This is a genomic window from Mycobacterium simiae (genome assembly GCF_010727605.1).
Lineage (GTDB): Bacteria > Actinomycetota > Actinomycetes > Mycobacteriales > Mycobacteriaceae > Mycobacterium > Mycobacterium simiae.
Genome location: NZ_AP022568.1, coordinates 3,384,293 through 3,440,003, shown reverse-complemented (window position 1 = coordinate 3,440,003; position 55,711 = coordinate 3,384,293). Strand labels below are relative to the sequence as shown.

Genomic DNA, 55,711 nt, shown 5'->3' with positions numbered 1-55,711 from the left:
AGCAGGACCGGCGCGGTGCGCACCTCCATGAACTCGCGGAAGATGATGCGTACCTTCAGGAGTGCGATCACGATGACGCTCGAGGTGACCACCGCCCGCGATTGCAGCGTGCCGCCGGCCGCATGGTCTATCCACAGATAGCCGACGGTGAGCGACGCCAGGATCACCCACACCACGAACAGTCGCTTGTTGAACTTCACACTTCACCTCACCACATACAACAGCGCGAAGATGAGCACCCACAGGAAATCAACCGTGTGCCAATAGGTTGCGCAGGTTTCGACGAGCGTCTGGGTATCACTCGATCGGGGCCTGCCACGCGGAATTTGGTACACGATGACACCGAGGACGACGAAGCCTATCAACAGGTGCACGAAATGGATCCCGGTCAGGAAGAAGTAGTAGGTGAAAAAGTCGTTGCTTTCCAAACCATTTCCGATGCGGACCAGCCGAGCCCACTCAAACACCTTGCAGAACAGGAAACCCGCCGCCAACGCTGCCGTGATGAACACGTCGCGCAGCGCCGCTCGGTAGGCGCCAGCGCGGGTGCACTGGACACACCGCGCAACCGACCACGAGCTCAGCAGCAACACGAGGGTATTGAAGATGCCGATACGCAGATCCAGATCAGCCTGGGCACGCAGGAAAAGCTCGGGGCTTTGGGCGCGGGAGAACAGGTAGAAGCCGAAATATCCGGTGAAGACCAATGTTTCGAACAACACGAAGGCCCACATGTCCGGCTGGCCCGGCACCGTCCTGCCGCGCCGGCCGGTGTTCACGAGATCCGACATCAGCCCGCCGCACCCGTTCGGCCGCGGCGGGCTGTGCGCGGACGGCCCGGCAACGGTCCGGTACCGAAGTCTTCGCGGCGGATCATCTGGAACAGCATCACGATGAAAGTGACTTGGTAGATGCCGAACACGACCATGTCCAGCCACCACGCGATCTGGCCGTTCCATGCCAACACCCCGCGACGGAAGATCCAGCATGGGGCGACGACGACCTCGGTGAGCGCATTGCACAGGTTGAGGTAGCCGAACCATTTGGGGAAGACCCGGTTCTTGTCGAGCAGGATCGCGACCATCCAGATCAGTGAGCCGATCAGGAATACGCCCATGGTTCCGTCAAACGACAAGAACGCGAAGTCGTACAGCCAGCCGATCGCTGCCGGATCCCGATCGGGTCGCAGCGTCCCCACCATGAGCGCGACGTTGAGCAGCAGCATGCCAGGGACGGCACTGAGCGAGTAGATGATCAAATACGAGTAGCCGAATGCGCGGCTGACCGACATACGCCGCATCGAATAGGCAATGAGGGCGTTGTTGATCGCGATCATGCCGCTGATCGCGAATATGACCCCGAAACCCACGGGTATCCCGAGATGACGCTCGCAGAACCAGTGCCGTTGCAAGGACAAATCCCAGGTTGGCTTCGGCGGCGGCTGGACTTGCGCCACGATGAAGAACATCGGGAAGAAGATGCTGTAGAAGGCGACGAGCACTGCCCATGCCATCCACAGCTCACGCTTGGGGCCGCGCAGTAGGTGCCAGGCGAGTCGCCGCGGCAGCGGTCCGACGGGCGGCGCGAGCGCGTCAACACCGGCCGGAGTGATCACCGCGCTCATGTTTTGATCAATTCGTCTGTGCTTGCCCGGTTTTCGGATCGATCCCGATACACGGCCCGGCCTAGGACAAACCCCATCACGATGATCCAGACGCCGATGGCGACGTTTTTCACCCAGAACGACAGGAAGCCGTCCCAAGCAAGCGGACCGGTCAACGACACCCCGACAAAGGCCGCGGGAACCAGGGCGGCGGCCACCACCAGGTTGAAGTAGGCGACCCAACGCCCAAATACCGGTCGCGGCTGATCATCGAAAAAGATTGCTAGAGCTAGGATTACGCTCTGCCCAATGAGAAACGGGACCAGGATGGTGAACGTGATCCAGGCCAGGTCGTTGAGCAATTGCGTCAGCTCCGCGCTGCGCTCGGGGCGGAAGGCGGCCAACAGCCAGCAGACGTTGGCGACGAGGAACAGCGTCGGGCCACCGGCCGCACACCCCAGCATCGCGTAGGAGAAGATCGGCGTCCGATGTGCCATGCGGCGGATCTGCACCATCACCAGCGCCAGAATCGGAACCAGGCATACGCCGAACCAGTTGAACATGATCATGCTGTAGCGAATCTCTGGCAGGTGGGCCGGATCGCGGTAGAACGCGGCGACTTGCTGCGCCGGCATGGTCGGTGACATTGGCGGATTGAAACCGGGAAACAGCAGGAAACCGGCGATCCACAGGATCATCGCCGCGGGCAGGGTCCACAGCAGAATGAGTTCACCGTCGGACCGTCGCGGCATTGCTACCCGGGGTTTGCGGGCCCTCGCCTGGCTCCCGCCCATGTCGGCCATCGGTGACTCCCCTCCAGCGCGAATTCAGCTGAGTACATTCGGCCCGCCACCGAAGCTAGCCGATCGGCTAGTCCAGGGTCAATAGCCGTTCGTCTAGGCTCAGTCCGTGGGCACCGCGGGGCAGCCGGTCGACGGCGAAGAGCTGAGAATTGTTGACTACAGCCCTGCCCGAACGCGGGTACTCGACGCCGCCCTCGACCTGTTCGCACAGCATGGCGTCAGCGGTACCTCGCTGCAAATGATCGCCGACGCCGTCGGCATCACGAAAGCCGCTGTCTACCACCAATTCCGAACTAAAGACCAGATCGTCATCGCAGTCACCGAGCGGGAGCTCGGCCGATTGTTGCCGGCCCTGGAAGATGCCGAGACGCACGGCAACGGTCCGCAAGCGCGTGACGCACTGCTGGAAAACGTCGTTGCCATGGCGGTCCGTGATCGACGACTGGTCCGCACGTTGCAGTTTGATCCCGTGGTCGTACGACTGCTGGCTGAGCACAAGCCCTTTCAGCGGTTCATGGACCGGCTGTATCGGGTGCTGCTGAGCGATGCGGGGTTGGACGGGCGGATCGAGGCGGCGATGTTTTCCGGAGCCATCAGCACCGCCGTCATGCACCCGCTGGTCGCCGACATCGACGACGAGACACTGTTGGCTCGGCTCACGGATATGATTCGGCGCCTGCTCGGTTTACGCCAGGATGCACCCAAGCCATCCAGCTGACGGACCAGGTAAGTGGGTCAGTTCGACTGCTGTTGGGACAAATACCCTTGTCCGCGAGGTTGGTTGGCGAGGAAACACTGCACTCGGGTGGCGGCATCCTCCGGCTTGACTCCCATACCGATCAAAATTTGAACTATCTGCGCAGAGGGAACACCGGAGTCGAGATCCGTCTGGATCACATGAACGCTGGGAAACCACACGTCTGCGCTGACCCCCGGTGGCGGGGGCTTTGTGTCGCCACCGACGCAGCGAGCGTAACCGTCGAGGCCGGTGTCCGCTCGCGCAGACGACACCCCCGTCAGCAGGCTCGGGGCGATCAGCAGGGCGGCAATGGCCGCGGCGACCTTCGCGGCGGCACACCGGGAACGGCGCAGGCCTCGCTTACCGCACACCGGCTGGCCGGTGCTGAAGTCGAGGATTTGCATCGCGATCGGCTCCCTTATGTCGCCCCGTGAACATGAAAAACGGTGCGGCTACGTATCGCCGCGGACCCAGCTCGTTATGCCGTCATGGGCTATGCAGACCAGGAACAGCCCGTCGGGCGACTGCGCGACGTAGTTCAGGTACATGGGGCAGGCGGCGCCTTCGTCCTTGATTCCCGCCATCGGCGGCGAGCGGAACCATCGGGGCTGATATCTCCTTGGCGAGCCGCAGAACATCAGCCGGCCGGGCTGCGAGCCGAACGAGACATAACCGTCGGTGACACCGAAGGCGTAGTAGGTGGTGTTCTCACACGGTGCCCCAAGGACCTGATGCGGCATGATGCCCGGTGTGCAATCGGGATAGTCACACACCGTCGGCCCGGCGAAAGAGGGCGGCGCCGCCAGCACACCGGCGCCGAGCAACGCGGCAAATAGGGCCACGATTAATCGCACCCGATTACTTTGCCACATGCGAAAAGAAAATTCTCCTGCTTGGAGAAGATCTTTCGTATCGACGACTGTTCGTACCCGAGCGGCGCGAACGACGCTGCGCCCCTTAGCCTGCCGGGCGTGGATTTGCGCACTTAAAAGCCAATATGGCGGCCGCCCGATGACAGTTTTGAGCCGAGGTGCAGATGATAAGCTGCTTCTCTGTGCAGGATCCGGAGTCCCCTGACGTCGACCGTCGTAATGACTCGGCGGCAGTGAGCGATCCGGACGAACCCCGATCGACCGCGGGGGTTGACTCCGGCGCAGTAGCGCCCGGACCGCAAACAGACGCAGAAGACGAAGTTGCCCAGGAAGTTGCCCAGGAAGTCGCCCAGGAAGTCGCCCAGGCCGAAGCCCGCGCCGAAGCGGCCAGGGCGCGCCTCGAACGGCTGCGCCGGACGGCCGGAGCTACCGGCGACGACCAGTCTATCGATGCCGAACAGCGGCCCGCCAAAGCCCGGAAACGGTTACGGCTGCCGCCCCGTCCCGGACGACCGCGCTGGCTGCGCCGCCCCGGCCGCAGAACACTAGCCGTTGCCGCCGGCGTCGTTCTGGTGTCGGCTTCCGCCGGCGCCAGCGGTTACATGCTGTGGCAGCACCGCACCCAGGCACACCATCGGCAGCTCACCGCGGAGTTCAGTGCGGCCGCCCGACAAGGGATCACGGCGCTGATGACGATCGACCCCGAGCATGCCAAGGAAGACGTCCAGCGCATGATCGATGCCTCGACAGGCGACCTCAACAACCAACTGTCAGCGATGTCCTACCTGATGGTCAGCAAGGCCCAGGACTCGAAGATCGGCAACAAGGTCAGCGTGGAAGCCGTTGCCGTGCAGTCATTGAGCGACAATTCGGGAGTTGTGTTGGTGGCGGCGAAAACCAATACCACCGGGCCGGATAACGCCAAGCCGCCACCGGCCTTGTTCCGGCTCAGCGTGACCTTGGATCGCGACGGTGGTCAGCTGAAGATGTCGAAAGTTGATTACCTGTCATGAGTGTCGAACGCGACGCGTCGCTGGACGGCAGCGAAACGACGACGGCCAGCCTGGACTCGCGCACCCCGCACGCCGAGCATCACGAAGACCCGTCCGCGGGCAACGATTCGATGCGCCCGGGCCGACTGGCAGGGCTCCGGCGCTGGGTCCGCCGCGGGGTGACCCGGTGGCGTTCGATCCTCGCGACCACGTTCGTCGTTGCCGCCGTGGGTGTCGCCATCGGTATCTACATCGTGGTGTACCGGCCGGATCAGCGGGTAAGCGACGCGACGGCGCACCGGGCGAGCCAGGCCGCATCCGATGGCGCCATGGCGGTGTTGTCATATTCCTATCAGCATTTGCACCGCGATTTCGCCGCCGCAAAGTCGCACCTCACCGGCGATTTTCTGGCCTATTACACGAAATTCACCGACGATGTTCTCGGGCCGACCGCACAGCAGGGGCAATTGACCGCGACCGCCAAGGTGGTTCGGGCCGCGGTTTCGGATGTGCATCCCGATTCGGCCGTGGTGTTGGTTTTCGTCGATCAGACCACCACGAGCGTGCAAAAGAAAGATCCCGTGACGAACAAAAGCGCTGTGGTGGTCACGCTGACAAAGGTCGACGGCTCCTGGCTGATCGCGAAATTCGATCCGGTCGCATGAGCGCCGTTCTAACCGTTACCTGCCTGGCCGAAACGGTGTAACGTCATCGCTCGAGAATGCGCTTCGAGGAGCACCTGATGCGTCCAGTTGAAACACTTACCACCGCAACTATGCTGGCGGCCACCGTATTCGGCGGTTTGGGCGCCGCACCCGCCGCCCTGGCAACCACCAAGGAAGAAGTCGCCCTTAACGGGACGTTCCGCGCGACGTCCATCGGTGATTACGCGCAGCGAAATGATCAATTTTTCGGTGAGCCGACGGTGTACCAAGTTTGGACCATAACCTCGACGTGTGTCACGTTCCAGGAATGCCACGGTACGGTGCACAGCGATCAAGGTTGGACAGCGCCTCTCTATATGAATGACGGCGAAATGTGGAAGGTCAGACGCGAGGTGCCGAATTGGGAGCGATGCGAAGACGGTACCTCGTTCCCTGGGCAACAGACGTTCTTTTTCTTCCCGGTCAACGACAATGGTGGGTATCAACTCGGGTCAAGGGTCTTGTCCGGTAAGGACAAGACGGTGGGGCCGAGCGGTGCCTGTGGGCAAAACCAATGGCTGGATATCACCATGCCGTTGCGCTTGGACCAGCTTTCCTGACCCGACGTTCGTCCCTTCGCGCCCGGGAGCCCGTCGTCTCACACCGCCGTCACGTCGGAAGCATGTCCTGCCATGTCTTGGGTGCTTTCGCTGTCACCAAATCCGACTGCTGATACAACTTTCCGTCCGGTCCGACATATCGACCGGTGCGCGGATCGTACTTCGCCACTACGACTGACGGCGCTGGCTTGGATCCGTTGGCGCCGAATGAACTCGGCGCGGCCTGCGGCTGGCTACCGTCGGCCTGATCCAGCGGTGCCGGCGCGGGCGGTGCCGGGAGCGGTGGCGGTGGCGGTGGCGCGGGAAGTTCGCCGGGGCCGGCGACGTCCAGCGGCGCGAAAGCCGGGATGTCCGCCGACATAGGCGATATGGGCGCCGGCGCGGGCCCCGGCGACTGCGCTGGCGGCACGGCCGCTCCCACCGCGCTCTGCGGTGGATTTTCTCCCCGCGGGCCGGCCGGTGTGCCGCGCGGCACTGCTCCCGGCGGCAGCGGCGTTCCCTCGATCGGCGCAAATATTCTGTTGTCGGAGGTGACCCGGTCGTCGGGCGGGACCCCCTGCGCGAGCAGGTTGGGATCCAACGGGTAGGGGCCGAGAGTGTGCTGGCGCATCGCCAGCGGCATGAATGGCTTGTCGCTGTTGCAGATTTCCACGGTCGGCGCTCGCTTACCCGGGTGACCCATGCAGGGGTAGTTGCGGGCACCTCGAACCGCCAGCGGTGAATCCTGCGGGAGCTTGCAGTACAAGCCGTCCGGCGTGTCGATGTCGCTGAGGTCATCCGGTGATCGCCAGGTGTTGGGTGGCATGAAGCCGACGGTGCAGATGGGCGGATCGTCGATCGTGAGCGCGAAGTCACCCATCGCTTTACCGTCGGGGTGGTTTTCCCCCTGGGCAGCCTGCTCGATGGCAACGGCCGACGGCAGCAACACCAGCAGCTGCTCGATGGAGGGGTGATAAGTGACGCCGATCTGCCCGATGGTGGTCAGGTTGGCCAGCAACACCGGCAACGTCGGCTTGATCTGCTCAAGAAGCGCCGACGCCTCGTCGGCAGCCCCGGGCCCCTTTTCCAGCACGGTGCGGAAGTGGGAATCGTTGTCCACCAACACATCCGAGATTCCGGCGAAACTACGCGCCCAGGTCCTGATCGAATCGGTGGTGCGTGCTTGGGTATCCAACAGCGGGCCGGTGTCTTCGGTCAGCGCTGTGGTGCGATCCACGACGCCGTTGGCGTCCCGAGACAGTGTCTCCGCGGAATCCAGCAATGACCCCAGGTCGTAGCCGGATCCGTTGAAGGCCTGGAAGGTCTCGTCGAGCATTTGGCCGAGTTTGGCCTTTGGGATGCTGCCGACCAACGCGTTGAGCTGCTCCAGCATCGGTGCGACCGGCTGCGGAATCGTGGTGTTGCGCATCGTGATTACCGAGCCGTCATGCAGATACGGCGGCGAATCGGTGTTGGGCCGCAGGTCCACATACTGCTCGCCCACCGCCGAGACACTGAGCACGTGCGCTGTCAAGTTCGCGGGAACCTTGGGTGAAGTGTCAAGGGACAGCGTCGCTTTTGCGCCGGTCGGGGTCAAGCCCACCGATGTGACCTTGCCGAGCTGAACCCCACGGTAGGTCACATTGGAAAACTGGTACAGCCCGCCGGTGGCCGGCAGCTCCAGCGTCACCGTCATCCGGCCGATGCCCAGCAGGGTCGGCGCCTGGATGTAGAAGAGCACCATCGAGATCACGCCGATGATCCCGACGAGCGTGAAGATCGCCAGCTGGATCCGAACGAAGCGCGTCAGCATTTATCCGCCATCTCCCGTCGGTGCCGTTGCCGCAGGCGGTGTTTGGCCAAGACTCGCGTCGGGAATCGGCGCCGGTCCGGGCCGAGGCCCGTAGGCCGACTGTGGTCCAGGTATCGCGTCCGGAGGCGGAGGCGGCAGCGGCAGCGCATTGGGGTCGACCCACGGCGGCCGCAGCGGGTTGTGCAACGGGTCGAGTGTGTAGTTCATCCGATACGGCTCCCCGGGCAGCGGCGGCTCGGGCTCATCCAGCTGCCCCCAATGGGTTCCCAGCAGCAGTCCGCGCTTGAGCCGCGGAATGGACAGGTCGAGGTCGACGTGCAGGTTGAAGTAGTCGCCCCGGACCGCTCGGTCGACGAAGTTCTGGGTGAACGGGAACACGAATCCCGCAGCGATCGCCACACCGAACTCCGGTCCGACGTCGGCCAGCGCCTTGATCGTCGGCTCCAGGTTCTTGAGGTTCTTGACCAGGTCGTCCTGCGCGTCGTTGACCAACCGGGTGGCGGTATTGCTGAACGTGCGCAGGTGGTCCAGCGCTGATGTGAGCCGCGGTCGTTCCTTGATTAGCACGTCGAGCGCCGGAGGTATTTTCTGCAGCGCATTGCTGATGACGTCGCGCTGTTCGGCGAACGTGGCCGAAAGCCGGTTCAGCGCCTGGATCGAGTCGACGATGTTGCCCCGTTGGTCGTCGAGGGTTGTCACGAATGTGTCGAGGCGAGTGAGCAGATCACGGAAGGCAGGCCCGTTTCCGGATAAGGCGGTCGAGAAATTGTGAACGACCTCCCCGATCTGTCCCAGTCCCCCGCCATTGACGACCGCGCCCAGCGAAGACAGGGTCTGCTCCGTCGACGGGTAGGCCGTCGACCGGCTCAGCGGGATGGTGGCACCGGGCTGGAGCCGTCCACTGCCCCCCTGGCCGGGCGGTGTATTGAGCTCGACATGCATCGAGCCCAGCAGGCTGGTCTGACCGACGCTGGCGACCACGTTGGCCGGAACGACGACGTCTCGCTTCACCGAGATCTCGACATCGGCGTGCCAGCCTCGCACCCTCATCTCGCCGACACTGCCGACGACGACATCGTCGATCATTACCGGCGAATTCGACTCCATCGTCCCGACATTCGGCAACTCGACGTGGTAGATGTTGGCTCCCGGCCCACGTCCGACCGCGCCGGGCAGTGGCAGTGAGTTCAGGCCATGGAATGCGCATCCGGTCGCGCTGAACACCACGCAACAGCCGACCACGAACACCCGCCGGGCGAACCCGGGAAGCCGCACCTTGCCCCGGGCGATCATTGTTGTGGCCCTTCTCCCGGCAGCAGCATGTCCGACAAATTCGAAGCCGGTGGTGGTGGCGGCGGCATGGGTGTCGACGGCGGAGGCGGCAGCGGCATCGCCGCGCCCGGGATGCGCGCCGGCGGCACCGCCCCCGGCGGTCCGACGGGATCACCCGGCAGGCCGGTGTAGGCCGACACCGCGGGCGGGATCTCGGGCGGTCCGGGTTTCGGACCCTCGCCGCCCGGCGCCAGGCGCGGCTCGGTATAGAGAACCTTGGACGGGTCGACCGACTTCTGCAGGATGAAGTTGATGGGTATCGGCGAGTTGTTGAAGTTGAGCAGCCGCAGTCCCGGACCGATGAACAGCGAGCACAGTTTGCCTGATTCGACCGCGGTGACGTTCTCGATGGCACCGATTTGCGTGCAGCCGGGCAAGGACAGCAGAACTTGGCCGCCCCAGGTGGGATTCGCGAAGTTCATCAGCCCGAACCCACCCACGATGGTTCCGGTATCGGCGTTGTAGTCGTTGAAGAAGTTGCCCAGGGCGTTCGGCGCGCCGTGCAAAATGTTCTCCACGGCCATGTGGTGATCGACCAGATTCTGGGTGACGTTGGCCAACCTGGCGATCTGCTCGCTGGTCTGGTCGCGGGTGCCGGCGATGAACCGCTGCACCTCGCCGACCGCCGTCGACAGGTCTGTCAGCGCCGCGTCCAGCTCGGATTTGCTGTCGTTGACCACGCTGGTGAGTGTGGCCAGTCGATTGTTGAACTGCACAATCTGGACGTTGCTGTCGCGCAGGGCGGCCACGAATACCTGCAGGTTTTTGATGATGTCGACGATGTTGCCGCTACCGTTGGCAAGGATCCGTCCCACCCCAGACAACTGTGCGAGCGTTTGGCGCAACTTGTCACCGTTGCCGTCGAGAGCATTGGCGGCGCTGTCGATGAACCGGCCTACGGACGTACCCGATACCCCGCTCTTAGGCCCCAAATCCGTTGCCAGCCGCATCAATTGGGTTTTGACCTCATCCCATTCGACCGGGACCGCAGTCCGCTCGACGGGAATGACTGCCCCGTCGCGCATGACAGGTCCCTTGTCGCGATACGCCGGTGAGAGCTGGACGTAGCGCGAGGCCACCAGATTCGGCGCAACGATGACCGCCTTCGCGTCCGCCGGAATGGGCACGTCGCGATCGACCTTGAGGGTCATCTTCGTCTGGGTGCCCTGCGGTTGAATGGATTCGATATTGCCGACTTTGACACCCGATACCCGCACTTCGTCGCTGGGATAGATCGCGGTGGCGGTGGTGAAATAGGCCGTAATCGTGCGGGCAGCGAAGAAGGTATTGCGAACGAGCACGGCAGCGCCGGCAATGATCAGCCCGACCAGCACAACCGCCGTTATGGTGGCCATCCTTGTGCGCGACGTCCGCAACGTCATTGTGATCCCCCAATCCGGCCGCCCAGCGTGCAGCCCGGGCACGTCGGAATAGCGTTGTAGGGGAACGGAACCAGTGACCGAGGCACCGGCGACGGGAAGCCGGGACCGCGAGAAGTATCGAAGGTGCGGAATCCCCACAGGTAGTCGAAGAAGGGTTGGAAGATCTGTGGGGCAAGGAAGTTCGGGACGAACGCCGAGTAGGCGTACATGCTGGAGATACCCTCACCGACCGTGATCTCGAATTTCTTGAGACCTTCCAATGATTTGCCGATGTTGTCGCGTTGCTTCTCCAACATCGCGGTCACCGAATTGAGCCTCTCCAGCGTCGGCGCCAATGTGCTTTCGTTGTCGTGCACCAACGCCGTCAGCTGCTTGGCCACCGCCGACGTGTTGGCGAGCAAGTCCACGATCTCTTGGCGGCGCGTCACCAAAACTTGAAGCAGCGAGTCGGAGTTGAGGATGAGCTTGTTGATCTGCTGGCTGCGTTCGGAAAGTACACCGGTGACATTGCCGGCACTCTTGAACAGGTCGGCCAGGTTCTTGTTACGACTGTTGAGGGTGCGTGACAACCGAGTGAGCGCGTCGAAGGCCGGCCCCATTTGGGGCGCCAGCTGGTCGAGCGTCGCAGATAACGTATCCAACGACTGATTCAGCGCTTCGGTATTGGTTCCGGCCGTGTCCGAGGTCAAGTCGCTAACCGCTTCGGTCAGCGAGTACGGCGAGGACGTGCGTGAGACCGGGATGAGACTCATCGGATGCATCGTGCCGCCGCCGGCGGACTCCAACGTCAGCATCCGCTCACCCAGCAGCGAGCCGGTGCGGATGTGGGCGGTGGTCTCCGATCCGAGCAGGACGTTGCCCTTCGTCGTGAACGTCACGAGTGCGTCGCCGTGGGACAGCGACACGTCCGACACCGTGCCGACCTTCATTCCCGACACGATGACGGGATTGCCCGCCGCAATGCCGCCGGCTTCGGAAAACAGCGCCTGGTAGCGGACCATCGTGGCCCACGCGACGAACCGGTCGGGCGACAGGCCCACCAGGATGACCATGACCGCCAAGACGATGCCGATGAACCCGGCCTTTACTCGCCCACCTCCGCGATACTTGAGCATTAGGGTTCAGTGCACCTTCCCGCTTCTGACCTGAACACGTTGGCGTGCACGGTCCGGCCCTGAAGATCGGTGCCGCGGAGTTCCAACTGGCAGAGGTAGTAAGGGATGGTCGCGCCGGCCACGCCGAGCCGGACCAGCTTGCGATAGTTCTGGGGCGCCTTCTCAATTGCGGCTTCGAGGCGGTCCTTGTCGTTATCGATGATCGGCGCCAGCCGATTCAGCTGCGCGATGGTGCCCGACAGCGGCGGCCGCGCGCTGGACAACAGATCCGCCAGCGAGGCGGTGCCCCGGTCCAGGGCGTCGATCGCCGAGCCGATGGTGTCCCGGTCGTTCGACAGCCCCGTGACGAGCTGCTCGAGGCGATCGATCGCGGCGGAGAACTGCTTGCCGTCCTTCGAAACGGTGCCGATCACGGTGTTGAGGTTGTCGATCAGTTGCTGCACGGTTTGGTCGTTGTCGGCCAACGCATTCGAAAACGACGTCGTCTTGGCGAACAGTGACTCGAGCGTCCCGCCCTGGCCTTGGAACACCTGCAACAAGCCCGCAGTCAACGCGTTGACGTCGCGCGCATTCAGGCCCTGGGTAACGGGTTTCAAGCCACCGAGCAGCAGATCGAGGTCAAGCGCCGGCGCGGTGCGGTTGACCGGAATCTCACCGCCGGCCGGAAGACGCTTGCTGGAGCCGGGACCATCGATGAGCTCGAGGTAGCGATCGCCCACCAAGTTCAGGTAACGGACCGCCGCCCTGCTGCCCTCGGTGAGGACGATGCTGCGGTCGGCGTCGAACTTCACCACAACCTTCTTGTCCGGCCGCAGCGAAACGCTGTCGACCGTGCCGACCCGAATCCCGGCAACCCGGACCGACTGTCCCGGCTTGAGCCGCGATACGTCGCTGAACACCGCCGAATATCCGTTCGTCGCACCGGTTCGGTACTGGCCGAAGATGAAGAACAGAAAGGAGGTCAGGATCGCCATCACGACCGCGAAGGCCGCGAACTTGATTAGCGTTGCGCGCGTCCTCATCCGGGTTGTCCGATCTGAGCCGAGTTGCGCGGCGGGCCGGCGATAGGCCCGTACAACAGCTGCTTGAGGAGGTCGGAGTTGAGCAACGTCTGTTGGTTTCCATACACCACCGGGTTGGCACCGATATCGGTGATCAGCTGCGGCGGGTTGGTGTTGAACGGCAGCTTCGGAAGACCCACGCACCGGGGGCCACCCGTCGCCGCAACCTTGGGCAGGTTTGTCGGATACCGGTAGCGTTCGGCGCCCAAGGTCAGGCTCGCCGAGATGTTGATGCTCGGCTCCGACAGCGGCGCGCCATGCCCGATCTGTACGAGGCCGCCGAAACTACAGGTCAGCGCGGGGTTGTACTCATTGGTCAGGTCCGTTGTGGGCACCAGCAGATGCATCACATCGGTCAGCGGTTGACGGTTGACCGACAACACGTCGTTGCCGATATCGGCCAAGCCGATCGCGCTGATCAGCAATGCGTCCAGGTTGTTCTGCTCATCGACAATCGACTTGCTGATTCGGGTCGCGTTGGAGGCGGTCTTCACCAGATCCGATGCGGCGTCGGCATAGGCGTTCGACACCACCGGCAAGACCTCGAGGTCATGGCGGAACGCGGGAAGGCTCGGCTCCAGCTTGGCCAGGAACGAATCCAAGTCGTTCAGGGATTGACCGAGTTTCGCGCCGCGCCCACTGAAGGCTTGTGCCAGCGCGCCAAGAGACTCGTTGAGTTTGGGCGGGTCGATATGGGACAGCACGGAAACCAATTGCTGGAACACGGTATTGATTTCGACCATGACGTGCTTTCCCTGCAACGTCTGGCCGCCGTGCAGCCGCTGCGCGGCGGGTTGGTCAGGTTCCACCAGCAGCACGGATTTCGCGCCGAAAACCGTCGACGACGCGATGTCGACGAGCACGTTGCTGGGAATGTAGCGCAACTGCCCCGGGTCCATCGCCAAATGGATGGCCGCTTGGCCATTGGGCAGCGGCTCGATGGAGTCCACCTTGCCCACCTGCACGCCCCGCATTTTCACTTTGGCATCCGGGTTCATCACCAGGCCGGCTCGTTGCGAGATAACGGTCACCGGTACGGATTCGGTGAAGGAGCCCCGGAACAGGCCGACCGCGAACGCGAATATCGCACAGATGCTGAGAACGGTGATCAGTCCGAGCAGGGGCGGCAGGTAGTTTCGGCCGCGCGGCAGCCGAGCATGGCCGGCAGCCGAGGGTCGGCCGGCGACGGCGCCGCGACCCGCTGGCTCATTCTGCGTCATTACCTGTGCACCTCCTTCGCTAACCGGACAGGTTGAAGTTGCCGTTCGTACCGTAAATAGACAGCGAGACCAGCAGCGTTACCGAGACCACGACGATGAGGGAGGTGCGCACCGCGTTACCCGTCGCGTTGCCGACGCCGGCCGGCCCGCCCGACGCGAAATAGCCGTAGTAGGTGTGTATCAGCAGGATGGTCAGCGCCATCAAAATCGCCTGCAGGAACGACCACAACAAGTCGATCGGGTTCAGGAATGTGTTGAAGTAGTGCTGATACAAGCCCTGCGACTGGCCGAGCAAGAACGTCGTGGTGAACTGACTGGCCAAGAACGACAGGATCACGGCGATGCTGTACAGCGGCGTGATAGCCAGCATTCCGGCCAGGATGCGTGTGCTCACCAGGTACGACACCGGCCGAATGGCCATGGCTTCCAGCGCATCGACTTCTTCATTGATCCGCATTGCGCCCAGCTGCGCTGTGACGCCGGCACCGAACGTGGCGGCCAGACCGATCCCGGCGACAACCGGTGCCGCGATGCGCACATTGATGAACGCGGCCAAAAAGCCCGTCAGCGCCTCGATGCCGATATTGCCCAGCGAGGTATAACCCTGGATGGCCAGTGTGCCGCCCGCGGCCAGCGTCAGGAAACCGACGATCACGACGGTTCCGCCGATCATGGCCAACGTGCCTGCGCCCATGCTGATCTCGGCGATCAGTCGAATGACTTCGTGTCGATAGCGGGTCGCCGCGAAGGGCACACCGGCGAGCGCTTTACCGTAGAACAGGGTGTGGTCGCCGATCCGACCCAGCGAGGCGACCGGCCTCTCGAGTTGACGGCTTAGTCGCGGATACACGGCCCTCAGCGCCATTCCCCCAGCCCCTACTTCACCGTCATCTTGATGCCGATCGCGGTGACCACCACGTTGACGACGAATAGGGACATGAAGGCATAGACCACGGTTTCGTTCACCGCGTTGCCAACGGCCTTTGCGCCCCCGCCGGTGATCGACAGGCCCCGATAGCAGGCAACCAAGCCGGCGATGAGGCCGAACAAGGCCGCCTTGATGCAGGAAATGACGACCTCGGGCACTCCGGTGAGCAAGGTGATCCCGGCGGCGAACGCCCCCGGATTGACGTCTTGGACGAAGACCGAGAAAACGTAACCGCCGAGAACGCCGATGATGACCACCAGGCTGTTGAGCAAAAAGGCCACCAGTCCGGAGGCGAGCATGCGCGGCGTGACCAACCGTTGGATCGGGTTGATGCCCAGCACTTCCATCGCGTCGATCTCTTCGCGGATCGTTCGCGATCCGAGGTCGGCACACATTGCTGTGGCACCCGCGCCGGCGACGATCAAAACCGTCACCAGCGGGCCGAGCTGGGTCACCGCGCCGAACGCGGCACCCGCGCCGGACAGATCGGCCGCACCGAGTTCACGCAACAAGATGTTGAGCGTGAAGCTGACGAGCACCGTAAACGGGATCGCTACCAGCAAGGTGGGGGCCAGTGACACCCTCGCGACAAACCAGGACTGCTCTAAGAACTCCCGCCATTGGAACGGCCGGCGGAACGCAAACTTGACCGCGTCGGCTGACATTGCGAACAAGGCCCCGACCGCCTGCATGGGGCCCGACAAATCCCACTTGAGCTTCAGCTGCGGCAATCCCGCCGACCAATGGTCCGCGCCCTTAGTTGCCACTGATGTCCGCCCCTTCGAACGTTACGAGACTGACAGTCTTGTTGTTGCGCAACGACTGCGGTAAGTTCGGTTCAACCAACGAGCCCGGGCGGTTGTTACCGACGACGAAATGTGCAGCGGCCAGCGGCAATTCGACGGCTATCGCCGGCGTGGCAATGCTGCCTTTCCTCACGCCGGGCCTCCATTCAGTCGCGTGAGTTGACCCATCAAGACGAAGAGCGTGCCGCCTCGAAGCGTCCGGCGATTATGACTCATGCCGATTCCAGGTGGAGCAAAAAACGCAGAATCGTTATTGCACAACCTCTGACCGCCCCGCGCGGGCAGGGCGCGTCACTTTTATTGGCGGGTTGAAACATCCAGGGCTGCTCCGGTTCTAACTGCTGGTTTTAGGTGACGGCGCCAACCGTCTTCAGTTCGATGATGCGATCCCAGTCGAATCCCAATTCCTGCAGGATTTCGTCGGTTTGCTCGGCAAATCCAGGTGCCGGCCCGGTTTGCGGTGCGGTGACATCGAACTGGACCGGATTGGCGACCAGCTCGAGTTCGCCTGCCCGGACCATGTATTCGTTGGCCCGAATCTGCGCGTCATCGGCGGCCTGCAACGTGTCCTGTACCGGGGCCCACGGGCCGGCCAGCGTGGCAAAGCGTTCGCTCCACTCGGCCAGCGTGCGGGTTGCGATTGCCTTGGTCAAGATCTCGACGGCTTCAGGCGTATTGGCAGTGATCTGCTCGATGGTGGCGAACCGGGGATCCTCAGCCAGTTCGGGTAGGTCGACGTGCCGGCAAACGTCGGCCCAGAACTTCGTCGGCTGCATCATCACGAAGGAGATGTAGCGACCGTCCGAGGTGGTGTACAACCCCACCAACGGGTTGTTGGGTGCGCCGTGCACGCCGGGTGGCAGCGCTTCCAGTCGCTGGTTCAGGTGCTTGGTCAATGCGACGGTGTGGCCCATCGACCACAGTCCGCTGCCCAGCAACGACACGTCGACGACCGACGGTTCGCCGGTGCGTTCGCGCTTAAGCAACGCGGCGGCGATGCCGCCGGCGAGGTTGGTCCCAGAAATGGTGTCGCCGTAGGCCGGTCCTGGCGGCCCGATCATGCCGGGCATCCCCATCGGCGTGATTGTGGCGGCCGTTCCGGCCCGGCACCAGAAAGCCGTCATGTCGTAGCCGCCCTTGGTGGCCTCTTCGCCGCGTGGCCCCAACGCGCTGCCGCGCGCGTAAATGATCGACGGGTTCACGGACCGTATGTCGTCGACGTCGATGCCGAACTTCTGCCGGGCGCCCGGCAGGAAGCTGGTCAAGAACACGTCCGAGCGGCGGGCCAGCTCGTAGAGCACTTCCTTGCCCTCGGGAACCGACATGTCCAGCCCGACGCTGCGTTTGCCGCGATTGGCGTGCTCAATGTTGGGATTCGGCTCGCCTTCGACGCGCAACATGCCCGTCTGCCGAAGGCCCCGCTGCGGATCGCCCGTCACCGCGTGCTCAACCTTGACCACGTCGGCGCCCCATTCGGCCAGCACCGCACCCGCCGATGGAACGAACCCATACATGGCGACCTCGAGGACCCGGATGCCTTCCAACGGCCTCACTCGTTGCCTCCCAGCGCGGGAACGGCATCGGGGAATGGTTTGTCAGTGCCGACCTGGCGGCCATCGATCACCAATCGGCAGCCGACCCCCACGCCTGAGCCCTCCCCGACTTCCGACAGTGTGACCTGAGCTGGCATTCGACTCCTCGTGTGGTGGCAGACACGAAAATTTCATTCTCGTCCCCGGCGAATCTTACAGTCGGGTCTCGAGAATTCAAGAAAGTCATAGGAATGGGACAAGGGCTCTGACCAGCACTGCAAATACCGATACCGGGCAGCGCGATACCCCTCCGCGCAGGCTAATGGGTGTTTCGCGCGGATGTTGCACGTCACTTCAGTGTGAGAGTAAGGTTCTCATAATTGCGAAGGAGATTCTTTGTGAGTGAGACGGTCGCGCTTGCCTCAGAGGTTTTGTCGTGACGGCGGCGGTCGTCACGGGCGGCGGATCCGGGATCGGCCTGGCGGTCACGCGACGGCTGCGCGCCGACGGCCTCGACGTCGCGACCATCGATCTCAAACCAGCGGACGACGATCTGTCTTTCACCGCCGACGTCACCGATCGCGCTCAGGTCGATGCCGCGCTGTCCGGGATCCGTGCGCGGTTGGGGCCGGTCGCGATCCTGGTCAACGCCGCCGGGCTGGATGGGTTCAAACGTTTCAGCAACCTCACGTTCGAAGACTGGCAGCGCGTGATCGACGTCAATCTGCACGGAGTGTTTCACACCATCCAGGCGGTGCTGCCGGACATGGTCGAAGCGGGATGGGGCCGCATCGTCAATATCTCGTCATCGAGTACGCATTCGGGCGCCCCCTATATGAGTCATTACGTGGCCGCGAAATCCGCGGTCAACGGGCTGACGAAATCCCTGGCGCTCGAATACGGGCCCAGCGGTATCACCGTCAACGCGATCCCGCCCGGCTTCATCGACACTCCGATGTTGCGTGCCGCCGAACAGAACGGGTTCCTCGGCAACATCGAGGAGACCATCGCCCGGACGCCGGTCCGGCGGATGGGCAAGCCGGAAGACATCGCAGCGGCGTGCGCATTTTTGGTCTCCGAGGAAGCCGGCTACATCACCGGGCAGTTGCTGGGCGTCAACGGCGGCCGAAACACCTGAGCCGAGAAACCCGACATCGACCAGCCATACAGCAGCCCCACGAGGAGGACACCGTGAAGGTCCGGGTTGATTCCCAACGCTGCCAGGGCCACACCCTGTGCGCCATGATTGCTCCGGATTCGTTCGAGCTCAGCGACATGGATGGCAGTTCGTCGGCGGTCAGCGAGGTCGTGCCTGCCGATCAGGAAGACCAGGTTCGCGAGGCCGCGCACTCGTGCCCGGAACAAGCAATCATGATCACGGACGAATCTTAAAGGGAGACAGCACCTTGAGCGTCGACGATGTCGTGAGCGACGACGAACGCAAGAAGCACCAATACCACTTCGACCGTCATGCCCCGCAGTACCGCTCGCAGTTCAAGCAGATCACCGAGGAGATGCACGCTAAGTGTCCGATGGCGTGGACCGAAACCTACGGCGGGCACTGGGTCGCGGCGGGTAGCCACGAGGTGTTCGAGCTCGCCCGTTGCCCGGCAGTCTCCAACGACCACGACATCAACAACGAACGCCGAGGCTACAAAGGGATTTCGATCCCGACCGCCAGCCGCGTCAGCGCGGTGCGCGGCGGCATCCTGGAAATGGATGAGCCGGAACACCGCATCTATCGCACCGTGCTCAATCCGTACCTGTCGCCAGCCGCGGTCAAGCGCTGGGAGCCGTTTATTCACGACGTGACCCGCGCCTGCCTGAACGAGAAGATCGAAGAGGGCAGCATCGACTTCGTCGACGACCTCGCCAACATCGTGCCCGCTGTGCTCACGTTGGCCATGCTGGGCATCCCGCTGAAGAAGTGGCAGCTCTACAGCGAGCCGGTGCACGCGGCGGTGTACACCCCGGAGCACTCGCCCGATATCGAGCGGGTGACCGCGATGCACCGAGAGATGGGCCTCGACATGGTCAACAACATGCTTGAGATCCGCCAGAACCCGCGACCCGGGATCGTCAACGGCCTGCTGCAGATGCGGATTGACGGCGAGCCCGCCCCCGACCTGGAAATCCTCGGCAACCTCGGCCTCGTCATCGGTGGCGGCTTTGACACCACGACCGCATTGACCGCGCACTCGCTGGAATGGTTGTCGGAGCACCCCGACGAGCGGGAGCGGCTACGCGCCAACCTCGATACCCTGCTGGACCCCGCGACCGAGGAGTTCCTGCGTTATTTCACCCCCGCACCGGGTGACGGCCGGACCTTCTCCGACGATGTCGAGCTCGACGGCATCCAGTTCAAAGAAGGTGAACGGTTGTGGATTTCGTGGGCCATGGCCAATCGCGACCCGTCGGTCTTCGCCGACCCGGACAAGGTGGTACTCGACCGTAAAGGAAACCGGCACTTCAGTTTTGGCATCGGCGTGCACCGCTGTGTCGGCTCCAACGTGGCACGCACGGTATTCAAGTCCATGCTGACCGCGGTGTTGGCCCGGATGCCCGACTACCGCTGCGACCCCGAGGGCGCCGTGCACTACGAAAGCATCGGCGTGATTCAGGGGATGCGTAAGCTGCCGGCGACGTTCACTCCCGGCCCCACGATCGGCGCCGGCCTGGACGAGACGCTCGAGAAGTTGCAGCGCATCTGCGACGAGCAGGAACTTGCCCGGCCGGTCACCGAGCGGAAAGAAGCCGCGATTATCGACTAGCGGGGCTGGACGAACCGACGGTTGAGTGCTCCAATGTGTCCGAATAGCTCGGTTCAGCACGGCCGCCCGCTATATATTCACGTCGAGCGCGTCCGGAGAGGGGAGACACGTCGGTGAAGACTCTCGCTGCGAGCTTCGCGCTGGCCACGGCCGCGCTGACGGTCACGCCGACCGCCCACGCGGACATGATCATTGGCAACTACCGGGTCGACACAAACCGCGATCCCGGCCACAGCTGGATTTGGTCGCTGAGCCCGTGCGTTCCGAAAGCGCCGGGATGCCTGACCGTGCAAGCGATTCCGCAACCCAACGGGCAAGCGGCGCCCTGGAAGACAGATGCTCACCTCGCCAACGGTCGCTACACCATGGTCGTCGACGTCCCCGACGGCGTGCGTTGCGTGGTCCAGTTCTTTCCCTCCCATGACGTTTATTCATGGGACGCGGTGACACTGGCCGGTCAGGTCGACTCGACGTTCGACACGGGATGTGGTGGCGCACCAGGGGGGACTATCACATACCCGTTCTCGCTCATGCGATGGTAGCCGCGTGAGACGTTCAGCAACGGGGAGTACGCGAGGTGGCTGAGGCGAAGAAGACGCCGCCGCAGAATTCGGCGACATCGAAAGCCGACACCATGGCGCTGATAGCCGAAGCCGAAGCGGAAGCCGCCGAAGCCGAAGCACTGGCCGCTGCCGCGCGTGCCCGCGCCCGTGCCGCCCGGCTCCGGCGCGAGGCGCTGGCCCAAGCCACCCAAGAAGATCCCGAAGCCGACTCCAAAAACGACGCCGGCGAGACCGAGGCGCAGACCACTGAAGAGCCCGCGGCGACCCAGGTCGTCCCGGCCGCCGACGAAGACCCGGTCGACACCAACGCCGATGAAGCCGAGACGCAGGACGAACCCGCCGAAACGCCGGACGACGCCGAAAACCCGGAGGAAACCGAGGACGCCGAAGTAGCGACGTCCCGCGAAACCGCCGAAGACGCCGAACCGGAATCCGAGTCAGCCCGTTCCCGGCGCCGGTTGCGGTTGCCATCCTGGTCCGTCACGTGGAAGGCGGCCGCGGTCGTCCTCATCTGCGTTTTCGTCGCGGCCAGCGTTTACATGATGTGGCAGCGTCATGAAATCAGCGAGCGTAACCAGCGCGCCGCAGATTTCCTCGCCGGAGCAAAACAAGGCGTCGTCAACATGACTTCCTTGGACTTCAATCGGGCCAAGGAGGACGTCCAGCGGGTAATCGATAGCTCAACCGGACAGTTCCGGGACGATTTCCAGCAGCGCGCAAAGGATTTCATCACCGTCGTTGAGCAGTCCAAAGTGGTCACCGAGGGAAACGTCACGGCCGCCGCCGTGCAATCCATGGACGGGAATTCTGCCGTAGTGCTGGTCGCGGCGACGTCGCGGATCACCAACGCCGCGGGCGCCAAGGACGAACCGCGCAGGTGGCGGCTCAAGGTCACAGTCACCGAGGACGGCGGCCAGTACAAGATGTCCAAACTGGAGTTCATTCCATGAGCGAGGACGACCGCGACAGCGACGCCGCCGACGCTGCAGAACAACCGGAACGGAGCAGGCCTGGCGACTTTCGCGCCTGGCTGAAGGCGAAATCCGTTCCCCTTCTCTTGATTTCGCTCCTGCTGCTGTCCGGCGGGGCGGCAGCATGGTTGTACTTCAAGGACTACCGGCCCGACCAGCAAACCAACGCCAGCGTCGCCAACGCCGTTGTCAGTTCGGCTTCGGACGGAACCGTCGCCCTGCTGTCGTACTCACCCGACTCGCTGGACAAAGACTTCGCCGCCGCCAAGTCCCACCTGTCCGGGGACTTTTTGTCGTACTACAACCAGTTCACCGAACAGATCGTGGCACCGGCGGCCAAACAGAAGTCGCTGAAGACCAACGCGCGGGTACTGGGGGCCGCGGTCCAGGAACTACACCCGGACTCGGCCGTGGTGCTGGTATTGGTCGATCAGAGCACCACCAGCAAGGACAACCCCGACCCCGCGATGTCGTCGAGCAGCGTGCTGGTCAGTTTGACCAAAGTCAACGGCGCCTGGCTGATCACCAAGTTCGAACCGGTTTGAGAGTCAGGGCGAAGCACTAGCCGCGGGGCAGGCCCAGTACGCGCTGCGCGATGATGTTGCGCTGGATCTCGGAGGTGCCGCCGGCTATGGTGCCGGAAAAGCTTCGCGCATAACGGTCGAACCAGCTGGCGAAATAGTGATCGAGGTTCATGTGCGCGTAGGGCCCGGTCTGCCCCGGGTGAATGAGCCCGTCGGAACCCGCGGCGGTCAGTGCCAGTTCCATGCCCCGCAACTCGGCCTCGGACCCGAGCAGTTTGAGCACCGAGATCGCGGCCACATCGTCTTCGCCGCGTGCCGCACGGGCCAGCGCCGCGGAACCCAGCAGGCGCAGTGCCTGCTTGTCCATGATCGTGCTGGCGTACTGGTCGCGTTCGACCTCGGTGTAGGGGTGGAAGTCGGCAATCATGTTCTCCAGCCGATCGGCGAAGCCGAGCCACATCATCGTCCGTTCGTGGCCGAGTGACCCGTTGGCGACCTGCCAGCCCTGGTCAACCTCGCCCACCAAATTCTCCGCCGGCACCCGGACATCGGTGAAGAACACCTCATTGAAATCCAGGTCGTCGGCACCACAGATGGACGGGAACGGCCGGCACACGACTCCGGGGGTTGCAGTGGGGACGATCAGCACGCTGATTCCCTTGTGCTTCGGCACATCTGGGTTCGTGCGTACGAACGTCAGCAGGACATCTGCATCATGGGCACCCGAGGTCCACACCTTTTGCCCGTTGATCACGAAGTGATCGCCTGCTGAGTCAGCTGCGCGAACAGCGCGGGTGCGTAGCGACGCAAGGTCCGAGCCCGCACTGGGCTCGCTCATGCCCAGTGATGCGGTGATCTCACCGCGCAGGATCGGCACCGCCCAGCGGCGCTTCTGCTCCTCGGTGCCGAACGACAAGAGGGAAGCCCCAACGATATTCACGCCCTGCGGGTTGAAACTGTGGTAGATCCGCCGCCGGCTGAGTTCCTCGAGATAGACGAATTGCTGAATTACCGTCGCGTTGCGCCCGCCGAATTCCGGCGGCTGACTGGGCAGCAGCCAGCCGTTGTCGAACAGCAGTCGCTGCCAGTCGCGCGCCCACTGCGGCATGTGCGACACCGATCGCGGCCGTTCGAGCGTTTCGTTTGCGGCAGGCAGATTCTCGTCGAGGAACGCCGAAAACTCGGCCCTAAACTCCTCGACGTCAGAATCAAAAGTCAGCTGCACGGTATTCCTCCGCGATCCGCGCGCGGTGCTCGGCAGCACCGCCGAGCATCAGCTCCCCGGCCTTGGCCCGTTTCAACGCGAACTGCAAATCGTTCTCCCAGGTGAATCCCATCGCGCCGTGCAACTGAAGACCGTGCCGGAACACCAGCGACTGACACTCCCCCGCCGAGGCCTTGGCCATCGCCGCGGCCAGCCGGCGGCGGGGATCGTCGGCAGCGATCGTCAATGCGGCGAAGTAGGCCAGCGCCCGGGCCCGTTCCACCGCAACGTGCATGTCGGCTGCCTTGTGTTGCACGGCCTGGAAAGTTCCGATCGCAACGCCGAACTGTTGGCGGCTTTTGACGTGTTCGAGCACGAGGTCGAGGATGCGTTGGCAGGCACCGACCATCGTGATGGCCATCCCGGTCAGCGCGAGGTGATGTGCGCGTTCGGCATCGACGGTCAGCCGATCGCGGTCGGGTACCCGCACATCGGCAAACGACAGATCAGCGACGTGCAGCACGGGGTCGAACACCGCGGCGCGCCGGGCGGACACCTGACTGGACGCTACGAGGAAAACTCCGGCGTCGGTCACCACGGCCAGTCGGTCCGCGCGGTCACCGTCGAGCACGTGGCGCGCAGTTCCGTCCAGCACCCATCCGTCTGCGTTGCGGTGCGCCGCCACCCCGCCGTAGACGGCGGTGCCCGACTGGTGCGGGTCGAAGCGGTCCCCGGCCAGCGGCGCGAACTGACTCATGGTGGCCAGAAATGGCGTGGGATCGGTCGCGCGGCCGAGCTCTTCGAGCAGAATGGCCAGCTCGACGGCGCTGTCCGACTCGTTGAGCTCGGTCCAGCCCTGGTCTACATACGATTTCCAGAGCGGGCTCGGGTCGACGCCGTCCTCGGCCACGCTTCGCACCAGCGACGGCGGGCACTGCTTGGCGACGGCGTCGCGCACCGTGTCCTGCCACAGTCGCTGATCAGCATCGAACTCCAACAGCATTGGGCCCGCCTCCTGTCGTCACCGCCACTGCGAGAATATCATTCTCGGTTGCGAAATTATTAATCTCGGTTTCGGCGTATGACGTATCGATGCGGAGCCGTCGCCCCGGGGCTGGCGCCGGTCTGAGACGGTGTCGACGAGGCCGGCACGGCCCGGTCCCAGTGATCGAGGGTGACGAACTCGGCAAGTGGGCGGCGCCGCGGCGCACCATGCTGGCCCGCGGGCCACCCGACGACGATGTGTCCGGCAACCAACCAGTCCTCGGGCACTCCGATGGCCTCGCGCAACAATTGCTCTCCCCCGTAGGAAGCCCGGCTGGTCATGCATGCCCCCAGGCCCTGGACGCACGCGGCCAGCAGAAAGTTCTGCATGGCGGGAAAAATCGAACCGCCCAGCAACAGCTCGCAGGCCGTCGGATAGTGCCGCTGGGCGAACAGAACCGAAATGAATTCCCCTGCCCGATCGTGCACTTCGTAGGTCGCACCGTAGGTCCGGGCCCGACGGTGCCCACCGCGCCGCCTCCAGGCAACGCGCCAGCGTGACGTCCTCGACCGGCTCGTCAGTGAAGCGCCGGATCGTTCGCGCGGTCGACATCACTTCCCCGACGTCGCTGCTGGCTCCCGTCATGGTCACTCCCTTCGGCCCGGGCATTCCTGAGGCCACTATCCACTAGCGTTGAGGTAACCGTCCGAGGTTAGGAGGCGTGTGAGCAGCACCCAATCCTTCATCGACGGCTTCCCGGTGGCTTCGGCAGAGGCATACGGCAACATCGCCCCGGCGACCGGACAATCCCTACGTTCACTGCGACTGTTCACCACGATCAAAACCGTGGTCGCGCCTAGAAAAAGGAGAAGAGGATTGGATCGCGAAACGTACCACCGGGGCCTTGACATCCGTTCGGCGGTGCTCGGCGAGGATTACGTCAAGCGGGCGCTGGCCGACACAGACGAGTTCAGCCAACCGCTGCAAGATCTTGTCACCGAATACTGCTGGGGCGCAGTATGGGGCCGAGATGGGTTGGCCCCGAAGACGCGCAGCATGCTCAACTTGGCGATGATCCCGATCCTGAACCGGCCCAACGAATTACGCGCCCATATCAAGGGGGCACTAACCAACGGTGTCAGCCGCCAGGAGATCTGCGAGGTCTTCTTGCAGGTGGCCATTTATGCCGGGGTTCCTGCTGCGGTCGACAGTTTCCGCATCGCCCGTGAGGTGTTCGCCGAACTGGATCACAGCGCGGACGTGGGCTAGCGGCCACGGCCGAGATCGGGTTCATCGGGTTGCGAAATAGGTTTCTTAGCGCCGCACACCTTCGACTACGGCTTCGCCACCTGCCTGATGCTCAAGGACGTGCGGTTCTGCCTCGACGAGGCCAAAGCGCTCGGCGTGCCCTTGGACGTAGCGGAGACCATCGGGCCGGTTCTGGGAAACCCGCGGCGCGTGAGGGAGGCAGCGACTCGGATTTCACGGCGGTCATCAAGCCGTTCGAGAGAGCGGCCGGTGTCCCAGTGGGACAGGCGAATTCGCCGAGCTAGAAGACCGCGTACCACATCGCGATGTATTGGCAGAGGGCGGCAATCGCGGTGCACGCGTGAAAGAGCTCGTGATAGCCGAATGTCTGCGGCCACGGATCCGGCCAGCGCAGCGCGTAGAACACCGCGCCGATGCTGTACAGCGCGCCGCCCACCGCCAGCAACACTGTCGCGGCAACCCCGGCGTTGTGCAGGATCAACGGGGTGTACCAAATCGCCACCCAGCCCAGCATCAGGTACAACATCACCCCGAGCCACCGCGGCGCCGACGGCCAAAACATCGTCAGCAGGATTCCGGCCACCGCGCCGCCCCACACGACGGAAAGCACCACGTATCCCGTGGTGCGTGGCATAACCAGCCGGGCGAACGGCGTGTAGCTGCCGGCGATGAACACAAAGATCATGGAGTGGTCCAGCCGCCGCATCCATTTTCGGACGACCGGCGACTCCCAGTGGACGCGGTGGTAGATCGCGCTGACACCGAACATCGCCACGATCGCCAACGCGTACGTCAGCGTCGAATGCCCGGCGCGTCTGGACTCCAGCGCCCATGACACCACCACCAACGCAGAACCGGCGAAGAAGGCGGCCACCGCGCTATAAAGGTGGATCCAGCCGCGCAATCGCGGTTTGGGCCGCCCTCCTGCAACGTCGTTGATGACTGCGACCTGACTCATAGAGTCCGGCCGCGTGACCGGGTCGGCGTGGTTGTTCATCATCCCCCTCATGATCGTTGAGCGCTTTTGCCCGGCAATTTGGCCCTCATTGCATTGTCCCCTACAGCTTTTACCAATGCCTATGTCTTGCCTAAGAATTGCCTATGCCCGGCATCGACCAGATTGCCACCGACTCCAGTGTGGTTGCGCGCGTGCATCTTCCCGATGTCTCCGGCTGTTGCGCTCCAGGTCAATCACCCGGCCAGGGATCCCAACCTGCTGCAGCAGACTGGCAAGCCGGACCAGTTGTGAACTTCGGCTTCCCAGAATAGGAGCGGACCGCTGAGAATCCACTGAGAACGCCGGTGAGCTGCGCTGTTCTCAGCCGGCCTGGCGCCCGGCAGAATCAGACCGTGCGGATGTCTACGGTTTGGCCGTTACGGCGGCACCGGTCTGCGGTGCGCCTTCCGAATCTGGGCGTTCCCGCTCGGTCGGCCGCTGTGTCGGCAATCGTCGTATTGGTGGCGCTCACGCTCGCCGGCACGGTATTGGACGCGATCCTCTATCGGTCGTTGCTGGACGCCGTCGACGATGCGACCGAGGATCGGGTCCGCAACATCATCGAAGAACTGCACTCCGAATCACCCGCGCGACTCGACAGCGCGCTGCTTGCCACCGACCAACACGTGGTCGCGGTCCAGCTGATCGGCCCGGATGGCGAGGTGATAAGCCGGTCTGGGCTCGCGCCGGACACGGCGTTGGTCCCCGTCACCCGTTTCGATCTCAACTTGCGCCGCGGCATCCCCGACGACGAAGTGCCCCATGACAACATGCGCCTCAGCGGTCAACGAGTGAACACCGCGACCGGCGAGTACACGGTCCTGGTTGGCGGGGGGAGCGAAGCGGTCGAGGCCACCGCGCGTACCTTCGCTCTGCTCTTCGCCGGTGGCGCACCGATGGTCATCGCGGTGGCGGCGGCGGCTAGCTACTGGCTCGTTCGGCGATCTCTGCAATCCGTCGACGCGATCCGCAGCCGGGTCGCTGACATCTCGGCTTCCGACCTGGCTGAACGAGTCCCGGTCCCTACCAGTCGTGACGAGATTTCGGCCTTGGCCGTGACCATGAACGAAATGCTGGCGCGCGTCGAAGCAGGACACCGGGCCCAACAGCGCTTCGTCAGCGACGCATCCCACGAACTTCGAAGCCCGCTGTCTACCATCATCTCCGGCCTGGAAGTCGCTGAGGCCCATCCCCAATTGCTCGACTCGGAATTGGCGGTCGGTACGCTACTTCCCGAGGCTCAGCGGATGCGCGCGCTGATCGACGATCTGCTGCTGCTCGCGCGTGCCGACGAGCGAAACCTGGTGCTACGCAACGATGTGGTGCCTCTCGCGGACCTCGCGGAGGTTGAGGCGGACCGGTTGCGACGCGACTCACAACGCGAGATTCGCACCGATACCTGCCCGACAACGTTCATCGGCGACCCGGCGGCGGTGGGCCGTGCCATCCGCAACCTCATCGAAAATGCGGTCCGCCATGCTAATTCACGCGTCGATATTTGCGTCGGTAGCCGGGACGGTATGGCGATACTCACCGTCAGCGATGACGGCCCCGGCATCGCGGCCGCCGATCGTGGCCGGGTCTTCGAGCGGTTCGTGCGACTGGACGATGATCGGGCCCGCACCGGCGGCGGAACCGGTTTGGGCTTGGCGATCGTCGCCGAGATCGCGGCCGCACACGGCGGCACGGTTACCATTGACGACCGACCCGGCGGCGGAACCACAATGATCGTGACATTTCCTCAGAGAAAAGACGGATCTCGCTGAAACAACCCAACAACGTGGTCAAGCCCGAGGCCTCGGTCATCGAGTACGGTCCAGGTCTTCTCGTCACTAGGCGGCGCAGCCGCGGCCCGAGACGTCGGCGTTGAGAGGTTTTCGCTCAGCCGATCAGGCGGTAACCGACGCCACGAAGCGTTTCAATGGTGTTGGTGCCAAAGGGAATGTCGATCTTACGGCGTAGGTACCCCATGTACACCTCGACGACGTTGTCGGGCCCTTGATGATGGGCATCCCAGACGTTGCGCAAGATCTCCGCCTTGGTCACCACGATGTCTTTTTTGCGCATCAGAAACTCCAGTAGCCCGTACTCACGCGGGGTCAGCGAGATCGGGCTGGAGCCGCGCTGCACCGTGTGCCGAGCGGGATCCAGTGACAGCGATCCCGCCGTCATGACTACCGGCCGCTCTGGCGCGCCGCGCCGCGCCAATGCACGGAGACGGGCCACCAGCACCCTGAACGAAAACGGTTTGGTCAGATAGTCATCTGCTCCGAGCTCGAACGCATCGGTTTCGTCGTACTCGCCATCCTTGGCTGTCAGCATGAGCACCGGCGTCCAGACCTCCCGCGCCCGCATTCGGCGCAGGACCTCATACCCGCTGTGCCCGGGCAACATGATGTCAAGAATTACGACGTCGAAGGTGTTCTCGGTGGCCTCGTGCAGGCCTTCGATGCCGGTGCCCACAGCCACCACGACGAAGCCCTCCGCCCTGAGCCCCATCGACAACGTCGCCGATAACCGCGCCTCGTCCTCGACAAGCAGGACTCTCATATCGGTACGCTACGTCGTGCGCCGGGCCCGCGAAAGGCGCGATGTAATCACGAGTTTGGGTCCGGACTGTCGCCTGCCGGCTGACGTTCGTTGGATTTCGCTCCTCGCCGCGATGTCGCCGTCGTCCCGTCGGCGTGCCCGGGGTGACGGCCAGCGCGCTGCGGCAGGACGATGAGCAACGCGACGATCAGCGCGCCGAGAACCGCGGAAGCCAGCGGGCGACTCAGGGCAAGGCCTCCGTCGGCGACAGGCTTATCCAGCAGGTCACCGACGGTTGCGCCCAGCGGCCTAGTCAGGATGAATGCCACCCAAAACAGGGCGACGCGCGAGATGCCGGTCCAGTAGTAAAGGCCCACGACTGCGAGCAGTGCCGTACCGAAGACCAGCGCGCCGCGTTCATAGCCGAATCCGCTCGTGTCGGCGAGCCAATCGCCCAGCGCGGTGCCGAGCGTCTGAGAAAACGTAATGGTTGCCCAGTAGAACGCCTCCACCCTGGGCGTGCAAACCGTGCTGACCGAGACCGTCCCCTCCGACCACCGCCACAGTGCCAGGGTCGCCAGCAGACACGTCAGCAGCAGTAGCGAGCCGCCCGTGTAGCCGATCCCGAGCGACCGATCGGCGTAATCGGCCAACACCGTGCCGAACGTCGTCGAGGCAATGATCGTCGCCCAGTACAAGGTCGGATGAAATCGCTTGGCATAGATCTGCGCGGCAACCAGTGCCACCAACGCGAAGCCGAAGAGCCCAACGCCGGCGGCGTATCCCCAGTCCAGCGTCATCGTGACGGTGTCGCCGCCGGTCTCGCCCAGCGTCGTCGCCAGGACTTTGATGATCCAGAAGCCCAACGTGACCGCTGGCACCTTGGTCAACGCGTGTCTCGTAACGTCCGTCATCAAGACGACCTTCCGGTCTCGTTCTCATAAGTGGGCCGCGTGCCGTTCCTGCCGAGCAATCCACATGCTGGCGCAGGTCCGCTGAGAAATCGCTGAGACCGTGAGCGCCGTGACAATCGGTACAGATCTGTAAACCGGGCCATTCAGCCGGGCGAAGTGGCAGAACCCGAAACGCAACCTCCGCGCAGCAGTGGATCACGAACCACGAACGGGGAGAATGGTATTATCCTGATTGAAGAACGACAGTTGCTCTGATGACGACAATACCGGCAACTACCTGGTCTTATCATTAACCGAGACGCTTACCGGAAATCCATTGATCGGCAGCCGAGAAGAATGTTAGATTATCTATCTTGTGACCGCGTTGGGCTCACTCTGGCTACCGGAACCGAAGGGTGGCGGTCGTGATCGAACATGCTGACGGAACCAGCACCCCGCTGATCGACGCGAGCGTGCACATCTTCTTTCCCTCCAACAAGGCGCTGCGCGCGACCCTGCGTGAGCCGTTCAAGAGTCGTGGCTTCCCCGACTACGAGATGGACTGGTACGGCGCACCGGGCGGTGAATATGCGCCCAACACCGAAGGTCCGAACCGGGGGTACCCCGGTTCGGACCCTGAATTCGTTGGCCGCGAGCTCTTTTCGAAGCGCGGGGTCGACGTGGCCGTCCTGCACCCGATGGCCCGAGGCATCATGCCAGACCGACACCTGGGGACGGCGCTGCACGCCGCGCACAACGAAATGATGGTGTCGAAGTGGCTGGAGTCCGACACCTTCGGCGAGCGGTTCCGTGGCACCATCCGCGTCAACCCCGATGACATCCCCGGCGCGCTGCGCGAGATCGAGAAGTGGCGGTCGCATCCGCGCGTGGTCCAGATCGGCGTGCCGTTGCAGTCCCGTGAGCTGTACGGCAAACCGCAGTTCTGGCCGCTGTGGGAAGCCGCCGCCGACGCCGGCCTGCCCGTCGCCGCCCATATCGAAGTGGGCTCCGGCATCGCGCTCCCCCCGACGCCGAGCGGGAACACCCGCACTTATGAGCAGTACGTCAGCTTCATGGCGCTGAACTACCTCTATCACCAGATGAACATGATCGCCGAGGGAGTGTTCGAGCGATTCGACGGCCTCAGGTTCGTGTGGGGCGATGGGGCCGCCGACTTCATCACGCCGTTCATCTGGCGGATGGACACGTTCGGCCGGCCGCACCTCGAGCAGACGCCGTGGGCGCCACGAATTCCCAGCGACTACCTGCCCGGTCACGTGTATTTCGTGCAGGGCAGTCTCGACGGGCCCGGCGATGTCGAATTCGCCGGCGAATGGTTCGGCTTCACCGGCAAGGACAACATGGTGATGTTCGGCTCCAGCTACCCGCACTGGCAATGCGGCGATGCGCAGCAGCTGCCCCGCGCCCTGTCCGCCGAGCAGCGCGAAAAGCTGTGCTGGCGCAACGCGGCACAGCTCTACGGCATAGACATCCCCGCCGGGGTAAGCGCACAGTAGAGGCAAGACGCAAGACCGAGGAGTGCTGAGATGACGTTGACCCATTCCCAGGAGCGGGTTCCGGCAACCGAGCGCATTGCGGTCCGTTGCGTCGATTCGGATGTCCACCCGGCACCCAAACGCGGTGAGCTCGTCCCATACATCCCCGAGCCTTGGCGCAGTAAGTATTTCCTGACCCGCACTGTTGGCGAGCAGATCTACTACGACGCTCCCGACTACGCCCACTCTTACGCGATGCGGGTGGACTCTTTCCCCGCCAACGGCGAATTTCCCTGCAGCGACCCCGATTTAGCGTTTCGCCAGCTCATCATGGAGGCGGGTTCGGACATCGCCATTCTGGAACCGGCCGCCTACCCGGCGCGCCTACCCGAAGCGCAGCACGCGATGTCGGCCGCGCTGAACGACTGGCAGGCCAATCACTGGCTGGACAGCCACAACAATTGGCACCAACGGTGGCGCGGTTCGATCTGCTGCGCCATCGAGGAGCCGGCGGAATCCGCGCGCGAGATCGAGAAGTGGGCCGGGCACCCCTACATGGCGCAGATCCTGATCAAGGCCGAGCCGCGGCCGTCCTGGGGTCATCCGAAGTACGATCCGATCTGGGCAGCCGCCACCAAGCACGACATCACCGTGAGTTGCCACCTGTCGCGCAGCCAATTCGACGAGTTGCCCATCCCGCCGGTGGGCTTCCCCAGCTACAACCACGACTTCATGGTGACCTACTCGCTGCTAGCCGCCAACCAGGTGATGAGCCTGATCTTCGACGGTGTTTTCGATCGATTCCCGTCGCTGCGCATCGTTTTCGTCGAGCACGCGTTCACCTGGATCCTGCCGCTGATGTGGCGCATGGACGCGATTTACCAGGCCCGCAAATCGTGGGTCGACATCAAGCGCAAGCCGTCGGAGTACGTCAAGGACCACATCAAGTTCACCACCCAGCCGCTGGACTATCCCGAAGACAAGACGGAGCTGACCCGCGCGCTGGAATGGATGGAGTGCGAGAAGATTCTGCTGTTCTCGTCGGACTACCCGCATTGGACATTCGACGATCCACGGTGGCTGGTCAAACACCTGCCTAAGCACGCGCGGGATGCGGTGATGTACAAGAACGGCATCGCCACCTACCACCTACCCGAGACCGTGCCGGTCCTCGAGGGTCAGACCCGGGTGCTTTGAGTTGACGGCCAAAGAGGAAGGGGCAACCACGCGGCGCCCCGAACCCCGTCTCGCCCAGGGTCGCGAACACGTTGTCGCCACCGTCGACGAAATCCCGCCGGGCACACACAAGTTGGTACCGATCGGGCGTCATGGCGTCGGTGTGTACAACGTCAACGGCGCCTTCTACGCGATCGCGAATTACTGCCCGCATCAAGGCGGTCCGCTCTGTTCGGGACGCGCTCGAGGTCGCACCATCGTCGACGAGACCGCGCCGGGCGACTCGGTGATGGTGCGCGACCTGGAATACATCTACTGCCCGTGGCATCAATGGGGTTTCGAGCTGGCGACTGGCACCACCGCGGTCAAGCCGGAATGGAGTATCCGCACCTATCCGGTACGCGTCGTCGGCAATGACGTTTTGGTACAGGCCTAACCACAGGAGAATCGCGTGCCCGCTATTGAGATCAACGGGGGAAATGTCGTCTACGAAATCCTCGGTGACTCAGGCGATCTCATTGCCCTGACGCCCGGAGGCCGGTTCAGCAAGGAGATCCCCGGGCTCCGCCCGCTGGCCGAGGCCCTGGTCGCGGGCGGCTACCGGGTGCTGTTGTGGGACCGGCCCAACTGCGGCGCGTCCGATGTACAGTTTTACGGGCAAAGCGAGTCCCACATGCGGGCCGAAACCTTGCACAAGTTGGTGACGGGGCTCGGCTTCCAGCGCTGCATCCTGGCCGGAGGTTCCGGCGGTGCAAGGGATTCCATGCTGACGACGATGCTCTACCCGCAGCTGGTCACCAAGCTCGTGGTGTGGAACATCGTCGGCGGTATCTACGGCACCTTCGTGCTGGGGTCCTTCTACATCATTCCCAGCATCCTGGCGGTGCGCGGCACCGGGATGGAGGGCGTGGTGAAGGTGCAGGAGTGGCGTGAACGTATCGAGGAGAACCCGAACAACAAGCAGCGCTTCCTGGAATTCGACTCCGGCGAGTTCCTCAAGGTCATGCTGCGCTGGCTCAATGCGTTCGTTTCCAAACCGGGACAGACGATTCCGGGCGTCGAGGATGAGATGTTCGACCGGATCACGGTTCCCACCCTGATCATCCGTGGCGGCGAGAACGACATGGACCATCCCAAGCGAACATCGTTGGAAGTCAGTTGCCTGATCAAAGGATCAAAGCTGATCGATCCGCCCTGGCCTGAGGACGCGTGGGAGCGGGCAGCCGAAGACCGCGCCGCCGGACGGGTCAAGCACTTCAACATGTTCGATACGTGGGTGCGGGCGGCGCCGGCGATTCTGGACTTCCTGGGGTCGTGATGACTCACACTGTGCGAATGTGGACCTCGCAGTTGAGCGACGCCTCCAGTGCCGTGTGGATTCGGCTTTCCGGAATCCGTTCGAGGTCCGCCTCGCGCAGCGTCACCTGCACCACGTCGAACCCGAGGTCGCCGGGCGTGCGCTCGATCTCACCGGTGAGGCCGAACGCGGACAGCACGCCCAGGGCATCGTCATCGGTTCCGCGGCTGACGAACGTGACCACGCCCGGAACGGGATTGGTACCGAACACGCTGGCGCACAGGGTTATTGCCGCGGCTTTGGCGGTGCCGCCGTCTTCGGCGGTGATCAGTAGCTCAACTTCACGGCGGCTCACCGGCTTGGATGCCAGGTCGTTTTCAACCACGTCAGCCCCGGTCTCGGCCGCAACTTTGCGCAGCCTGCCCATGCCGTCACGCAGTTGTGCGGCCGTGAGCACACCGTCCGGGTCGACATTGACACGCACCACCGCAGTCCGCATGGGCGCAAGCCTAACCAAGTCGATGGCAGGCCAGCCTTGAACACCACCCAGTCCACCACGCTGACCACCATCATCTTTCCGGGGTGCTTCCCGCGTCTGCTCACCGAGCAAGGCGGTCGGGAAGACCTCAGCGCCTACCGTCGGCTCGGCGGCTACGCCGCACTCGCCGACACTGATGCATTGCTGCATGAGGTCGAGGCCAGCGGGCTCCTTGGCCGGGGGGGCGCAGCCTTTCCCCTTGCGGTGAAATTACGGACCGTCCGCGACAACGGACAGGTGATCGCGGCCACCGGCGGCACTGTCGTGATCGCGAACGGCGAAGAGGGAGAACCGGCTTCGGTCAAGGACCGATGGCTGCTGCGCCACCGACCGCACTTGGTGTTGGACGGGCTGCGGTTGGCCGCGGCAGTCGTCGCCGCCGACCGCGCCTACGTGTACGTGTCCGATCCGGAGGCGGCACACAGCATCGAAGCCGCGCTCGGCGAGCTCGGTTCCGACGGTCAGGGCGTCAGCATAAAATTGGTGACGGTACAACCCGGTTACGTCGCGGGCGAGGAGACTGCCGCGGTCCGGATGATCAACGAGGGCCTGGCCAAACCGACCGACAAGCCGCCACGCCCATTCGAGGCGGGCGTGTCCGACCGGCCGACGTTGGTGAGCAACGTGGAGACGCTGGCCAATCTGCCCTACCTGCAACGGCACGGCGCAGCCGCGTTCCGTGCGGCGGGCACGTCGCTGTCACCCGGCACTTTCCTGGCCACCATCACCGGCGGAGGTAAGCCGCCGGTCCTCTACGAACTGCCGCACGGCGTGGCGTTCACGGAATTGCTTGCGGTGCATGGTGTTTCCCCCGACCGGCTGCGGGGAGTGCTGATGGGCGGATACTTCGCCGGTTTGCTCAACCGCACGGTATTGGAGACCACACTCGATCACGAGACGATGCGGCGCCAGGGCAGCGGTCTGGGTTGCGGCGCGATCTCGCTGATCACCGACGATTGCCCCGTCGCGGTAGCAGCGTCGGTGCTGGCCTACTTCGACCGAGAAAACGCCGGCCAATGCGGGTCCTGCTTCAACGGGACGGCGGCCATGGCGGCGGCCGCAGGCGCGCTGCGCGACGGTGCGGCGACCACCGAGGACGTCGACCGATTGCGCCGCTGGTCGGTGCTGCTGCGCGGACGCGGGGCGTGCGCAACCCTGGATGCGGCCACCAACGTTGCGGCCACCCTGCTCGACCAATTCCCGGCCGACGTCGCCGCACATCTCGGCGGCACCTGCCCGGTCTGCGTGCATGGCGCACTCCGCGCCGATCGTCCCTACGAGGCGGAAGCAGGGAGAAACGCATGAGAATCCGCCTGGACCGCACCGTCTGCGACGGCTTCGGCATTTGCGCCAAGCACGCGCCGGGCTACTTCTCGCTCGACGACTGGGGCTATGCGTCCCTGATCGGAGACGGGGCCGTGGGCGCGGCGGACCGCGACGCCGTCACGCGGGCACTGCTGGACTGCCCGGTCCATGCCATCACCGAGATAGGTCAACCCAGATCCCCCGCGCCGCAGCCGGCAATGGCCGACCTGGGCGAGTCCGACGACCCTGCCGAGCACCTGAAAACCGAAGAGAACGAAGCCGAGTGGGGGTTCACGCGTTGAGCTCTCCGACTGGCGCGTAAGGGTTCGGGAGTGGTGCGCCGGCCCGTCCGTCGGTCCCTGACCGCTCGGCCGTGAACGCATCATGACGTGGCTGACTGTCGTGGCACCGGACCTTTTCGACGTGGTCGCGGCGTTGTCAACGGAATAAGCTGAAGCGAACCACGGTCGGGAAAGCCGATGAGAGGCCCACCATGATGCGGTTTGTTCGGCGTTTGGCTACCACCCTCGCGATCGCGCTGATGGCGACGGCAGTTGCGGTAATCGCGACGCCGGGCATCAGCTCGGCGCAGTGCGATCTCACCATGTCGTGGAATTGGGCGACCGGCGAATGCAAACCGCCACCGGCGGCGCCAGCCTGGTACATACCCGCTCCGGCCTATGCACCGTCATTTGCCGGGCAGAACGTCCCGCCACCGCCGCCGTGGCCGTGGTGGTCACCGGTGGCCCCGACTTGGAGCGTCGGGTTTCACCAGTGGGGCGTTTACCTCAACGGCGTCTGGGTGCCGCTGTAATTGCTGGCGGCAACGCGAGCTGGATCACCGCCGGTGCTCGGTGATAACGTAATTCTCCGATTCGTATAACGGCCCTACCGAATATGTGGGTCGGACGGCCCCCGGAGGTGACGTGTCAGCAGCACCGGGCCGACCGCTGCCCCAGGTGACCGCAGAAAACGAGTTCTTCTGGACCTCGGGTGCCGATGGACAGCTCCGGCTGCAGGTATGTCAGGCCTGCGACTCGCTGATCCATCCGCCGGCGCCGGTGTGCCGCTATTGCCGTTCCCTAGATGTCGGGGTGCGTGCCGTCTCCGGCAAGGCGACGCTGGCCGGATTCACCGTCAACGAGCGCTTCAGCCTGCCCGGACTGCCGGCACCCTACGTAATCGCGCAGGTGGCAATCGCGGAGGACCCGCGAGTTCGCCTGACCACCAACCTCGTCGACTGCGACACTGATCGGCTCGAGCTCGGTCAGCAAGTCGAGGTCGTATTCGAGCAGGTCGAGAACGTCTGGTTTCCGCTGTTTCGCCCGGCATCCGACGCCGAGCCCGGTCAGTTGCCAGTCGACGACATCGCCCCCGAGCTGTTCGGCGCGCACGTCAGACCGATGCTCACCGAGGAGAAATTCGAGGACAAGGTCGTGCTGAGCGGGATCGGCATGTCGCCCATCGGCCGCCGCCTGATGGCGCCGCCACTGGCACTGACGGTGCAGGCCTGCGCAGCCGCCATCGCCGACGCCGGCCTAACCTATGCCGACATCGACGGCCTGTCGACCTACCCCGGCGCCATCAATGTCGGCGGATTCGGTGAGGGCGGCGTGACCGCGCTCGAGGCCGCGCTGGGGATCCGGCCGACGTGGCACAACGGCGCGATGGAGACGTTCGGCCCCGGCGGGTCGGTAATCGCCGCGATGCAAGCGGTCGCCTGTGGGCTGGCGAGGCATGTGCTGTGCTTCCGAACGTTATGGGAAGCCACCCACGGCGAGCTGATGAAGCAAGGCAAGATCATGCCACCGATGGGCCGAATGTCGGGCTGGCAGATGCCGTTCGGCGCCACGTCCGCCGCACACACCCTGGCGATGAACGCCCAGCGCCACTTCCACCGCTACGGCACCACCAAAGAAACGCTGGGCTGGATCGCGTTGAATCAGCGTGCCAACGCTGAGCTCAATCCGACGGCCATCTACCGGACGACGATGACGATGGACGACTACCTGAACGCGCGGACCATCACCACACCATTCGGCCTGTACGACTGCGACGTGCCGTGCGACGGGGCGGTCGCCGTGATTGTCTCGGCGGTCGACGCGGCCCGCGACCTGGCCAAGCCCGCGGTGCTGGTGGAGGCGGTGGGGACGCAGATCATCGAGCGACTCGACTGGGATCAGAGCACGCTGACCCACGAGCCGCAGGTGCTCGGGCAGGCGGCGCACATGTGGACGCGCACATCGCTGCGGCCCGACGACGTCGACGTCGCCGAGCTGTATGACGGCTTTTCGTTCAACTGCCTGTCCTGGATCGAAGCGCTGGGGTTCTGCGGGATCGGCGAGGCCAAGGACTTCCTCGACGGCGGCAAGAACATCGCCCGCGATGGCCAGCTGCCGCTCAACACCCACGGCGGCCAGCTGTCGCATGGCCGCACGCATGGCATGGGTCTGCTGCACGAGGCGGTCACCCAGCTGCGCGGCGAGGCGGGCGATCGCCAGGTCGCCGGCGCCCGAGTCGGCGTGGTCAGCAGCGGAGGCTTGACACCCAGCGGCGTGATTTTGCTGAGAAGCGACGCATGAGCGTCCGTCCCCGACTCGTGATCGTCGACGGGGTACCGATGTCGGCGATCGTCGCCGAGGCACCCGACCCTAAGGCCGTAATCGTGGCCATCCACGGCGGCGGAACTACCGCAACATATTTCGACTGCCCCGGCTATCCGGCGTATTCGCTGTTGCGCGCCGGCGCCGCAGCGGGATTCACCGTCGTGGCACTCGACCGTCCCGGTTACGGCAGCTCGGCCGCCTACCCCGAGGCGATGACTGAAGGTCACCAACGGGTCCGACTAGCCTACGGGGCCGTCGATCGCACCCTCAGCGAAAAACCTTTCGGCGCTGGCCTGTTCGTGGTTGGTCATTCGGGCGGTTGCGAACTGACGCTGCGGATGGCGGCCGACGAGCGCGGCATTGATCTGCTCGGCATCGAGCTGGCCGGCACCGGCCGGCACTACCAGTCCGCGGCTCGCGAGATGCTGAGGTCGGCCACACGCGAACGTCGCCCGTCGGGGCTGCGGGAGCTGCTGTGGCATCCCGAACATCTGTATCCGCCCGAGATTCTGTCCGGCGTCACCGTCTCCCCGAGCGCGCCGGCCTACGAGGACCAGATGGTCTCGGATTGGTCCCGTCACACCTTTTCGACGCTGGCCCCGGCGGTGCGGGTGCCGGTGCACTTCAGCATCGCGGAGTACGAACAAGTTTGGCAGAGCGATGATTCGGCGATCGAGGAAATCGTTGCGATGTTCTCCGCCGCGCCGCGGTGCACAGTGCACCGACAACCCGGCGCGGGGCACAACATCAGCCTCGGCCACACCGCAGCGCAGTACCACGCGGAGGTTCTCGCGTTCGTGACGGAATGCGTGATCGCTCGCTCGGCGCGCGACGCGGAGAAAGAGGAGGCCGGTTGATGCGGGTGGGATTCATCGGGTTGGGCAGTCAGGGCGGCCCGATGGCCCGACGGATCATCGAGGGCGGTTTTCCCACCACACTGTGGGCCCGTCGATCCGCCTCGGTTACGCCATTCGAGGACACCCCAGCGACCATCGCGCACTCGCCGGCCGAACTCGCCGCAGCCAGCGATCTGATTTGCCTCTGCGTGGTCGGGGCGGTCGACATCGAAGAAGTCGCCGACGGCGAGCAGGGACTGCTCACCGGTGTCATGCCTGGCAGCGTAATCGCGTTACATAGCACGGTGCACCCCGACACCTGCAAAGCGCTGGCGAAAAGTGCTGGCAGTAAAGGGGTTTCGGTGATCGACGCGCCCGTTAGCGGAGGCGGCTCGGCCGCCGCCGAGCGCCGCCTGATGGTGATGGTCGGCGGCGACGCCGACACCGTCGAGAGCTGCCGTCCAGTCTTCGAGACCTTTGGCGATCCGGTCGTCCATCTCGGTGAGCTCGGCGCCGGCCAGACCGCCAAACTGTTGAACAACCTGCTGTTCACCGCCCACCTGGGCATCGCGGCCGCTACCCTCTCGCTGACGCAGTCCCTCGGCATCGCTGCGGAGCGGCTCGTCGAGGTCGTCGCCCGCGGTAGCGGAAACAGCTTTGCGCTCAACGCTCTTGCCGACAGCGGCGGTCTGGACCGACTTGCCGGTTTGGCGGGGCCGCTGCTACAGAAGGACGTGCGGCTGATCGCCGACCTCGCAACGGCCGCCGGCGCCGAGGCCGGCGCCGTGCTCGCGGCGGCCGACGCGGCACTGGCCCTGATGGATCATCCCCGGTGAGAATCGGGTTCGTCGGCGCAGGGCGGATGGGCCGCCCGATGGTCGCGCGCCTGGCCGCGGCCGGGCACCAGGTCCGGGTGCTGCTCCGCACGCCGGTAGACCCAGCCCGTCGGCGCGGAGTCAACAGCTGGGCGCGACGGTGGTGGACATGAGGCCACTTTGGTCCTTTCCGGTTCGCCATGAAAGCGCTACCGTTAGCGTTACAGTCAGGCATTCGATCGTAACGGTTACAGCCCGCCCCAACCCTCGCCGCTGAGGAGGATGTCAGTGACAAAGCCGAAGGTCGTCTTCGATCCGTACTCCGAGGACTATTACAACAACCCCTTCGACATCTACCGGCGGATGCGCGAGGATGCGCCGCTGTACTACGACGAGAAAGAGGACTTCTACGCGCTGACGCGCCACGTCGACGTGGCGGCGGCGTTCAAGGACTTCGAGACGTATTCCTCGGCGCGGGGCTGCGACCTGGCCATGGTGCGCAGAGGCATATCCCCCGAGCAGAAGTCGATCATCTTCATGGACCCGCCGGAGCACCGCCACATGCGCAGCCTGCTCAATAAGGCGTTCACGCCACGCGCCATCCAATCGCAGCGGGAGACCATCATCGAGGTGATCGACAAGTACCTGGGCGCCGCCGACCCCGACAACTTCGACGTCGTCCAGGACTTCTCCGGACCGTTCCCGGTCGAGGTGATCACCCGGATGGCGGGCGTGCCAGAGGAATACCGTCAGCAGGTGCGGCACTGGATCGACACCAGCTTGCATCACGAACCTGGCCAGATCGAGGTCAGCGAGGCCGGCATGCAGGCCAACATCGAGACGGCGATGTACTACTTTGGTCTCATTCAACAGCGGCGCGCCGACCCGCAAGACGACATGATCAGCAGGCTGATCGCGGCCGAGATCCCCGGCGAGGATGGGCAGCCACGCAAGCTTGACGACATCGAAATCACCGGGTTTGCAACGCTTTTAGGCGGCGCCGGCGCGGAGACCGTCACCAAGCTGATCGGCAATGCGGCGGTGATCTTCGCCCGCCACCCCGACCAGTGGCAGAAACTGCTGGACGACCCGGACAAGATTCCCGGTGCGGTGGAAGAGTTACTGCGTTACGAGGGTCCGGTGCAATACAACGTCCGCTACACCCTCAGGGAGGCACACGTCAGCGGGGGCGTGATCCCGCCCGGCAAACCGGTGTTCCTGTGCGGCGCCGCGGCGAACCGTGACCCAGAGGCCTTCACCGACGCCGACGCGTTCGACATCGAGCGCGACCAGACACAGGCCCAGCATCTCGGCCTGGGGTACGGGATTCACAGCTGCCTGGGCGCCGCGCTGGCCCGCCTGGAAAGCCGGATCGCCCTCGAGCGGTTGCTCGAGTTCATGCCGCGCTACGAGGTGGACTGGGACGGGTGCCAGCGGGTGCACATGCAGAACGTGGCGGGCTGGAAGAGTGTGCCCGTCAAGGTACTTCGATAAGGGGGCCGCGATGACGAAGAAGATCGAAGTCGACTGGGGACTCTGCGAGAGCAATGGGGTCTGCATGGGCATCAACCCCGACATCTTCGAACTGGGCGACGACGACATGCTGACCGTGCACCGAGAAGAGGTCACCCCGGACATCGAGGCCGACGTGCGCGAGGCCGTGCGGCAATGCCCCCGGCAGGCAATCTCGATCGTGGAGTAGCGCTCAGAACCCGGAGAGGATCACGGCGTTGCAATCAGCGGCGGCCCGCCGCAGTTTCGCTGCCTGCTGATATCCCTCGGACTCATACCACGCGCGGGCGGCCTCGACCGACTCGAACTCCAGCACCACGGTCTGATCCCCGTGCCAGCTGCCCTCGATGACCTTTGGCGCGGTGTCCACCGCGAGGATCGTCGCCCCGCTCATCGCCGACCCGGCGGCTTGGGCATAGGCCTTCATGCCCTCCGGGTCTTTGATCGCTTCGGTCAGGATGACATAGCCTTTTGGCCCCTTCGACACTGAAGAATCTCCCTACTCGGTCACTTCTCGCTGATGGCTTGTTCTGGACAACACTCAATAGCCTCCCGGGCCGCCGCCTCCAAATCCGTTGGGACCTCGGCATCTATCGCTTCGGCATAGCCGTCGTCGGTCAGGCTGAACACATCGGGGCACAGCGTCAAACACATACCGTGACCGCGGCACCGCTGGTCGTCTACCCAAACCCTCATGCCGGTGCGAACTCCAGGTGCAACTCGGTGAGCCCCCGCAGTATGTACGTCGGAACATATTGATAACGACGCCTATTCGCCGGGCCGTGCACGCTCTCGTTGATCCTGATCTCGGAAGTCCGGTCGAGCAGGCGCTCCAGCGCCACCCGAGTTTCGGCCCGCGCCAGCGGTGCGCCCGGGCAGCTGTGGATGCCGCGCCCGAACGCAATGTGCTGACGGGCGTTCTTGCGTTGCGGGTCGAAGGTCGCGGGGTCGTCGAATCGGCGCGGATCGCGGTTGGCGGCGGCCTGCACAATCATCACGGTGGTGCCGGCGGGCAGGTCGACCCCGCCGACATTGACGGGCCTGCGGTTCAACCGGAAGTCACCTTTTACCGGGCTCTCGTGGCGCAGCGACTCCTCGATGAAGTTGGGGATCAGGCTGCGGTCTTTGCGGAGTTCCGCCTGAATGTCCGGGCGCTCCCCGAGCGTCTGCAACGCGGCGCCGAGCAGTCGCACGGTGGTCTCCTGGCCGGCGGAAAAGACGTTGCTGGCGACCCGCGCGACGTCTTCGACGTCGGGAATCGTGCCGTCGGGGTAGGTGGCGGTGGCCAGACCGGTCAGCACATCGTCGCGCGGTTCACGGCGGCGGTCCCGGACGTAGTCGGAGAACAGTCCGTAGAGGAATTCGAGCGGACTGTGCGCCAGCGATTCTTTGCCGGTGCCACCGACACCGCCGCCCGAGTGATCGCGGATGCCGTTGACGAACTTGTCGCGGTCCTCCATGGGCACGCCCAGCAGGTCCGCGATGACCAGCAGCGTGAACGGGCCGGCAAAGCCCTTGATCCATTCGCCATGGCCGGGAGCCAGGAAGTCGTCGAGCGCCTGGTCGGCCAGCGCCCACATCGCGTCCTCGTTCTCCTTGAGGCGCTTGGGAGTGATCAGCCGCATCAACAGCGAGCGGTGGTTGGTGTGGATGGGCGGGTCCAGCGTGGGCAGCTGGTCGCTGAACGGCAATTCGTCGCGGTGCTTTTCGATCAGTTCGGTGATGTCACTGTCGCCCAGACCGTCAAGACTTACCGGGAAGCCAGGGAAGGGCCCGGTCACGGAGATGCAGGACGACCAGGTTTCGGCGTCGTTGAGGACCGCGCAGGCCTCGTCCCAGCCGGTGACCATCGTGACCCCGTGATGGTCTTCGCGCGTCACCGGGCACTGCTGGCGCAGCGACTCGTAATAGGGGTACGGGTCGGCGATGAGCTCGGTGCCGCGAAAGAAGTCCGTCTTGGAGAAGTCGTTAGCCATCTCGCTCCGTTCGAATCTCAGCAGTGAGAATCAGCCTCTCAGAGATGAGCATTACATTTCCACACGGGCCTGTTCGTCGTCAACGACAGGCGCCGGCGCACGGCCCCATGACGAGCGTGTTTACCCGGCCGGGACCAGATCGGCGGCCACCGACGGGAATGCAAGCAGACCGCTGCGGAAGTTCTCGGCATGGCCGATGGAACACCCCGGCAGCGCCGCGGCCGCCAACGCCTTGCCCTTGAATACCTGCGCGGCCGTACTCAGTCGGTGTTGCACCAGGCCGACGCTGCCGTCGAGCTCCGCGGGCCAGGTCTCGCCCCACAGGATGACCTCGGTGACGCCATGATCGAGCGCCTGCAGGACGCCCTGGCGCACCCGCGAGTCGCAGCCCACCAGATCGGCCGCGGCTGCCAGGGCTTGCGGCCGGGGCCGGTGCTCGATCGACGCGAGCACGTGTTCCAGGTCGAGCGTCTGGGCACCGATGATCTGCAGCGGCCGTAGATCGGACTGGTCGGCGAGGTCGGTGAGCAGCACCGTGACGTCCCAGCCGGCCATCGAACGGTCGAACAACCAGCCCCCAGCGAACCGCACCACGTCGAGCACGCTGCAGGCGACGACATCCAGGCGGTATCTCATGTCGTGCTCGGCGGCGGGTCCAGGGGCTTCTTCGACGGCGCGAAGTCCCGCGCCAGCGTCTCGGCGTACTGCTTGAACACCTCGGTCAGCGGTATCGAAGGATCGAGCAACCATGTGGTTTCCATTCCGTGGACGAAGGCGAGTATTTCGACTGCCTTGATGGTGGGGTCTATCTCTGCGCGGTACCGGCCCTCGGACTGGCCCTTGCGGATGAGCTCGGCGACGATGTCGACAGCGGCCTGGTGCCGCGCCAGCATGCGGTCGTGCAGCGGCGCGTCGGGGAGGATGTTCTCGACCAGCAACACCGTGAAGGTGCCCACCAGCTCCGGCGCCCGGTGGAATCGATCGGCGACCGCGGAGATCTGGGCGATGAGATCGCCGGCGCGGTCGGCGTGGGTGTCGTCATCCTGGTCGCGGGCGTCGAGCACCGCGTGCAGCAGCTGCTCCTTGGACGCGAAGTGGTGCAGCAACCCCGCGGGAGTCACTCCGGCTGCTCCGGCGATCTGCGCGAGCGTGGTGTTGCGCCAGCCGTTGCGGATCAGCAGCCGCTGCGCGACCGCGAGGATCCGCTGTTTGCGGTCCTCACCCTTGGCGAGCAGCGTGTCGTAACGGCGGGCGTCGGGCACCGGGCTCCTTTGACCGATCGGCAAACTTAACCAACCTAGTGAACACACAGTAGGTAGGTTTTCCCGATGTGACAACGGTCTCAGTCGGACTCACAGGAAGTCCCTCGGCGCGCTGGTCGGCGCTATGCGACCAATTCGACCAGCGTGGCGTTGGCGGTACCGCCGCCCTCACACATGGTTTGCAGGCCGTAGCGGATCCCGTTGTCGCGCATGTGATGCACCAGCCGAGTCAACAGGACCGCGCCGGAGGCGCCCAGCGGATGGCCCAGCGCGATTGCCCCACCAAGCGGGTTGACCCGGTCGGGATCGGCCCCGGTCTCGGCGATCCACGCCAGCGGCACCGGCGCGAAGGCCTCGTTGACCTCAAAGGCGCCCACCTCCGCCAGCCCGACGCCCGCCTTCTTCAGGACCTTCTCGGTCGCCGGGATGGGCCCGGTGAGCATCAGCACGGGATCGGCGCCCGTGACGGCGCCGGCGCGGTACCGCACGATCGGCGTCAGGCCCAACTCGACGGCCAGGGCCGAGGTCGTCACCAGCAACGCGGCCGCGCCGTCGGAGATCTGCGACGAATTGCCCGCGTGGATGACGCCGTCTTCAACGAACGCCGGCCTGAGCGTGCCGAGCTTCTCGACAGTGCTCCCTCGGCGGACGCCTTCGTCGGCGCTGACGACCGATTCATCGTCGGTGATGACCGTAACCATCTGATCGGCGAAGGCGCCGCTGTCCTGGGCCGCGGCGGCGCGTTCATGGGATTGCACGGAAAACTCGTCGAGCTGGCGCCGCGAGAAACCCCATTTTTTGGCGATCAACTCCGCCGACAACCCCTGGTTGAACGAAAAACCGTCGTAGCGGGACAGGACCTTCGGGCCGTAGGGCATACCGGTGGCCCGGGCAGAACCCAGCGGCACCCGGCTCATCACCTCGACACCGCCGGCCACCACGACGTCCTGCTGGCCCGACATCACCGCCTGCACCGCGAAGTCCAGGGCTTGCTGGCTGGAACCGCAGGCGCGGTTGACCGTGGTGCCGGGAATGCTTTCCGGCCAGCCAGCGGCCAGGACCGCGTAGCGGCCGATGTTGCTGGACTGGTCGCCGACCTGGGACACACAACCCCAGATCACGTCATCGACGATGTCGGGTCCCACCCCGGCGCGGTGCAGCAACTCGTTGAGGACGATCGCCGACAGGTCCGCGGCGTGCATGCCCGACAACCCGCCGTTACGTTTGCCGACTGGCGCCCGCACCGCCTCGACGATGACCGTCTCTCGCATGTCCTACTCCGATTCCTCATCAGCTTTCGATAACGCCCACCGCCCAGTAAACGACGGCTCCCGGCGCTGGCTGAACGCGGCATAGGCCGCGGCCGCATCCGCCGTCGCAAAGTTGCCGATCTGGGCGCGCGCCTCGTTGGCCAGCGCGTCGCGCAGCGTGCGGTCTGCCCCTTCGTTCAGCAGCGCCTTTGTCTGTGCCAACGCGACGGGCGGGCCGGCCGCCAGCCGAGCGGCGACATCGTCGACGAAGCCGTCGATCTCCTCGGCCGACACCACCCAGGTGACCAGGTTGAGCGCATGGGCTTCCGCCGCATCGATGCTTTCGGCCAGCAACGCGAGTCGTTTAGCCTGTTGCAGTCCAACGATTTTCGGCAGCAGCCAGGAACCGCCGAGGTCGATCGAGAGGCCGCGTTTGGAAAAGATTTGGCAGAACGTCGAATCCGGTGTCGCGACGACCAGATCGCAACCCAGCGCCAGGTTCCAGCCGGCACCGACTGCGACACCGCTCACCTTGGCCACCGTCGGGACCGGAAGTTCGTGCAACGCCAGCGCCACGTCGGTGAGGCGCTGCAGCTTGTGTTTCGGATGGACGTCGTCCGGGTTGGAGATATCGGCGCCGGAACAGAAGGCCCCGCCGGCACCGGTGAGCACCAGCGCCCGTACACCACGATCGCGGCCGGCCTGATGCAGCGCGTCGCGCAGCGCGATCCACAACTGGGGATTGATGGCATTCTTGCGGCGCGGGCGGTTCAGCGTCAGGGTGCGCACCCCGTCGTTGTCCTGCGACAGCAGGACGGGTTCTTCGATGGACGTCAATAGCTCCTCGGCAATTTCAACACGTTGGCGCCCAGGAAGTTCAGGATCATCTCCTGGCTCACCGGTGCGATCTTCATCAGTCGCGCCTCACGGAAGTAGCGGGTGATGTGATATTCCTCCGCGTAGCCCATGCCGCCGTGAGTCTGCAGGGCCCGGTCCGCGGCGGCGAAGCCCGCGTCGGCGCACAGGTATTTGGCGGTATTCGCTTCGCGCCCACAGGGTTTGCCGTTGTCGTAGAGCCAGGTCGCTTTGCGCAGCATCAACTCGGCGGCGTCGAGCCGGGCCAGCGAGTCCGCCAGCGGGAACTGCAGTCCCTGGTTCATGCCGATAGGGCGGCCGAACACCTCACGCTCGTTGCCGTACTTGACGGCCTTTTCCAGGGCTACCCGACCGATACCGAGCGCCTCGGCAGCGATCAGCATCCGTTCTGGGTTCAAGCCGTCGAGGATGTACTGAAAGCCCTTGCCCTCCTCGCCAACACGATCCTGCACCGGAATTTCGAGGTTGTCGATGAACAGCTCGTTGGAGCTGACGGCGTTGCGGCCCATCTTGCGGATCGGGCGAATGTCGACCCGGCTGCGATCGAGGTCGGTGAGGAATAGCGTCATCCCGTCGGTCTTCTTGACGACCTCGTCGTAGCTCTTGGTACGGGTGAGCAACAGAATCTTGTCGGATTCCATCGCCTTGGAGATCCACACCTTGCGGCCGTTGACGACATACTTGTCGCCGTCGCGCTTGGCGAAAGTGGTGATGCGCGACGTGTCGAGTCCGGCGCCGGGTTCGGTGACTCCGAAGCAGACGTGCACCTCGCCATTGGCGACCGTAGGCAGGGTGCGCGCCTTGAGTTCGTCGGAACCGTGCACCACGACAGGTTGCATGCCGAAGATCGACAGGTGGATTGCGCTGGCGGCGTTCATGGCGCCGCCGGACTTGGCTACCTCTTCGAGAAGCAGTGTGGCCTCGGTGATTCCAAGACCGTGACCGCCGTACTCGGTCGGAATCGTCATGCCGAGCCAGCCGCCCTGGGCAATTGCGTTGTAGAACTCGGTCGGAAATTCGTGCGCCTGGTCCTTTTCCATCCAGTACTGGTCGTCGAATTTGCGCGCCAACTCTGCAACCGATCGACGGATCAACTCCTGATCTTCGGTCAGCTCGAAGTTCATCCCATCGCCGGGCACTGCTGGATCTCCTGTTCATTGCTGTGCGGCGAGATTGCCGTGCTGGTCGTCAATAGTCGAAAGTCGTGACCCCCGACCCACTCTCGACGCCGCACGACAATCCGGCCCGGCACTGTGGCGGTCAGTCTTTGTTGCCGGTAAGGGCCTTGGCGTTCGCCGCGAAGTCGGCAAAGGATGAGCCGCCTCGCGAGTCCTTGTCATGGCCCTTGGCCTTGACGGACACGTCGTGACCCTCGGCGGCCTTGCGCAGCGCACCGACCGTCGCCTGCTCGCGCGGAATGTGCGTGAACGGGTCGAACGAGTACCAGCGCATCGCGTTCTCATGGGTCATCTTGTTGATCTCGTCATCGGGAACACTGTTGAGGCACAACACATCCCACAGCTCTTCGGGTGCGCCCGGCCACATCGAGTCGCTGTGCGGGTAGTCGGCTTCCCAGCAGATGTTGTCGATGCCGATCATGTTGCGCAACGCCACGCCGACCTTGTCGCTGATGAAGCAGGTCAGGAAGTGGTCGCGGAAAACCTCGCTGGGCAGTTTGCCCTTGAAGTCCTGGTGCGTCCAGGCGGAGTGCATCTCGTAGGTGCGGTCCGCGCGCTCCAGGAAGTAGGGAATCCAGCCCGTTCCGCCCTCGGAGAGGGCGATCTTCAGGTCCGGATACTGCTTGATCGGTCGCGACCACAACAGGTCCGCGGCGGCCTGCACGATGTTCATCGGCTGCAGCGTGATCATCACGTCCATCGGCGCATCCGGCGCCGTGATCGCCAATCGGCCCGACGAGCCGATGTGGACGTTCATCACGGTGTCGGTGTCCACCAACGCTTCCCACAGTGGTTTCCAGTACTCGTCATGGAAGCTGGGGTAGCCCATCGCGGCCGGATTCTCGGTGAAGGTCAACGCGTGCACCCCCTTCTTGGAAACCCGACGCACCTCGGCGGCGCACGCCTCGGCGTCCCAAATCACCGGGATCGCCATCGGGATGAACCGTGCGGGGTAGGCGCCGCACCATTCGTCGATGTGCCAGTCGTTGTAGGCCTGCACCAGTGCGATCGAGAAGTCGTTGTCGTCGGTCGCGAACAGCCGGCCCGCGAAGCCCGGGAACGACGGAAAACAGATAGAGGCCAGGATGCCGCCGGCGTTCATGTCCTTGACGCGCTCGTCCACGTTGTAACAACCCGGCCTGATCTCGTCGAGCCCGGTCGGTTCGATGCCGTACTCCTCCTTGGGCCGCCCGGCGACGGCGTTCAGCGCCACGTTCGGGATCACGGTGTCGCGGAACTTCCACATGTCCGAGCCGTCATCGTTGTGGATCAGCCGCGGCGCATCGTCCTGGTATTTCTTCGGCAAGTGGTTCTTGAACATGTCCGGCGGCTCGACAGTGTGGTCATCGACGCTGATCAGCATCATGTCTTCTTTGTTCATGAGCTTCCCTCTCCATCGGATCCACGAGCAGTCTGCCCCCGGGGGCGTTCATTGCCGTTCTACCCCGCTACCTCTGAAAACTATCTTCTCGCCAAGTGAGAATCAACATCCACCAAGCCGGCCGGGCGTAGCCACAGCCAGCTCCTGCATACCCCATCTCGGGCTGGATGCCCCTCGCACGTGCAACGACGCAGCCGTCGAAAGTCCAGCAAGCAGCCCGCCGCCGGGCAAATGACCAAAAATTTGTTACGTCTCCCCGCAGCGACACGGGCGTGGCCGCCAAACCCCAGCGCCGCGGCCACGCCGCGGGCCCCGCCACCGCGGGGTGACCGCCGGGCCGGCATTGACCAGCCGTCCGAATCGTGCCAGTCTGTTAGTTGCAAATGAGAATACGATTCTCTTTCGCCGAGAGGAATCTGCCGATGCGCTTGCGGCCGCTGCCCGCGGATCAGTGGGACGAGGCTACCCAGCGGGCACTGTCATTGATGAGGGGCGCCGAGACCAACAACGCGCTGAGCACCCTTGCGCACCACCCCGCGCTGGCTAAGGCGTTCCTGCGCTTCAACGTGCATCTGCTGTCAACCTCGACGCTGCCGCCGCGCATCCGCGAACTGGCGATCCTGCGAGTGGCACATCGTCGTCAGTGCGCCTACGAGTGGTCCCACCACGTCAGGATGGCCAAGGACGAGGGCATCACCGACGACCAGATCGCCGCCGTCCAGGATGGCGCCACCACCGACGACGATGTCCTCGACGCGTTCGATCGCGCGGTGATCGCCGGAGTCGATGAACTGGAAGAGAACTCCCAATTGTCCGACCGGATCTGGGCGGTGCTCGGCGAGCGTCTCAACGACCAGCAACGGATGGACTTGGTGTTCACGGTCGGCTGCTACGCGCTTTTGGCCATGGCTTTCAATACTTTCGGCGTCCAGCTCGAGCACACCGCCACAGCCGCTACCAACGTCGAATAAGAGTCACCAGAGGAGTAAGAACGTTGCCGCACTTCCCAAAGCCAGCCGCCGGCAGCTGGACACAGAACTACCCCGAATTGGGCACGGCGCCGGTTGATTACACCGACTCGATCGACCCGGCATTTTTCGAGGCCGAACGCGACGCGGTGTTCAGGAAGACCTGGCTCAACGTCGGCCGGGTCAACCGGCTCCCCCGTACCGGCAGCTACTTCACCAAAGAACTGCCCTCGGCCGGCAAGGGCACCTCGGTGATCATCGTCAAGACCAAGGACGGGACCGTCAAGGCCTATCACAACGTCTGTCGGCATCGGGGAAACAAGCTGGTATGGAACGACTTTCCCAACGAGGAGACCTCCGGGACCTGCCGGCAGTTCACCTGCAAGTACCACGCCTGGCGCTACAGCCTGGACGGCGACCTGACCTTCGTCCAACAGGAAGACGAATTCTTCAATCTCGACAAGAGCAACTTCGGCCTCGCCCCGGTCCGCTGCGAGGTGTGGGAGGGCTTCATCTTCATCAACTTCGACGACAAGGCCGCGCCGCTGACCGACTATCTGGGCCCACTGGCCAAGAGCATCGAGGGGTACCCCTTCGGGGCGATGACCGAGACCTACTCCTATCGCGCGGAGGTCGGCAGCAACTGGAAGTTGTTCATCGACGCGTTCGTGGAGTTCTACCACGCGCCGATCCTGCATCAGGGGCAGTACACCAAGGAAGAAGCCACCAAGATCCAGAAGTACGGCTACGAGGCGTTGCACTACGAACTGGCCGGGCCACACAACCTGCAGTCGACGTGGGGCGGTCAGGCTCCGCCGCCGGACATGTCCATGGTGAAGCCGATGGACCAGGTGTTGCGCAGCGGCCTATTCGGACCGTGGGACAAGCCAGAGATCATCGAGACTCTCGAACTGCCGCCCGGCGTGAACGTGAAACGGGCGCCGCAGTGGGGCATCGACTCCTGGCTCTTCTACCCCAACTTCATGCTGCTGATCTGGGAGCCGGGTTGGTATTTGACCTACCACTACTGGCCGACCGCGGTGGACAAGCACATCTTCGAATGCACGCTGTATTTCGTGCCGCCGCGCAACGCACGCGAACGATTGGCCCAGGAACTGGCTGCGGTGACGTTCAAGGAGTACGCGCTGCAGGACGCCAACACCCTGGAAGCGACCCAGACCATGATCGGCACCCGGGCAGTCACCGAGTTCTTGCTGTGCGATCAGGAAGTGTTGATCCGTCATCTACACAAGACGACCGGCGATTACGTGAAGGAGCACCAGCGCAATGTCGCTACCGTCTGAATTCACGGCTTTGGAACCGTATTTGGAGTGGGATCTGGCCACCGAACCCGAGCGCTATGCCAAACGGCTATCCTCGACGATGGCCGAGATGCAGGAGTTTTACGACGTCGCGTTCCCGCTGCTGAACGACGTGATCGCCTACTGCGACAAGTTTCCGCTGGACGACCTGCCCGATGACGCGAAAACCTTGATGCACATGATGCAATCGTTAGTCATGGTGTCCTTTCCGATCGAAGCGTGGAAGCAGCCGCGTGTTCCCGACAGCGGCGCGGCGTGGGTGGAATTGATCCGAGAACCGGTGATCTGAGAGGTGCTGACGCTCAAGGCGGCCGGACTACTCGACGTCGACGCCGGGGAGATTGTCCGGCCCGGCATTGTGCGGGTTGACGGTGACCGGATCGCCGGCGTCGGGGGTGACCCCGAGGGCGAGCTCATCGAGCTGGGTGACGCAATCCTGTTGCCGGGGTTGATGGACATGGAGGTCAACCTCCTGATGGGCGGACGCGGCGAGAAGCCTGGACTCTCGCAGGTCCAGGACGACCCGCCGACGCGGGTACTGCGCGCGGTCGGCAATTCCCGACGGACGCTGCGTGCCGGGTTCACCACGGTGCGCAACCTCGGCCTGTTCGTCAAGACCGGCGGCTACTTGCTGGACGTCGCACTGGGCAAGGCAATCGACGCCGGCTGGATCGACGGGCCCCGGGTAGTTCCGGCCGGCCATGCCATCACGCCCACCGGCGGCCACCTGGACCCGACGATGTTCGCCGCGTTCGCACCGCATGCGCTGGAGCTGACGGTCGAAGAAGGAATTGCCAACGGAATCGACGAGATCCGCAAGGCGGTGCGCTATCAGATCAAGCACGGCGCCGAGCTGATCAAGGTGTGCTGCTCGGGCGGCGTGATGTCACTGACGGGTCCTCCTGGTGCACAGCACTATTCGGATGAGGAGCTGCGCGCGATCGTCGACGAGGCGCATCGGCGCGGGTTGCGGGTCGCCGCCCACACACACGGCGCGGAGGCGGTCAAGCACGCGGTTGACGCCGGAATCGACTGCATCGAACACGGTTTCCTGATCGACGACGACGCCATCGCGATGATGGTCGAACACGGCACCTTCCTGGTCAGCACCCGGCGCCTGGCCGAGGCGATGGACGTGTCGCATGCCCCGCCGGAACTGCAGGCCAAGGCCGCCGAGATGTTTCCCAGGTCGCGCACCTCGATCCTGGCGGCTCACCAGGCCGGGGTGAAGATCGCGGTCGGCACCGACGCTCCTGCGATACCGCACGGCCGCAACGCCGACGAACTCGTCACCCTGGTCGAATGGGGCCTGCCCCCGCTGGCGGTGCTGCGCGCCGCCACCACGACCGCGGCCGAGCTCATCAACTCGACCGATCGGGGGCGCTTGGCGCCGGGTCTTCTCGCCGACATCATCGCGGTACCGGGAAACCCATTGGACGACATCACCGTTACGCGAAATGTCAGCTTTGTGATGAAAGGCGGCAAGGTCTATGTCGATACCCGATCAGTCTGAGAGCCGCGCCACTCGAACTGACGACCTGGTGGAGATTCAGCAGCTACTTGCCCGCTACGCCGTCACCATCACCCAGGAAGACATCGACGGGCTGGTCGGTGTCTTCACCCCGGACGGCACCTACAGCGCGTTCGGCTCCACCTACAACCTGGATAGATTCCCGGAGTTGGTGGCCGCCGCGCCCAAGGGGTTATTCCTCACCGGAACCGCATTGATCGAAACGCTCGACGGTGACACGGCCAGCGGCACCCAGCCGCTGTGCTTTATCGACCACGCCACGCACGACATGCGGATCGGCTACTACCGCGACACCTACTCCCGCACTTCCGACGGATGGCGGCTGAAGACCCGCGCCATGACGTTCATTCGGCGTAGCGGCGTGCACGACTCCGGACGTCCGCATGCCATCGGCCGTCCCACGCCGTGAAGGTCGATGAGTTCCGGACGGGTTTGCGCGCGTGGCTCGACGAACACGACCTGACCCCCGGGACGGACCACACGCTGGAAGGCCAGATGCGCCAATTCCGGCGAGTCAGCCGGGCGCTCTACGACGCGGATTGGATGCGCTACGGTTGGCCGGTTGAAGTCGGCGGCCTAGGTGGTCCCGCGGTGCTACGCGCGATCGTCGGCGAGGAAGTCGTCGGCCGCCGGTTGGCCGAGCCCGGCCCGTATTCGATGCTCGAGGTGCTCACGCCCACGATGATCGATTACGCGCCACCCGAACTCGCCGCGGAGATGGTCCCGCGCCTGCTGCGCGGTGAAGAGCAATGGTGTCAAGGGTTTTCCGAACCCGGCTCCGGGAGCGACCTGGCATCGTTGACGACCCGGGCAGTCCAGGACGGCGACCACTGGATCGTCAACGGGCAGAAGGTCTGGACCAGCTTCGCGCAGTTTTCCACCCGTTGCATCCTGCTCACCCGAACCGGGCCGGGCCACCCAAACCACGAAGGCATCACCGCGTTCTTCGTCGATCTCGACACCCCGGGCATCACCATCCGCCCACTGGGCACGATGCACGGCGTCGACGAGTTCTGCGAGGTGTACTACGACGACGTGGTGGTCCCTTCGAGCCGGATGCTCGGCCGGCCGGGCGACGGCTGGCGGCTGGCGATGGACCTGCTCCCCTTCGAGCGGTCCACCTGCTTCTGGCAGCGCATTGCCTACCTCTACTCCCGATTCGATGCGCTTGTCGCCGAGGTCGCGGGTGGCCCTCGGCACCGTGGATACGACGAATTCGAGCTGGGCGCAGCCTATCTCGCGCTGCATACGCTGCGCTGCCGCTCCCGCGCCACCCAGTACCGGCTGCGCGACGGAGCACGCCTGGGCCCGGACACCTCGATCGACAAGGTGCTGCTGGCCACGGCCGAGCAGCGGCTTTACGACACCGTCCGCGACGTGCTGCCCGGCGTCCTGGAACTCGACGACACGCCGTGGCGTTCGGAGTACCTGTATTCCCGCGCGTCCACCATTTACGGCGGCACGGCGGAGATTCAGCGCAACATCATCGCCCGACGGCTCCTGGATCTGGGGAAGGAGTGAGCGTGGATCAGACCTCAGACGCCGCAGAACTGCAGCTGCTGACCGTGTCGCTACGCACCGCGATGAGCGGCGCCTGCGGCGCCCGACTCGACGCAGCTCTGACCGACCTCGGCTGGCGCGACATGCTGGACGAAATCCCGGAAATTGCAATCCCTCTGGTATTTCGATTGCTCGGCGAGACCGGTGCTCATGCTCCGGTGCTCAACGACGTGATGCTACGAGCATCCGGCAACTCTGCCGGCGGTATCACCCCGCTGCCGTTCACGGGAAATTCCTGGGTGCTCTGGCGCCGCGACGACACCCCCGGTTCGGCAATCGACGAAGGCTTGCCGATACACCCTGTGGCCGAGGGTGATTCGGTCTTTCGAGCCGGTCTTGATCTCGGCCGACAGGCGTTGGGCTGGTGGCTGGTCGGGGCGAGTCGGGCCATGTTGACGCTGGCACGTCAGCATGCCCTCGATCGGACTCAGTTCGGTCGACAAATCAGCTCATTTCAGGCGATCCGTCATCGACTGGCCGAGACGCTCGTCGCGATCGAGGGCGCCGAGGCGACCCTGCAAGCCGCCGCCGACCATCCCGAGGATCCCGAGTTGGCCAGCCTGCTTGCCAAGGCGGCCGCCGGACGAGCGGCGCAAACCGCCGCCCGGCACTGCCAACAGGTGCTCGGCGGCATCGGTTTCACCGCCGAGCACCCGCTGCACCATCACGTCAAGCGCTC

Annotated in this window: 62 protein-coding genes and 3 pseudogenes (2 of these 65 cut by a window edge); 34 read left to right on the top strand and 31 right to left on the bottom strand. The window is 64.3% G+C overall.

Going from position 1 to position 55,711, the window contains the following annotated elements:
* The 4 genes in view from G6N33_RS16155 to G6N33_RS16140 are tightly spaced (at most 3 nt apart) and all read right to left on the bottom strand, a layout consistent with a single transcriptional unit that may run on beyond the window.
* Positions 1–200: the 5' portion of a cytochrome C oxidase subunit IV family protein gene (locus G6N33_RS16155; RefSeq protein WP_044508350.1), read on the bottom strand. Its footprint begins 82 nt before the window's first position; 200 of the gene's 282 nt are visible here — the first part of the coding sequence; it begins with the start codon at positions 198–200; the stop codon falls past the left edge of the window.
* A 3-nt stretch (positions 201–203) separates the two neighbouring features.
* Positions 204–791, bottom strand: a complete 588-nt coding sequence (locus tag G6N33_RS16150; RefSeq protein WP_044508351.1) for a cytochrome c oxidase subunit 3 family protein — start codon at positions 789–791, stop codon at positions 204–206.
* Complete coding sequence (locus tag G6N33_RS16145; protein ID WP_044508352.1) at positions 791–1,624, bottom strand: hypothetical protein; 834 nt, start codon at positions 1,622–1,624, stop codon at positions 791–793. The genes G6N33_RS16150 and G6N33_RS16145 overlap by 1 nt, the downstream gene beginning before the upstream one ends.
* A complete protein-coding gene (locus G6N33_RS16140; RefSeq protein ID WP_044508353.1) occupies positions 1,621–2,406 on the bottom strand; it encodes a hypothetical protein in 786 nt (261 codons plus the stop codon). The genes G6N33_RS16145 and G6N33_RS16140 overlap by 4 nt, the downstream gene beginning before the upstream one ends.
* A gap of 106 nt (positions 2,407–2,512) precedes the next feature.
* Between G6N33_RS16140 and G6N33_RS16135 the strand changes: the two genes are divergently transcribed.
* Positions 2,513–3,124 carry a TetR/AcrR family transcriptional regulator gene (locus G6N33_RS16135; protein ID WP_044508354.1) on the top strand — a complete coding sequence of 204 codons (612 nt, stop codon included), beginning with the start codon at positions 2,513–2,515 and terminating at the stop codon, positions 3,122–3,124.
* A gap of 17 nt (positions 3,125–3,141) precedes the next feature.
* Here G6N33_RS16135 and G6N33_RS16130 read toward each other — a convergent pair whose 3' ends face one another.
* Positions 3,142–3,549, bottom strand: a complete 408-nt coding sequence (locus tag G6N33_RS16130; RefSeq protein ID WP_231382488.1) for a hypothetical protein — start codon at positions 3,547–3,549, stop codon at positions 3,142–3,144.
* Between the two features lie 48 nt (positions 3,550–3,597).
* Positions 3,598–4,017 carry a hypothetical protein gene (locus G6N33_RS16125; RefSeq protein WP_179962638.1) on the bottom strand — a complete coding sequence of 140 codons (420 nt, stop codon included), beginning with the start codon at positions 4,015–4,017 and terminating at the stop codon, positions 3,598–3,600.
* Positions 4,018–4,199: 182 nt separating this feature from the next.
* On the opposite strand from G6N33_RS16125, the gene G6N33_RS16120 reads away from it, so the two are divergent.
* The 3 genes from G6N33_RS16120 (at position 4,200) to G6N33_RS16110 (ending at position 6,273) form a co-directional block, all read left to right on the top strand.
* Positions 4,200–5,030: a hypothetical protein gene (locus G6N33_RS16120; protein WP_101528629.1), complete on the top strand. Its 831-nt coding sequence runs from the start codon at positions 4,200–4,202 to the stop codon at positions 5,028–5,030.
* Complete coding sequence (locus G6N33_RS16115; protein ID WP_044508357.1) at positions 5,027–5,674, top strand: hypothetical protein; 648 nt, start codon at positions 5,027–5,029, stop codon at positions 5,672–5,674. Before G6N33_RS16120 ends, G6N33_RS16115 begins: the two co-directional genes overlap by 4 nt.
* 77 nt (positions 5,675–5,751) lie before the next feature.
* A complete protein-coding gene (locus tag G6N33_RS16110) occupies positions 5,752–6,273 on the top strand; it encodes an Rv2253/PknI dimerization domain-containing protein (protein WP_044512397.1) in 522 nt (173 codons plus the stop codon).
* A 49-nt stretch (positions 6,274–6,322) separates the two neighbouring features.
* Here G6N33_RS16110 and G6N33_RS16105 read toward each other — a convergent pair whose 3' ends face one another.
* From G6N33_RS16105 to G6N33_RS16065, 9 genes are all read right to left on the bottom strand, one after another.
* On the bottom strand, positions 6,323–8,065 hold the full coding sequence (locus tag G6N33_RS16105) for an MCE family protein (RefSeq protein WP_044508358.1): 1,743 nt from the start codon (positions 8,063–8,065) through the stop codon (positions 6,323–6,325).
* On the bottom strand, positions 8,066–9,358 hold the full coding sequence (locus tag G6N33_RS16100) for an MCE family protein (RefSeq protein ID WP_044508359.1): 1,293 nt from the start codon (positions 9,356–9,358) through the stop codon (positions 8,066–8,068).
* A complete protein-coding gene (locus tag G6N33_RS16095) occupies positions 9,355–10,779 on the bottom strand; it encodes an MCE family protein (RefSeq protein ID WP_081662081.1) in 1,425 nt (474 codons plus the stop codon). The genes G6N33_RS16100 and G6N33_RS16095 overlap by 4 nt, the downstream gene beginning before the upstream one ends.
* Positions 10,776–11,894 (bottom strand): MCE family protein, encoded by a 1,119-nt coding sequence (locus G6N33_RS16090; protein WP_044508361.1) that lies wholly within the window; start codon positions 11,892–11,894, stop codon positions 10,776–10,778. Before G6N33_RS16090 ends, G6N33_RS16095 begins: the two co-directional genes overlap by 4 nt.
* Positions 11,894–12,916, bottom strand: a complete 1,023-nt coding sequence (locus tag G6N33_RS16085) for an MCE family protein (protein WP_044508362.1) — start codon at positions 12,914–12,916, stop codon at positions 11,894–11,896. The genes G6N33_RS16090 and G6N33_RS16085 overlap by 1 nt, the downstream gene beginning before the upstream one ends.
* Positions 12,913–14,175 (bottom strand): MCE family protein, encoded by a 1,263-nt coding sequence (locus G6N33_RS16080; protein WP_044508363.1) that lies wholly within the window; start codon positions 14,173–14,175, stop codon positions 12,913–12,915. The genes G6N33_RS16085 and G6N33_RS16080 overlap by 4 nt, the downstream gene beginning before the upstream one ends.
* Before the next feature lie 19 nt (positions 14,176–14,194).
* On the bottom strand, positions 14,195–15,040 hold the full coding sequence (locus G6N33_RS16075) for an ABC transporter permease (protein ID WP_044508364.1): 846 nt from the start codon (positions 15,038–15,040) through the stop codon (positions 14,195–14,197).
* Between the two features lie 11 nt (positions 15,041–15,051).
* Positions 15,052–15,870 (bottom strand): MlaE family ABC transporter permease, encoded by an 819-nt coding sequence (locus tag G6N33_RS16070; protein ID WP_044508365.1) that lies wholly within the window; start codon positions 15,868–15,870, stop codon positions 15,052–15,054.
* Positions 15,871–16,256: 386 nt separating this feature from the next.
* Positions 16,257–17,462 carry a CaiB/BaiF CoA transferase family protein gene (locus G6N33_RS16065; RefSeq protein WP_044508367.1) on the bottom strand — a complete coding sequence of 402 codons (1,206 nt, stop codon included), beginning with the start codon at positions 17,460–17,462 and terminating at the stop codon, positions 16,257–16,259.
* A gap of 415 nt (positions 17,463–17,877) precedes the next feature.
* Here G6N33_RS16065 and G6N33_RS16060 point away from each other — a divergent pair, with 415 nt between their 5' ends.
* The 6 genes from G6N33_RS16060 to G6N33_RS16035 all read left to right on the top strand — a co-directional run bounded on the left by G6N33_RS16060 (position 17,878) and on the right by G6N33_RS16035 (position 22,291).
* Positions 17,878–18,579, top strand: coding sequence for an SDR family NAD(P)-dependent oxidoreductase (locus G6N33_RS16060; RefSeq protein ID WP_044508368.1), 702 nt, complete (start codon positions 17,878–17,880; stop codon positions 18,577–18,579).
* Positions 18,580–18,632: 53 nt separating this feature from the next.
* Complete coding sequence (locus tag G6N33_RS16055) at positions 18,633–18,833, top strand: ferredoxin (RefSeq protein ID WP_044508369.1); 201 nt, start codon at positions 18,633–18,635, stop codon at positions 18,831–18,833.
* Positions 18,834–18,847: 14 nt separating this feature from the next.
* A complete protein-coding gene (locus G6N33_RS16050) occupies positions 18,848–20,212 on the top strand; it encodes a cytochrome P450 (protein WP_044508370.1) in 1,365 nt (454 codons plus the stop codon).
* Between the two features lie 185 nt (positions 20,213–20,397).
* Positions 20,398–20,754, top strand: coding sequence for a hypothetical protein (locus G6N33_RS16045; RefSeq protein WP_044512398.1), 357 nt, complete (start codon positions 20,398–20,400; stop codon positions 20,752–20,754).
* A 35-nt stretch (positions 20,755–20,789) separates the two neighbouring features.
* Positions 20,790–21,725 carry a hypothetical protein gene (locus tag G6N33_RS16040; protein ID WP_044508371.1) on the top strand — a complete coding sequence of 312 codons (936 nt, stop codon included), beginning with the start codon at positions 20,790–20,792 and terminating at the stop codon, positions 21,723–21,725.
* Positions 21,722–22,291 carry a hypothetical protein gene (locus G6N33_RS16035; protein WP_044508372.1) on the top strand — a complete coding sequence of 190 codons (570 nt, stop codon included), beginning with the start codon at positions 21,722–21,724 and terminating at the stop codon, positions 22,289–22,291. Before G6N33_RS16040 ends, G6N33_RS16035 begins: the two co-directional genes overlap by 4 nt.
* A 16-nt stretch (positions 22,292–22,307) precedes the next feature.
* On the opposite strand, the gene G6N33_RS16030 is transcribed toward G6N33_RS16035, so the two are convergent.
* The 3 genes and pseudogenes from G6N33_RS16030 to G6N33_RS16020 form a co-directional block, all read right to left on the bottom strand.
* Positions 22,308–23,495 (bottom strand): acyl-CoA dehydrogenase family protein, encoded by a 1,188-nt coding sequence (locus G6N33_RS16030; RefSeq protein ID WP_044508373.1) that lies wholly within the window; start codon positions 23,493–23,495, stop codon positions 22,308–22,310.
* Positions 23,479–24,477 (bottom strand): acyl-CoA dehydrogenase family protein, encoded by a 999-nt coding sequence (locus tag G6N33_RS16025; protein WP_044508374.1) that lies wholly within the window; start codon positions 24,475–24,477, stop codon positions 23,479–23,481. Before G6N33_RS16025 ends, G6N33_RS16030 begins: the two co-directional genes overlap by 17 nt.
* 59 nt (positions 24,478–24,536) lie before the next feature.
* Positions 24,537–25,071, bottom strand: a pseudogene (locus tag G6N33_RS16020) (nitroreductase family protein).
* Between G6N33_RS16020 and G6N33_RS27765 the strand changes: the two are divergent.
* The 3 genes and pseudogenes from G6N33_RS27765 to G6N33_RS27870 all read left to right on the top strand — a co-directional run.
* Complete coding sequence (locus tag G6N33_RS27765) at positions 25,016–25,150, top strand: hypothetical protein (RefSeq protein WP_269473955.1); 135 nt, start codon at positions 25,016–25,018, stop codon at positions 25,148–25,150. The pseudogene G6N33_RS16020 and the gene G6N33_RS27765 sit on opposite strands and share 56 nt — an antisense overlap.
* Positions 25,151–25,335: 185 nt before the next feature.
* Positions 25,336–25,728, top strand: coding sequence for a carboxymuconolactone decarboxylase family protein (locus G6N33_RS16015; RefSeq protein ID WP_044512400.1), 393 nt, complete (start codon positions 25,336–25,338; stop codon positions 25,726–25,728).
* 45 nt (positions 25,729–25,773) lie between these two features.
* Positions 25,774–26,012, top strand: a pseudogene (locus G6N33_RS27870) (NAD-binding protein); the annotation flags it as partial.
* Here G6N33_RS27870 and trhA read toward each other — a convergent pair.
* A complete protein-coding gene (gene trhA / locus G6N33_RS16010) occupies positions 26,009–26,686 on the bottom strand; it encodes a PAQR family membrane homeostasis protein TrhA (protein ID WP_231382675.1) in 678 nt (225 codons plus the stop codon). The pseudogene G6N33_RS27870 and the gene trhA sit on opposite strands and share 4 nt — an antisense overlap.
* A gap of 398 nt (positions 26,687–27,084) precedes the next feature.
* On the opposite strand from trhA, the gene G6N33_RS16005 reads away from it, so the two are divergent.
* Positions 27,085–28,491 (top strand): HAMP domain-containing sensor histidine kinase, encoded by a 1,407-nt coding sequence (locus G6N33_RS16005; RefSeq protein ID WP_044508376.1) that lies wholly within the window; start codon positions 27,085–27,087, stop codon positions 28,489–28,491.
* A gap of 115 nt (positions 28,492–28,606) precedes the next feature.
* Here the strand turns inward: G6N33_RS16005 and G6N33_RS16000 are convergent, their stop codons facing one another.
* The gene (locus G6N33_RS16000) at positions 28,607–29,275 is read right to left on the bottom strand and encodes a response regulator transcription factor (protein WP_044508377.1); all 669 of its coding nucleotides are present in this window, start codon (positions 29,273–29,275) and stop codon (positions 28,607–28,609) included.
* Between the two features lie 47 nt (positions 29,276–29,322).
* A complete protein-coding gene (locus G6N33_RS15995) occupies positions 29,323–30,168 on the bottom strand; it encodes a COG4705 family protein (protein WP_081662082.1) in 846 nt (281 codons plus the stop codon).
* A 404-nt stretch (positions 30,169–30,572) separates the two neighbouring features.
* Between G6N33_RS15995 and G6N33_RS15990 the strand changes: the two genes are divergently transcribed.
* From G6N33_RS15990 to G6N33_RS15975, 4 genes are read left to right on the top strand one after another with little or no spacing between them, the layout of a single operon-like run.
* A complete protein-coding gene (locus tag G6N33_RS15990; protein WP_044512404.1) occupies positions 30,573–31,664 on the top strand; it encodes an amidohydrolase family protein in 1,092 nt (363 codons plus the stop codon).
* Between the two features lie 30 nt (positions 31,665–31,694).
* Positions 31,695–32,840: an amidohydrolase family protein gene (locus G6N33_RS15985; RefSeq protein WP_044508378.1), complete on the top strand. Its 1,146-nt coding sequence runs from the start codon at positions 31,695–31,697 to the stop codon at positions 32,838–32,840.
* Between the two features lies 1 nt (position 32,841).
* A complete protein-coding gene (locus G6N33_RS15980) occupies positions 32,842–33,255 on the top strand; it encodes a Rieske (2Fe-2S) protein (RefSeq protein ID WP_044508379.1) in 414 nt (137 codons plus the stop codon).
* Positions 33,256–33,270: 15 nt separating this feature from the next.
* Positions 33,271–34,137 carry an alpha/beta fold hydrolase gene (locus G6N33_RS15975; RefSeq protein ID WP_044508380.1) on the top strand — a complete coding sequence of 289 codons (867 nt, stop codon included), beginning with the start codon at positions 33,271–33,273 and terminating at the stop codon, positions 34,135–34,137.
* 4 nt (positions 34,138–34,141) lie between these two features.
* Here G6N33_RS15975 and G6N33_RS15970 read toward each other — a convergent pair whose 3' ends face one another.
* The gene (locus G6N33_RS15970) at positions 34,142–34,615 is read right to left on the bottom strand and encodes a hypothetical protein (protein ID WP_044508381.1); all 474 of its coding nucleotides are present in this window, start codon (positions 34,613–34,615) and stop codon (positions 34,142–34,144) included.
* Positions 34,616–34,651: 36 nt separating this feature from the next.
* Here G6N33_RS15970 and G6N33_RS15965 point away from each other — a divergent pair, with 36 nt between their 5' ends.
* The 9 genes and pseudogenes from G6N33_RS15965 to G6N33_RS15925 all read left to right on the top strand — a co-directional run bounded on the left by G6N33_RS15965 (position 34,652) and on the right by G6N33_RS15925 (position 41,918).
* A complete protein-coding gene (locus G6N33_RS15965; RefSeq protein ID WP_101528630.1) occupies positions 34,652–35,959 on the top strand; it encodes an NADH-ubiquinone oxidoreductase-F iron-sulfur binding region domain-containing protein in 1,308 nt (435 codons plus the stop codon).
* The gene (locus G6N33_RS15960) at positions 35,956–36,261 is read left to right on the top strand and encodes a ferredoxin (RefSeq protein ID WP_081662347.1); all 306 of its coding nucleotides are present in this window, start codon (positions 35,956–35,958) and stop codon (positions 36,259–36,261) included. The genes G6N33_RS15965 and G6N33_RS15960 overlap by 4 nt, the downstream gene beginning before the upstream one ends.
* A gap of 212 nt (positions 36,262–36,473) precedes the next feature.
* On the top strand, positions 36,474–36,773 hold the full coding sequence (locus G6N33_RS15955; protein ID WP_231382489.1) for a hypothetical protein: 300 nt from the start codon (positions 36,474–36,476) through the stop codon (positions 36,771–36,773).
* Positions 36,774–36,885: 112 nt separating this feature from the next.
* On the top strand, positions 36,886–38,541 hold the full coding sequence (locus G6N33_RS15950) for a thiolase C-terminal domain-containing protein (protein ID WP_044508383.1): 1,656 nt from the start codon (positions 36,886–36,888) through the stop codon (positions 38,539–38,541).
* The gene (locus G6N33_RS15945; RefSeq protein ID WP_044508384.1) at positions 38,538–39,422 is read left to right on the top strand and encodes an alpha/beta hydrolase; all 885 of its coding nucleotides are present in this window, start codon (positions 38,538–38,540) and stop codon (positions 39,420–39,422) included. The genes G6N33_RS15950 and G6N33_RS15945 overlap by 4 nt, the downstream gene beginning before the upstream one ends.
* On the top strand, positions 39,422–40,237 hold the full coding sequence (locus tag G6N33_RS15940) for an NAD(P)-dependent oxidoreductase (RefSeq protein WP_044508385.1): 816 nt from the start codon (positions 39,422–39,424) through the stop codon (positions 40,235–40,237). The genes G6N33_RS15945 and G6N33_RS15940 overlap by 1 nt, the downstream gene beginning before the upstream one ends.
* Positions 40,234–40,332: pseudogene (locus G6N33_RS15935) on the top strand (NAD(P)-binding domain-containing protein); the annotation flags it as partial. The gene G6N33_RS15940 and the pseudogene G6N33_RS15935, both read left to right, overlap by 4 nt.
* Before the next feature lie 172 nt (positions 40,333–40,504).
* Positions 40,505–41,710, top strand: a complete 1,206-nt coding sequence (locus G6N33_RS15930; RefSeq protein WP_044512407.1) for a cytochrome P450 — start codon at positions 40,505–40,507, stop codon at positions 41,708–41,710.
* Between the two features lie 10 nt (positions 41,711–41,720).
* Positions 41,721–41,918, top strand: coding sequence for a ferredoxin (locus G6N33_RS15925; protein WP_044508386.1), 198 nt, complete (start codon positions 41,721–41,723; stop codon positions 41,916–41,918).
* Positions 41,919–41,921: 3 nt separating this feature from the next.
* Here G6N33_RS15925 and G6N33_RS15920 read toward each other — a convergent pair whose 3' ends face one another.
* From G6N33_RS15920 to G6N33_RS15880, 9 genes are all read right to left on the bottom strand, one after another.
* On the bottom strand, positions 41,922–42,215 hold the full coding sequence (locus tag G6N33_RS15920) for a DUF1330 domain-containing protein (protein ID WP_044508387.1): 294 nt from the start codon (positions 42,213–42,215) through the stop codon (positions 41,922–41,924).
* A 20-nt stretch (positions 42,216–42,235) separates the two neighbouring features.
* Positions 42,236–42,424 carry a ferredoxin gene (locus G6N33_RS15915; RefSeq protein WP_044508388.1) on the bottom strand — a complete coding sequence of 63 codons (189 nt, stop codon included), beginning with the start codon at positions 42,422–42,424 and terminating at the stop codon, positions 42,236–42,238.
* Positions 42,421–43,704, bottom strand: a complete 1,284-nt coding sequence (locus G6N33_RS15910) for a cytochrome P450 (protein ID WP_101528631.1) — start codon at positions 43,702–43,704, stop codon at positions 42,421–42,423. Before G6N33_RS15910 ends, G6N33_RS15915 begins: the two co-directional genes overlap by 4 nt.
* Before the next feature lie 120 nt (positions 43,705–43,824).
* Positions 43,825–44,340 (bottom strand): hypothetical protein, encoded by a 516-nt coding sequence (locus G6N33_RS15905; protein WP_044508390.1) that lies wholly within the window; start codon positions 44,338–44,340, stop codon positions 43,825–43,827.
* Complete coding sequence (locus G6N33_RS15900; protein ID WP_044508391.1) at positions 44,337–44,966, bottom strand: TetR/AcrR family transcriptional regulator; 630 nt, start codon at positions 44,964–44,966, stop codon at positions 44,337–44,339. Before G6N33_RS15900 ends, G6N33_RS15905 begins: the two co-directional genes overlap by 4 nt.
* A 122-nt stretch (positions 44,967–45,088) precedes the next feature.
* Positions 45,089–46,237, bottom strand: coding sequence for a thiolase family protein (locus G6N33_RS15895; protein ID WP_044508392.1), 1,149 nt, complete (start codon positions 46,235–46,237; stop codon positions 45,089–45,091).
* Positions 46,238–46,240: 3 nt separating this feature from the next.
* A complete protein-coding gene (locus G6N33_RS15890) occupies positions 46,241–47,053 on the bottom strand; it encodes an enoyl-CoA hydratase/isomerase family protein (protein ID WP_044508393.1) in 813 nt (270 codons plus the stop codon).
* A complete protein-coding gene (locus tag G6N33_RS15885; protein ID WP_044508394.1) occupies positions 47,050–48,216 on the bottom strand; it encodes an acyl-CoA dehydrogenase family protein in 1,167 nt (388 codons plus the stop codon). The genes G6N33_RS15890 and G6N33_RS15885 overlap by 4 nt, the downstream gene beginning before the upstream one ends.
* A 136-nt stretch (positions 48,217–48,352) precedes the next feature.
* Entirely contained in the window at positions 48,353–49,651 is a 1,299-nt protein-coding gene (locus G6N33_RS15880; RefSeq protein ID WP_044508395.1) for an amidohydrolase family protein, read from the bottom strand.
* A 422-nt stretch (positions 49,652–50,073) separates the two neighbouring features.
* On the opposite strand from G6N33_RS15880, the gene G6N33_RS15875 reads away from it, so the two are divergent.
* The 7 genes from G6N33_RS15875 to G6N33_RS15845 all read left to right on the top strand — a co-directional run.
* Entirely contained in the window at positions 50,074–50,622 is a 549-nt protein-coding gene (locus tag G6N33_RS15875) for a carboxymuconolactone decarboxylase family protein (protein ID WP_044508396.1), read from the top strand.
* A gap of 23 nt (positions 50,623–50,645) precedes the next feature.
* Entirely contained in the window at positions 50,646–51,923 is a 1,278-nt protein-coding gene (locus tag G6N33_RS15870; protein ID WP_044508397.1) for an aromatic ring-hydroxylating oxygenase subunit alpha, read from the top strand.
* Positions 51,907–52,230 carry a hypothetical protein gene (locus G6N33_RS15865; RefSeq protein WP_044508398.1) on the top strand — a complete coding sequence of 108 codons (324 nt, stop codon included), beginning with the start codon at positions 51,907–51,909 and terminating at the stop codon, positions 52,228–52,230. The genes G6N33_RS15870 and G6N33_RS15865 overlap by 17 nt, the downstream gene beginning before the upstream one ends.
* A gap of 3 nt (positions 52,231–52,233) precedes the next feature.
* A complete protein-coding gene (locus G6N33_RS15860; RefSeq protein ID WP_044508399.1) occupies positions 52,234–53,454 on the top strand; it encodes a metal-dependent hydrolase family protein in 1,221 nt (406 codons plus the stop codon).
* A complete protein-coding gene (locus tag G6N33_RS15855; protein ID WP_044508400.1) occupies positions 53,432–53,881 on the top strand; it encodes a nuclear transport factor 2 family protein in 450 nt (149 codons plus the stop codon). Before G6N33_RS15860 ends, G6N33_RS15855 begins: the two co-directional genes overlap by 23 nt.
* Entirely contained in the window at positions 53,878–54,993 is a 1,116-nt protein-coding gene (locus G6N33_RS15850) for an acyl-CoA dehydrogenase family protein (RefSeq protein WP_044508401.1), read from the top strand. The genes G6N33_RS15855 and G6N33_RS15850 overlap by 4 nt, the downstream gene beginning before the upstream one ends.
* A 62-nt stretch (positions 54,994–55,055) precedes the next feature.
* A protein-coding gene (locus G6N33_RS15845) for an acyl-CoA dehydrogenase family protein (protein ID WP_081662348.1) crosses the window boundary here: on the top strand, positions 55,056–55,711 show its 5' portion. The gene runs 103 nt beyond the window's last position; 656 of the gene's 759 nt are visible here — the first part of the coding sequence; the start codon lies at positions 55,056–55,058; the stop codon falls past the right edge of the window.

Bases quoted from the DNA above. Each gene is read 5' to 3' on its own strand.
- G6N33_RS15880 (WP_044508395.1), bottom strand. From the start codon at position 49,651: ATGAACAAAGAAGACATGATGCTGATCAGCGTCGATGACCACACTGTC.
- G6N33_RS16045 (WP_044512398.1), top strand. From the start codon at position 20,398: ATGATCATTGGCAACTACCGGGTCGACACAAACCGCGATCCCGGCCAC.
- G6N33_RS16150 (WP_044508351.1), bottom strand. From the start codon at position 791: ATGTCGGATCTCGTGAACACCGGCCGGCGCGGCAGGACGGTGCCGGGC.
- G6N33_RS16090 (WP_044508361.1), bottom strand. From the start codon at position 11,894: ATGCTCAAGTATCGCGGAGGTGGGCGAGTAAAGGCCGGGTTCATCGGC.
- G6N33_RS15915 (WP_044508388.1), bottom strand. From the start codon at position 42,424: ATGAGGGTTTGGGTAGACGACCAGCGGTGCCGCGGTCACGGTATGTGT.
- G6N33_RS16085 (WP_044508362.1), bottom strand. From the start codon at position 12,916: ATGAGGACGCGCGCAACGCTAATCAAGTTCGCGGCCTTCGCGGTCGTG.
- G6N33_RS16145 (WP_044508352.1), bottom strand. From the start codon at position 1,624: ATGAGCGCGGTGATCACTCCGGCCGGTGTTGACGCGCTCGCGCCGCCC.
- G6N33_RS15865 (WP_044508398.1), top strand. From the start codon at position 51,907: ATGTCGCTACCGTCTGAATTCACGGCTTTGGAACCGTATTTGGAGTGG.
- G6N33_RS16100 (WP_044508359.1), bottom strand. From the start codon at position 9,358: ATGATCGCCCGGGGCAAGGTGCGGCTTCCCGGGTTCGCCCGGCGGGTG.
- G6N33_RS16115 (WP_044508357.1), top strand. From the start codon at position 5,027: ATGAGTGTCGAACGCGACGCGTCGCTGGACGGCAGCGAAACGACGACG.
- G6N33_RS16110 (WP_044512397.1), top strand. From the start codon at position 5,752: ATGCGTCCAGTTGAAACACTTACCACCGCAACTATGCTGGCGGCCACC.
- G6N33_RS16105 (WP_044508358.1), bottom strand. From the start codon at position 8,065: ATGCTGACGCGCTTCGTTCGGATCCAGCTGGCGATCTTCACGCTCGTC.
- G6N33_RS15905 (WP_044508390.1), bottom strand. From the start codon at position 44,340: ATGAGATACCGCCTGGATGTCGTCGCCTGCAGCGTGCTCGACGTGGTG.
- G6N33_RS15960 (WP_081662347.1), top strand. From the start codon at position 35,956: ATGAGAATCCGCCTGGACCGCACCGTCTGCGACGGCTTCGGCATTTGC.
- G6N33_RS15885 (WP_044508394.1), bottom strand. From the start codon at position 48,216: ATGAACTTCGAGCTGACCGAAGATCAGGAGTTGATCCGTCGATCGGTT.
- G6N33_RS16075 (WP_044508364.1), bottom strand. From the start codon at position 15,040: ATGGCGCTGAGGGCCGTGTATCCGCGACTAAGCCGTCAACTCGAGAGG.
- G6N33_RS16025 (WP_044508374.1), bottom strand. From the start codon at position 24,477: ATGCTGTTGGAGTTCGATGCTGATCAGCGACTGTGGCAGGACACGGTG.
- G6N33_RS15945 (WP_044508384.1), top strand. From the start codon at position 38,538: ATGAGCGTCCGTCCCCGACTCGTGATCGTCGACGGGGTACCGATGTCG.
- G6N33_RS15940 (WP_044508385.1), top strand. From the start codon at position 39,422: ATGCGGGTGGGATTCATCGGGTTGGGCAGTCAGGGCGGCCCGATGGCC.
- G6N33_RS16000 (WP_044508377.1), bottom strand. From the start codon at position 29,275: ATGAGAGTCCTGCTTGTCGAGGACGAGGCGCGGTTATCGGCGACGTTG.
- G6N33_RS16080 (WP_044508363.1), bottom strand. From the start codon at position 14,175: ATGACGCAGAATGAGCCAGCGGGTCGCGGCGCCGTCGCCGGCCGACCC.
- G6N33_RS15925 (WP_044508386.1), top strand. From the start codon at position 41,721: ATGACGAAGAAGATCGAAGTCGACTGGGGACTCTGCGAGAGCAATGGG.
- G6N33_RS16035 (WP_044508372.1), top strand. From the start codon at position 21,722: ATGAGCGAGGACGACCGCGACAGCGACGCCGCCGACGCTGCAGAACAA.
- G6N33_RS15895 (WP_044508392.1), bottom strand. From the start codon at position 46,237: ATGCGAGAGACGGTCATCGTCGAGGCGGTGCGGGCGCCAGTCGGCAAA.
- G6N33_RS15855 (WP_044508400.1), top strand. From the start codon at position 53,432: ATGTCGATACCCGATCAGTCTGAGAGCCGCGCCACTCGAACTGACGAC.
- G6N33_RS15985 (WP_044508378.1), top strand. From the start codon at position 31,695: ATGACGTTGACCCATTCCCAGGAGCGGGTTCCGGCAACCGAGCGCATT.
- trhA (WP_231382675.1), bottom strand. From the start codon at position 26,686: ATGAGTCAGGTCGCAGTCATCAACGACGTTGCAGGAGGGCGGCCCAAA.
- G6N33_RS16095 (WP_081662081.1), bottom strand. From the start codon at position 10,779: ATGACGTTGCGGACGTCGCGCACAAGGATGGCCACCATAACGGCGGTT.
- G6N33_RS16130 (WP_231382488.1), bottom strand. From the start codon at position 3,549: ATGCAAATCCTCGACTTCAGCACCGGCCAGCCGGTGTGCGGTAAGCGA.
- G6N33_RS16140 (WP_044508353.1), bottom strand. From the start codon at position 2,406: ATGGCCGACATGGGCGGGAGCCAGGCGAGGGCCCGCAAACCCCGGGTA.
- G6N33_RS15970 (WP_044508381.1), bottom strand. From the start codon at position 34,615: ATGCGGACTGCGGTGGTGCGTGTCAATGTCGACCCGGACGGTGTGCTC.
- G6N33_RS15910 (WP_101528631.1), bottom strand. From the start codon at position 43,704: ATGGCTAACGACTTCTCCAAGACGGACTTCTTTCGCGGCACCGAGCTC.
- G6N33_RS15995 (WP_081662082.1), bottom strand. From the start codon at position 30,168: ATGACGGACGTTACGAGACACGCGTTGACCAAGGTGCCAGCGGTCACG.
- G6N33_RS16125 (WP_179962638.1), bottom strand. From the start codon at position 4,017: ATGTGGCAAAGTAATCGGGTGCGATTAATCGTGGCCCTATTTGCCGCG.
- G6N33_RS15875 (WP_044508396.1), top strand. From the start codon at position 50,074: ATGCGCTTGCGGCCGCTGCCCGCGGATCAGTGGGACGAGGCTACCCAG.
- G6N33_RS16005 (WP_044508376.1), top strand. From the start codon at position 27,085: ATGTCTACGGTTTGGCCGTTACGGCGGCACCGGTCTGCGGTGCGCCTT.